The 43,615-nt window shown below is 47.7% G+C and carries 34 protein-coding genes, 1 pseudogene and 1 riboswitch; of the genes and pseudogenes, 11 read left to right on the forward strand and 24 right to left on the reverse strand.

The genetic code is table 11. From position 1 onward, the window contains the following. Window positions 1–124 precede the first annotated feature (124 nt). On the reverse strand, window positions 125–1,249 hold the full coding sequence (locus tag IAE55_RS32715) for a GntR family transcriptional regulator (RefSeq protein ID WP_200634895.1): 1,125 nt from the start codon (window positions 1,247–1,249) through the stop codon (window positions 125–127). A gap of 360 nt (window positions 1,250–1,609) precedes the next feature. On the opposite strand from IAE55_RS32715, the gene IAE55_RS32720 reads away from it, so the two are divergent. Both IAE55_RS32720 and IAE55_RS32725 read left to right on the forward strand, forming a co-directional pair. Further along, window positions 1,610–2,425 carry a helix-turn-helix transcriptional regulator gene (locus IAE55_RS32720; RefSeq protein WP_200634896.1) on the forward strand — a complete coding sequence of 272 codons (816 nt, stop codon included), beginning with the start codon at window positions 1,610–1,612 and terminating at the stop codon, window positions 2,423–2,425. 87 nt (window positions 2,426–2,512) lie between these two features. Further along, entirely contained in the window at window positions 2,513–2,890 is a 378-nt protein-coding gene (locus IAE55_RS32725) for a VOC family protein (protein ID WP_105443894.1), read from the forward strand. A gap of 133 nt (window positions 2,891–3,023) precedes the next feature. Here IAE55_RS32725 and IAE55_RS32730 read toward each other — a convergent pair whose 3' ends face one another. The 5 genes from IAE55_RS32730 to IAE55_RS32750 form a co-directional block, all read right to left on the reverse strand. After that, window positions 3,024–5,423, reverse strand: coding sequence for an alpha-L-rhamnosidase-related protein (locus IAE55_RS32730; protein ID WP_200634897.1), 2,400 nt, complete (start codon window positions 5,421–5,423; stop codon window positions 3,024–3,026). Between the two features lie 55 nt (window positions 5,424–5,478). Next, the gene (locus tag IAE55_RS32735) at window positions 5,479–7,197 is read right to left on the reverse strand and encodes a hypothetical protein (RefSeq protein ID WP_200634898.1); all 1,719 of its coding nucleotides are present in this window, start codon (window positions 7,195–7,197) and stop codon (window positions 5,479–5,481) included. A gap of 389 nt (window positions 7,198–7,586) precedes the next feature. Beyond that, on the reverse strand, window positions 7,587–11,051 hold the full coding sequence (locus IAE55_RS32740; protein ID WP_200634899.1) for a DUF5722 domain-containing protein: 3,465 nt from the start codon (window positions 11,049–11,051) through the stop codon (window positions 7,587–7,589). A 429-nt stretch (window positions 11,052–11,480) separates the two neighbouring features. Continuing rightward, the gene (locus IAE55_RS32745) at window positions 11,481–12,548 is read right to left on the reverse strand and encodes a glycoside hydrolase family 88/105 protein (protein ID WP_200634900.1); all 1,068 of its coding nucleotides are present in this window, start codon (window positions 12,546–12,548) and stop codon (window positions 11,481–11,483) included. Window positions 12,549–12,651: 103 nt separating this feature from the next. Next, entirely contained in the window at window positions 12,652–14,706 is a 2,055-nt protein-coding gene (locus IAE55_RS32750) for a beta-galactosidase (protein WP_145949402.1), read from the reverse strand. A gap of 123 nt (window positions 14,707–14,829) precedes the next feature. Between IAE55_RS32750 and IAE55_RS32755 the strand changes: the two genes are divergently transcribed. Continuing rightward, window positions 14,830–15,684 carry an AraC family transcriptional regulator gene (locus IAE55_RS32755; RefSeq protein WP_200634901.1) on the forward strand — a complete coding sequence of 285 codons (855 nt, stop codon included), beginning with the start codon at window positions 14,830–14,832 and terminating at the stop codon, window positions 15,682–15,684. 78 nt (window positions 15,685–15,762) lie between these two features. Here IAE55_RS32755 and IAE55_RS32760 read toward each other — a convergent pair whose 3' ends face one another. Then, on the reverse strand, window positions 15,763–17,319 hold the full coding sequence (locus IAE55_RS32760) for a glycoside hydrolase family 31 protein (protein ID WP_200634902.1): 1,557 nt from the start codon (window positions 17,317–17,319) through the stop codon (window positions 15,763–15,765). 119 nt (window positions 17,320–17,438) lie between these two features. Between IAE55_RS32760 and IAE55_RS32765 the strand changes: the two genes are divergently transcribed. The 7 genes from IAE55_RS32765 (at window position 17,439) to IAE55_RS32795 (ending at window position 25,853) form a co-directional block, all read left to right on the forward strand. Beyond that, complete coding sequence (locus IAE55_RS32765; RefSeq protein ID WP_200634903.1) at window positions 17,439–18,311, forward strand: AraC family transcriptional regulator; 873 nt, start codon at window positions 17,439–17,441, stop codon at window positions 18,309–18,311. Between the two features lie 244 nt (window positions 18,312–18,555). Next, window positions 18,556–18,906: an ArsR/SmtB family transcription factor gene (locus IAE55_RS32770; RefSeq protein ID WP_145156494.1), complete on the forward strand. Its 351-nt coding sequence runs from the start codon at window positions 18,556–18,558 to the stop codon at window positions 18,904–18,906. Window positions 18,907–18,934: 28 nt separating this feature from the next. Continuing rightward, window positions 18,935–19,450, forward strand: coding sequence for an SRPBCC domain-containing protein (locus tag IAE55_RS32775; protein ID WP_200634904.1), 516 nt, complete (start codon window positions 18,935–18,937; stop codon window positions 19,448–19,450). An 828-nt stretch (window positions 19,451–20,278) separates the two neighbouring features. Further along, window positions 20,279–21,361: an AI-2E family transporter gene (locus IAE55_RS32780; RefSeq protein WP_313960344.1), complete on the forward strand. Its 1,083-nt coding sequence runs from the start codon at window positions 20,279–20,281 to the stop codon at window positions 21,359–21,361. A gap of 182 nt (window positions 21,362–21,543) precedes the next feature. Beyond that, on the forward strand, window positions 21,544–23,790 hold the full coding sequence (locus IAE55_RS32785) for an EAL domain-containing protein (RefSeq protein ID WP_200634905.1): 2,247 nt from the start codon (window positions 21,544–21,546) through the stop codon (window positions 23,788–23,790). A gap of 4 nt (window positions 23,791–23,794) precedes the next feature. After that, window positions 23,795–25,441 carry a thiamine pyrophosphate-binding protein gene (locus IAE55_RS32790; protein ID WP_200634906.1) on the forward strand — a complete coding sequence of 549 codons (1,647 nt, stop codon included), beginning with the start codon at window positions 23,795–23,797 and terminating at the stop codon, window positions 25,439–25,441. Window positions 25,442–25,460: 19 nt separating this feature from the next. Further along, window positions 25,461–25,853 carry a carboxymuconolactone decarboxylase family protein gene (locus tag IAE55_RS32795; protein WP_076169017.1) on the forward strand — a complete coding sequence of 131 codons (393 nt, stop codon included), beginning with the start codon at window positions 25,461–25,463 and terminating at the stop codon, window positions 25,851–25,853. A gap of 128 nt (window positions 25,854–25,981) precedes the next feature. Here IAE55_RS32795 and IAE55_RS32800 read toward each other — a convergent pair whose 3' ends face one another. The 10 genes from IAE55_RS32800 to IAE55_RS32845 form a co-directional block, all read right to left on the reverse strand. Next, entirely contained in the window at window positions 25,982–26,221 is a 240-nt protein-coding gene (locus IAE55_RS32800) for a glutaredoxin family protein (protein ID WP_145156490.1), read from the reverse strand. 23 nt (window positions 26,222–26,244) lie between these two features. Continuing rightward, window positions 26,245–26,451, reverse strand: coding sequence for a heavy-metal-associated domain-containing protein (locus IAE55_RS32805; protein WP_200634907.1), 207 nt, complete (start codon window positions 26,449–26,451; stop codon window positions 26,245–26,247). A 52-nt stretch (window positions 26,452–26,503) separates the two neighbouring features. Next, the gene (locus IAE55_RS32810; RefSeq protein WP_200634908.1) at window positions 26,504–28,939 is read right to left on the reverse strand and encodes a heavy metal translocating P-type ATPase; all 2,436 of its coding nucleotides are present in this window, start codon (window positions 28,937–28,939) and stop codon (window positions 26,504–26,506) included. 248 nt (window positions 28,940–29,187) lie between these two features. Further along, the gene (locus IAE55_RS32815) at window positions 29,188–29,538 is read right to left on the reverse strand and encodes a metal-sensitive transcriptional regulator (protein ID WP_145157455.1); all 351 of its coding nucleotides are present in this window, start codon (window positions 29,536–29,538) and stop codon (window positions 29,188–29,190) included. Between the two features lie 209 nt (window positions 29,539–29,747). Continuing rightward, window positions 29,748–31,193 (reverse strand): MFS transporter, encoded by a 1,446-nt coding sequence (locus IAE55_RS32820; RefSeq protein WP_200634909.1) that lies wholly within the window; start codon window positions 31,191–31,193, stop codon window positions 29,748–29,750. Window positions 31,194–31,423: 230 nt separating this feature from the next. Further along, complete coding sequence (locus IAE55_RS32825; protein WP_200634910.1) at window positions 31,424–32,503, reverse strand: sensor histidine kinase; 1,080 nt, start codon at window positions 32,501–32,503, stop codon at window positions 31,424–31,426. Then, on the reverse strand, window positions 32,500–33,192 hold the full coding sequence (locus IAE55_RS32830) for a response regulator transcription factor (RefSeq protein ID WP_105443915.1): 693 nt from the start codon (window positions 33,190–33,192) through the stop codon (window positions 32,500–32,502). Before IAE55_RS32830 ends, IAE55_RS32825 begins: the two co-directional genes overlap by 4 nt. Before the next feature lie 109 nt (window positions 33,193–33,301). Further along, a complete protein-coding gene (locus tag IAE55_RS32835; RefSeq protein ID WP_200634911.1) occupies window positions 33,302–33,679 on the reverse strand; it encodes a hypothetical protein in 378 nt (125 codons plus the stop codon). 26 nt (window positions 33,680–33,705) lie between these two features. Continuing rightward, window positions 33,706–34,326 (reverse strand): nitrite reductase, encoded by a 621-nt coding sequence (locus tag IAE55_RS32840; RefSeq protein ID WP_145156484.1) that lies wholly within the window; start codon window positions 34,324–34,326, stop codon window positions 33,706–33,708. Window positions 34,327–34,409: 83 nt separating this feature from the next. Beyond that, window positions 34,410–34,610 (reverse strand): copper ion binding protein, encoded by a 201-nt coding sequence (locus IAE55_RS32845; RefSeq protein ID WP_076169045.1) that lies wholly within the window; start codon window positions 34,608–34,610, stop codon window positions 34,410–34,412. A 243-nt stretch (window positions 34,611–34,853) separates the two neighbouring features. Here IAE55_RS32845 and IAE55_RS32850 point away from each other — a divergent pair, with 243 nt between their 5' ends. Further along, on the forward strand, window positions 34,854–36,377 hold the full coding sequence (locus IAE55_RS32850) for a multicopper oxidase family protein (protein WP_200634912.1): 1,524 nt from the start codon (window positions 34,854–34,856) through the stop codon (window positions 36,375–36,377). Window positions 36,378–36,447: 70 nt separating this feature from the next. On the opposite strand, the gene IAE55_RS32855 is transcribed toward IAE55_RS32850, so the two are convergent. The 7 genes and pseudogenes from IAE55_RS32855 to IAE55_RS34060 form a co-directional block, all read right to left on the reverse strand. Continuing rightward, the gene (locus IAE55_RS32855; RefSeq protein WP_200634913.1) at window positions 36,448–36,918 is read right to left on the reverse strand and encodes a C40 family peptidase; all 471 of its coding nucleotides are present in this window, start codon (window positions 36,916–36,918) and stop codon (window positions 36,448–36,450) included. 4 nt (window positions 36,919–36,922) lie between these two features. After that, window positions 36,923–37,054, reverse strand: a riboswitch (cyclic di-AMP (ydaO/yuaA leader). A 480-nt stretch (window positions 37,055–37,534) separates the two neighbouring features. Next, complete coding sequence (locus IAE55_RS32860; RefSeq protein ID WP_325168710.1) at window positions 37,535–38,071, reverse strand: YdhK family protein; 537 nt, start codon at window positions 38,069–38,071, stop codon at window positions 37,535–37,537. A gap of 445 nt (window positions 38,072–38,516) precedes the next feature. Further along, window positions 38,517–39,248 (reverse strand): class I SAM-dependent methyltransferase, encoded by a 732-nt coding sequence (locus IAE55_RS32865; RefSeq protein ID WP_200634914.1) that lies wholly within the window; start codon window positions 39,246–39,248, stop codon window positions 38,517–38,519. 20 nt (window positions 39,249–39,268) lie between these two features. Next, window positions 39,269–40,111, reverse strand: coding sequence for a hypothetical protein (locus IAE55_RS32870; RefSeq protein WP_200634915.1), 843 nt, complete (start codon window positions 40,109–40,111; stop codon window positions 39,269–39,271). Between the two features lie 16 nt (window positions 40,112–40,127). Beyond that, a complete protein-coding gene (locus IAE55_RS32875) occupies window positions 40,128–41,711 on the reverse strand; it encodes a glycosyltransferase (RefSeq protein WP_200634916.1) in 1,584 nt (527 codons plus the stop codon). Continuing rightward, entirely contained in the window at window positions 41,704–42,816 is a 1,113-nt protein-coding gene (locus tag IAE55_RS32880; protein WP_200634918.1) for a glycosyltransferase family 2 protein, read from the reverse strand. The genes IAE55_RS32875 and IAE55_RS32880 overlap by 8 nt, the downstream gene beginning before the upstream one ends. A 388-nt stretch (window positions 42,817–43,204) precedes the next feature. Beyond that, window positions 43,205–43,615: pseudogene (locus tag IAE55_RS34060) on the reverse strand (hypothetical protein); the annotation flags it as partial.

Here is a 43,615-nt window from a genome sequence, read left to right on the forward strand (position 1 = left end):
ACCTTCAAAGAAGACAGACCGCGTTTAAAGGTATTTTTTCTTGCAATATCAAGAAGCCATGGCTCTGGAGTTTATACTTTCTGATATTATCAAAAAAGCTCCCGTTAACCGGGAGCTCTGCAATTTAGTTGTTTCTGATGCGCTGCTTCGTCGATAAGGGAGCGGTGCTGTCACGCAAGATCAGCGTCGGAACGATCTCGTCTTTCACCAGGGACGAATGATCCTCCTCCAGTTCAAACAGCAAAATCTCCGCCGCCCTCTGTCCCATCTTGCGCGTATTCTGATTCACCGTGGTGAGCCTTGGATAGGAATACTCGCCGAGTTTCACATCATCGTAACCGATAATGCTTATATCTTCGGGGATGTTCATCCCGGATTCTCTCGCCGCGTTCATCGCACCGAAAGCCTTATAGTCGCTTGTGGCGAATATCGCCGTTGGCGGCTCCGGCAGCTTCATCAGCCTTTTGAACCCTTCCTCCCCCATCTCCGCCCGTTCGTCTTCTCCGTCGACGACGGTGATCAGATCCGGATGGAAAGGAATATTATGCTGGGTAAGCGCCAGCTTGTATCCCTGGAGGCGAAGGGAGAAATCCTGGTTTAATTCCAAGAGCGAACTGCCTGTCAGTATGACCCCTATTCGCTGATGCCCCTGAGAAATCAGATGCTGGGTGGCCAGATATCCTCCTGTCAGATTATCCGCGATAACATAGGGAATGCCCAAATGCGGATAATAAAAATGCACCGTGACAATGCGCCGATTCTCTTCCTGCCAAGCCGTTAAACGCGAAAAGTCAAAATGCCCTTTAACCGTCAGGAGGATGATCCCGGCGCCAGGATCCTCGGGCAGCTCGTAGTTTTCCCCGATATCCCAAATGTGGAACGCGACGCCGTTGTCATCACATACCTCTTTAATGCCTTCAAACATATCCGTAAAAAACGGGTGGTTCAGGATGCTCACTTCATGATTCTGATGGGCAAAATACAAGGTGCGGAGCCCTTTGGAATCGGCTTGAGCCGGGTTCTCATGGACGAAGCTCCCCTTCCCCCGGATCCTGTACACGAATCCTTCCTGAACCAGATCCGACAGTGCCCGCCTGGACGTAATTTCACTGGTGTTATACTCTTTCGCCAGCTCAATCTGCGTGGGGAGCGGATCATGCGGCTTGAGCTCCCCGGAGGCAATCTTTCGTTTAATATCGTTCATTATATATTGATACATCGGAGTCTTGTCCGACTTTTCCATATCCATGAAGCCATCACTCCTTACCAAATTGAGTTAAGTATACTTTAAACACCGTCACTCCTGCAAGCAAAAAGGCAGTCTCTGATCCTGGCGGAAAGAGAGACTGCCTGTAGGCGGCAGAACAGTAAATATCATGATGGACAGCGTCCGGAGACCGGATTCCTCCCGGCAACCCATGTTCCAGATCCGGCCATCCAAACCCCCTAAGTTTTTTTATAGGCTACACCGGCAGTATAATAGAATGAGCAGGCAGATTTGCACACTTTCTAGCAGATTACGCACACTTCCTAATGATATATGTTACTTGATCGTCTGACACGACGATTCACGACGACAATGACAGAAGTGTAGCAAGGAGAGATGAAGATGACACATCCTTATCACCCTGTTCATTCACCTAATTTACAGCCTGAGTTACATCGCCCATGGTACAGTTGTCAGGAATATTCTCCGAGCAGGCACCTGGAATCTCATGTTGCTTCTTATTGGACAATGTATTTTCAACCCGTCCCCGATAAGCAAATCCACTGGATCATACCGGACGGCTGCATAGATATCGTCATTAATCTTTATTCCCCGTCCAGCCGGAAGGCCGCCCATGTTACTGGGTTGACAACTCGTTCAGAAGTGCTGCACTTTTCGGAAGCTCGTTCGTTATTCGGTATTAGGATCTATTCGGAAGCGGCCCGGACCATTTTAAAGTTCCCCCTTTCGATGTTTCAGGGACAACGTGTTTTTCTGGAAGATGTTTGGGGTTTTGAAGGGTTGTATTGGGTCGAACAAATCCTCACTGCGGAGACAACCCCGGACATCCTTGCGATTGCCGATCGTCAATTAAGCAAAGTGTTAGCAGAGAGTAATGCGGTTACTCTCCCTTTGGTGTCTCAAAGTATGCAGATTATTTATCATAATAAAGGAAATCTATCTGTTACGGATTTAGCCGAGCAGGCTCACTGCAGTGAAAGGCATCTCAGAAGGAGCTTCAAACAGGAATTGGGGTTAAGCCCTAAGGAGATGCTGGGAATCATCCGATTTCAAAGCACACTAAAAGAGTTCTATAAGAAAAACTACTCCAGTTTGACGGATCTTGCGCTTCTTTCTGGCTATTACGACCAATCCCATTTTACGAATTCCTTTCCACGCTATTTCGGATTGCCTGTTAGACACTTAACAAGATCGTGAAAGAAGTCCGTTTTTTCCTATTTGACGGCCGATCGTACGGATACAATGATGACGTAACATGAATTCATACGATGGGAGCTGGAAAGCATGGCTATTAAGCTGAAGAGAATTGGAATTTTCGTGGAAGAGATGAAACGGGCTTTGGATTTCTATCGGCTCTTGGGATTTGAAATACCGGCGAGTGCGAACGACGAACAGCATGTTGAAGTGGAATGCAACGGATTGATCTTGGCTTTCGATACGAGGGAAACGGTGCAGACGATTCTGGGCAGCTTACAGGAGCCGATTGGAAATCGAATGGAGATTGCTTTCCATTTAGACAGCCGTGAAACGCTGGATGAATCGTATCGCCGATTGACAGCGCAAGGATATACTCGGCAGCTTGAGCCGAGCGATACGCCTTGGGGCGAGCGCTATGCTATTATAAAGGACCCCGACGGCAATTTGGTTAGTCTCGTCGCTTGATTCCTGATGGAGTGGAAGGACTGGCCTAATAGTATTTGAGATTGACGGAATTTAGTAAAGGGCTGAAATTTTTCAGCCCTTTTTCATCATGCTGCAGCTGTGCAGCTTTTCAAGTTGAATGTTGTTGTCTTCGTTACCCGCTGCAATCGACCAATGGTGTCCGCTTTGGTGCTGCCTCATGAACCGGAACCGCTCCTCGAACGTGGACATGATCCTGATCCATAGACACGGATATGTCGCGCAATCCTGGCGCCTTCCATGTCATTTGTGCGGGCAGGCGAGCCTCAAAGCGGTACACTCCGTCCACATCCCTTTTCCACTGGGCACTGATTTTTCCGTAACGGGTGACCACCGAACCTTCCGCCCACTCAACTTCGGTCACTGGGCTGGGACGGAGCGTAACTTGTTCATCGCCGGCCATTGAAATATTAATCCCAAGCAGCTCCCTGTTCAATAAATACGTTGGTGATGCTCCCCAGCCATGGCATAAACTTACCGGAACAGCGTCCTCCAAATAGGTTGGCGTATGCCCAAGGTAGGGGCTTGGCGTAGTCGAAAAGGGGAGGTTCGGATCAAAGGTTTCCCACCAGGTTGTTGCGCCCCGATCCAGCATCTCGCCCCAATAATTTCGGATGATGCGTACGGCATCCGCAGCATAACCGTAACGGAAAAGGGTCTCGAGCACGATATGATAGAAGAACGCTCCGCGAATTTGCGGAAGCCGTCCCTTCAAGTAGTATTCCTGCAAGAACACGGATACTTCCTCATCATCCATGATCCCCGACCAGGCAGCCGCAAAATTGGTCTGTGCCGTAATACTGGAGGAAAGACCATCTCCGTTCAAACAGTCTGCATAAATGGCCGTATTCGGTACCCGGAGCAGGTTCCGGACGGACTTGCGAAGCTCTGCTGCTTGATGCGTAAAGGAATTCCCGCTCTTCTCTTCCCCCAGCTCATACGCCAGCGCGGCGGCCGTATGCAAAAATTTATAATAAAAGCAAGAGACGGCGGTTACGCGATCCTCCCGGTGGATTTCGTCCGACCAATCGATAAAGCACCACATGCCGTCCCGATCTGCGTTGGCAAACAATCCGGCGTCATCTTCCTGCCCCGTAAACCACGCGGCGAGCTTCACGATATGCGGCCATAATTCCTCTAAAAAAGCCCGATCCTTCGTATAATCGTAATATTCGGCTACACCAAACAGCCAATGCGCGCAAAAATCGGGCAGCAAATAGGCGTTCCGCTGCGGTCCGGTGCCGGGTATGGAACCGTCGGCGTTTTGTATTTTCGCCGCCTGCAGCAATGACTTCCGGACGAGCCGGGGATCGTTGAACGTTTGGTAGACCACTTTGGACATGACAACCGAGTCGGCCACCCACAGCGCACCTTCGCGATAAGGGCAATCCTCAAAATGGTTCTGGCTGTTGACCATGGTCGTATACCGGCCGACTTCCCAAATCCGGTTCAGCTTATCATCGCTGCTGTGGAAATGTCCCCCGTCCTTGTACGGATAATGAACAAAACGGACCCGCAGGTCACAAATACGCAAGGGAACGGGCGTCGCCATGACCCCAACCTTAAGATAGCGAAATGCACGCCTTCCGAACGGAGTGATCTTGTTTACGCCTTTGCGGAGGAGGTACGTATCCCTCAAATCCAATTCCAGCGACTCCCCATAAAACAGCTGCAGAACCCCGCCTTCCTCAGCAATGACTTCAAGCTCCGGATAGCCGACGATCTCAGCTCCGAAGTCATAGGTAATCTGGGGAAAAGAACCGGGAATCGAAGCGTCCATGACCACCGGTCCCCTTCCTTCCGCCGTATCAGCAGCTAATTGCGCTTCCGGGGCTTGGATGAACCCAAGTAACGATTCAGCCGACACCACTCTTACCGGGGATACCAAGTCTTCCTGCAGATACGGAATATCGCGCGCGACCAAGCGGGGCCAGGGGGAATCCTCCTGCTCTGCTGCAGCAATCACCTCGGCGGGCGGCCAGGAGGAATCGTCATAATCATCGCATTCCCAGCCGTCTTCCCGGGACACATCCATCAACTCCCGGTATCCACCCCACATGTGGAGGCGGCTTACTCCCGTTTTCCACCGGGGGGACCGCCTGCATTTCCATTCGGAGCTGCTGGCAACCGTCAGCAGGCCTGCCCCTTGGTCGTCAGCGCCGTATACATCGAGCTGGCATATCAATCCGCCGGGCCCCTGCAGCTGCTCGGTGACGATTCTGTCCTTACCAAAATTGTGTGCGGCCACCGCAATGCAGTTCCGGCCGTTCCGGAGCAGTGCAGCAACGTCGTGCGTATCGAAAGACATCCATAACAAGTCGGATGGCGCGGGGCCTCTGCCCGCCTCGATGCCGTTAATATACAGCTTATAGGATTGGTTGGCGGAAATCCGTACGAACGCTTTTGTAAAGGGTATCGTCAGTTCAAAAGATTGGCGGGCTTCCACATATACGTTATTCTCATTCCCCGTTCCCTCGGCCCAAATCCATTCCGCTTCCCAGCTTGGTCTATTCATCGCTTTACCTCCAGCTTGTGCTGATCTCGAGTTTCAGAAAATGAGTGCTTATGAATTATGATTCGTCGACCGATTTGTACACAAAATTCAATCTTCCTTCCGGCGCCGTGTCGCCGTGCAAATAAAAGTCTGCGATGTCACCATCGTTCTGCATATTGTCCATCCATTTGAACTCCATCCATATTCCTTTCGCCCGGTCCGCCGGAGCTTCATCGCCCCGTAGCAGTGCGAGCGGGATTTCAACATACATTTCATTCCCCGAAACGAAATAGCGGATCTCTGCCGACGCTTTCCAGTTCCACCCCCCTGTGCTGTGTTCCATCAGCGCCTTCGAACGGTCTATGACTGTCCTGTTCACAACGTAATGGTACCCCTCCCATCCCGGGCTACGTAATCTCCGGTTACGGATGAGCAGCATCATCCAGTGACGGTCTGTATAGGGTGTAATGGGATCTTTCGTTTTTGCGTAAAAATAAAGACAGTGATCCGTATGTGCGGCTTTCAGGGTAACCAAATCATTTCTGCCCGTGTCTTGAAAATAATGAAAATTTCCATATCCGGCATGATCCCGGCCCATCGTATCCCCTTCAAAGTCCCTGTACAGCTCCGGTACAGACGGCCATGCCGTAAAGTCCGGCTCTGCAGCCAGGAAGGTTCCGCTGTCCACCGGTTCGGACATGCCCTTGTAGCGGCGGATATCACCGATCAGCTGCATATAATAATGATCTTGATACCCGCCCTTCATCGGCTCGATATCCCGGCTGAATGCAAGCGTAGCTTGATCAACGAACAAAACCGGCCGATCTGGTGTTCCTTGCAAGCGCATGGCGATCCACTCATTCCAGCCCGTAACAAAAATGATCTGCGGGTCCTCGTGAATAGCAAACTTCCATTGTTCGGCGATATTCATGCCCCGATGAATGGATTCGGACAGATCAGCCTCCGGTTTCTCCATCCCTTCGTGATAACCTCTCCCCCAATTGTTCCCGTATCCGTAAAAGGGCGTATCGCTCATGGCTACACTGGGATGCTGCGCAACGGAAACGCTGATGACTTCCTTCTCCCCTTCATCATTAAAAAACACCCGCTGCGGCCGCTGAAATTCGATCCATGGAAATCCATTTACCTTTGCTTCTTCATTTGGCCATTGATTCCGGCGAAAGGTGAAAAAGGCCCGCTGTTCCTCCGTGCATTCTGCCGGATCTCCAATGATCAAAGGTTTGCCTTTCCAGTGAAACCATAGATGCTTATAGCGCCCCGGTTTGTATATATCTTCGTACAATTCCGCAATCGTTGTTCCTGAATCCGTATTCGTGTAAAAGGCAAACTGCGGTACGGCAAAGCCTTGTCCCCGTACCTCGTCCAGCACGCGAAACAATACGTCGTATACCTTCTTGTACGTAACGGCATTGGTCGTGTCAAACACGATAAAATCCACGCCCGCACTTATCAGAAGCTGCACGTGTTTGCGGAGTACCCAGGCATCGTCATTCAGATAATAGCCATACAAAGGCTCGCCCCAGAAGTGAAATGCATTTTCCGGCCCCCAGGCCGGGTGGGCTGGATCCCTCACCGCTTCGGGATATTGGGCGATAATTTCGCTGTTATCAAAAGGGCCTGACGTTCCGTGCTGCCCCAGCCACAGAAAGTAAAATAAACCTACGTACCTGCCTTCGCGCCTCGGCCCCGTTTCTGCCCGCGTTGGAAGCTCCCTTCCCAACCCGTCAATGCCTCCCCATTGATCGGCGTGCGTTCGACCGACAAGATTCCGCATCCTTTCCACTCCTCCCAACGGATCCGTGTCACACATAAGCAGCTCGACCTCCATTAACGAATATAGAAAGAACTTATTTTTTCGAATTAAGTATTCTTATTAATTATATAATATACTTTGTTAGAGGAGTTTACAACTAAATATACATTGAATGAAGAGATACCAAAACTTAATACTGCTCTTTTTGATGTAGCTGGTTCAGATTAAGGATAACTGCTCGATATCACAAAAAAGACTGCGGCACTCCTACTGAGCACCACAGTCATTTCTATATAAGTTGAGAAATTTGAATGGATGATGGGAGCAAGTACGTAAAATGTCCCTACGATCGCTCTTGTTTTCGGATTTCTTGATTTGATTGAAGGAATCATGCCACTCCCTTGCTTACATCATTCCAAAGGAAAGGTAAATTTACGGGAATCATAGTCCAACGTCAATGTCAGATCCTGTTCATTCAACGGAGCATATCGGGTGATCTCCAAGGTGATGTTCTTGCTCATCCCTGTTCCAACGTCGCCAAGATCAATACTTCCCGGGGATGCCTGAATTCCTTGGGGGAGCTTCACCCTCAATTTCTTGTTCAGCTTTTGGGATCCGAGGTTAGTGACCGTGACGGTAAGCTTCGTCCCAACCTCAAGTTTGGGCGACAGCTGTTGTACCGAGATCGCCAAGTTAGGTGAATGTGGATCATATTTCACTTTTTCGGCAAAACGGGCTTCATCCACACGAAGTTCTCCCGTCAACGGGGCTCCTCCCTCGGAGCGTACCCAGATCTTCACCCGGTCAACGGACCTTGCTCCCTTCCAATCCCCAAGCGGAAGCGAGACCAGCTGCCATCCCTTCGCCGCATCCAGCTTGGCAGTTCCTTCGATCCGGTCAAATCCGCTGTACACAATAACCTTCGCCTCATATGCCTTTTCCGGATTCACATCGGCCAATTGAAGCGCGGCTGTGAAATATGGTGTTTTTCTGGCATCGACCGGCTCCGTGAACTGTTTCTGCACGCCGGCCCAATTTTTCGCATACGGGCTGTTGAATCTGGCTGCCAGGTAGCCCGTTCCGTTGAAGGCATCGCCGGAAGCTCTGCTCACTTCCTGCACCTCATCCGATGCGGCATAGCCGTCGGTGCCGGATTCAAAACCGCTTCCTTCCCTTGGCTTCTGCACGTCACGAATATAATCGAGGCCACCGATCGAAGGAATCGTCCGGTCCTGAAGCTGGCCGGGATCAAAATTCGGAATCACTTCCCGCCAATCCGAAATCCCGATGATCGGCTTGGCAAACTCCGTTACTTCCAGCGAGCGGGCCGTATCGATATATTTAAAGACATCATAAATATATTTCGGTTGATCCGGCGTCACGACGCTGTCCGCAGTATGGGTCCACAAGCCGAGATTAAGCCCGCCCTCCTGTCCATGGTCAACATGCCGGTGAAGGATGAAAGCGTCAATGCCATCTAAAAACTTCACTTTATAATAAGCATAGGCATAAGCAGCGGCCTGAAGCTTCTGATGCTCTTCCGAATTGGTTAAGCTGTGGAAGCCTTGCTCCGACAGGATGATTCGCCGCATCTGCCCGTTATGGAGAAGCTCCGGCTGCTTCATATAATCCACAAGAACGCCCAGGTTTTTAAACGTAATGCGCTGGGTGTCAAACGAATCCGTTGCCGTGGCATCATTCCAGAAGCGCGGGTTGAACAAATCTTCCGGGTAAGGATGCGCGGCAATGTTCCAGGCGAAATCGCCTTCTTTACGCGATAATTCCGCCATTTTATCGACAATGACCTTGTTATCGTATTTCCAAAGGGAAGCATCGTCCAGCTTTTCATTCCAGAAATGGTCCAAAGATACATACGTTCTGGCGTTGGCGTACTCGCTTTTGACGATTGTGTCGATCAGCCGGAAGGTCTGGACATACTCCCGGACGTAGGCATCCACCTTTTTGGGCCCCATATTGTTCCAAACTTTATTCTGGCCGACTTCATTGCCGACGATATAATTCACGGCTCTCCCGTATTGTTCGCTTGGCATGGAATAACGCTGCGCCATGAACTTGGTAGCCGCCTTCACGTATTTTACGCCCATGTCATTACTCGTATTGAGCGCATATACGGTTCCTCCAGGCTCGGAGTCCGGATGGATCAGGAACTCATTGGGTGAATCGGGATCCTTGATATCATACATGATCAAGATCAGGGAGACGATAATGCCGTTGTCGGACAAGCTTTTGATGGCGTTATCCATACGTTCGATCCGGTCTTTGCGGAAGTAGAAGGTTTCCCCTTCAAGGTCATAAGATATCGTGTTCTCCGGATGGTTAACGGATTTGTACATCAGTTCGTTGTAGCTTACATTCAGAGCGGCATGGCTGATCCCAAGTTCCTGGGCGTCACCCGTCATTTGTACCTGAAGCCCCTTGATGCTTTGCGCTTCCGGATAGGGCTCGGTGTTGCGAGCGGTGGCTTCCGGATTGGTGATATACTGCGGAGCGTCCATTGGGGTATATGTGCCGTCATCCGCACGGAACGCAACGGCGAATTTGGAGTAGAGTCGGCTCCGATGCCCGTCATTCGCAGCCGTCTCGAACCGGAACGACTCGCTCAGAGCCGTCTGTGCAAGAGGCGTCTTGGCTGAAAGCACAGCCTTCGCATCCTCGTAGGTCGCCAATTCAAACAGCTCCAGCTGACCTTCGGGATGAGCAGACACAAAGTCTGGATTCACCGTTCCTTCCACGATGATCCTGCCGTCCTCATTTATACTGGCTTCCGCTTTGCCTGCATACGGCTGCTCCATTTCCGGCAGCTGCCTGAAGCGAATCTGGTCCAGCTTGATCGTGCCGGCTGCTGCTTCCGGAATGATGCGGAATGCGGTGACGATGCCCTGCCATCCGGGATGATCCGAGAAGTTGAAATCTTGCGAGAAAGTGCCTCTGGCCGGAACGGTGAACGATTTCACCTGGTCGTCAGACCACGCTCCCCCTTCGGTCCGCCACTGGATTTTCAGTTCCTGAGCGCCCGTGTCGTTCGTCATGTCGATCGTCATGCCGTTCCTCTGCGTCGTATCGATTTTGATTTCCGGTGATTCGATGTACCCGCCTTCAGCCTCCATGCGGTATGCCAATGCCCCGTCCTGTGCCTGAACCGAGCCGTTCATGGCGGTGAAGCCTTCGGTTTCCCCTTCCTGATTAAATCCAAGATCAATCACGTTCGTCGCGCAGATATAATCGATCTGAAACCGTCCATCCCAGGAATCGTATCCCGGCTGGCCCGGCTGCACATTTTCCAGATCAAAATTTTGCATAAAGGATATTTCCATCTTGGTGACGGCATGTTTGCCTTCCCAATCCCCCAGCCGGATGAAGATCCGCTTCCATTGGTCCGGGCGGATATGGGCAATGCTCTCAAATTCGTCGTCTCCACTGAACAATTTCACCTTCAGCACATAGTCTGCAGATGCCTGCCAACCCCAGCTGTCTGCCGCAAACGCCAGGAAACGGTATGCAGACAAGTCCTTCGGCTGCTCGTATTCCGTATAAATCGTGCGCCATTCATACACTTTGACCGGGTCCGGGACCTGTTCCAGAGCACCGCTTCCTTCATACGGCGAGTTCGGGCCGTTTAGCATACTTGTCACATACTTGACCTCTTTGGTGTTGGTTCCCGCTTTCCATGACGCTACATCTTCAGGCGTGTTGAAATTGTGGAGGACGAGGGCTGGAATCAAATCCTGGCCCGTAAGGACATGACCGGATTGCGGAAGATCCGGTACATACGGACCTGCGTGCACCTTGAATACCGGAACGAGCTGAATGAGCATGACCACGGACAAAATACCTGATAACAGTCGCAGACGCACTTTGTGAACCTCCTTTATCATTATATTCGGTATGTATTTTATATTTTAAGTATTCTTAATTCAATTATTATTTTTCAATGTATACTTAAATAATTCTCCAGGCCTATTCGTTCCATTCCTCAATGACAAGATTCCCTTGATTCAAGCAATTCTCTGCGATTTTTGCGAAAGTTTGCGATGTGAAATCATCAAGGTAGATGCCTCCCCTGGTACTAGCCGGATTCTCGTTCTCTGTTATCAAGGAAAATACTTTAATGAGCTTTCAATGTTTTGCTGCGGACTTGGATGAGTCAACCGGCTATCTCTGCTAGTCTTCAATGCTAGCTCAATCATAAAAAAGCAACGAATCATGTTTGATTCGTTGCTCTCTTGAGTGGTAATCCCACGCTCTCCATCACGTTCTGTTACAAGAACATCATTCTATTCATCTCACAAAGCATCCACCGACTTGTGATCCACTCTCGCTTCATTTTTCTTGAGCTCCTCAATCACCGAGGTCAGAAACGCGAGCGCCAGTCCTTGCCCCCAGCCCTGGGCCCATTTCCTGTCGATGCCGAGGTATCCGGAGATGTCATTCATGACAGCGGTGCCGCCCGATACGTTCAGCACGCGGCCGTTGCCGGCAATGTTCGCAAGCAGGCCGTCAAGCGCCTTCTGCACATATTTTGCGTGCAAAGGATTGCCTTGGGTTACCATGGCCGCTCCGATGCCCGCCGTGGCCGATACCTCGCCGTAAGCTTCCGGGTAATCCAGAACCGTTCCCCACAAGCCGTCTTCCTTCTGGAGCTTCTTAATCGCGGCTAGCTGATCCCGCAATGAGCTCCAAATATGCATCATTGGGGGATAAAGATACCCTTCCGGCAGAATACGTGCCGAGCGGGCCATCGTATAGGCAGCCCATGCATTCGCCCGCGCCCAGTAAATGCCTGACATATGGTCCTGTTTAATATGGTTGTAGCCGTGATACCAAAGGGCGTCGTTGTCGTCCTGCAAGTAGTTGATATGCCAGAAAAATTGATGCAGGGCGTCGTTAATGAGGTGTTTTTTATCGAACAGGATGCCTGCACGCAGCATGAAATATGCCGCCATGAACAGCGTATCCGCCCAACACTGCTCCGGAAAATCGTTCCCCGACGATACCGTATGCTGAAGCACCCGATCGCCGAAACGCAGCGCATCATTCTCCAGGTAATCGAGTTTGCTGCGAATGATCTCCGCGTACTTCTCGTCTTTTGTCTGCTCGTATAGCGTGAGCAGCATGTGACCCATGGCGCACGTATTCACCGTCCAGTCCGGCAGACCGGCTTCGATATATTCATCCACCCATTCCTTCATCCGTTCAAGGTAGGCCTGCTCGCCCGTTACTTCGAATGCTCTGCTAACGCCATAGTAAGCGACGCCTCCCGGCCAATCCCACGTCAGGTCCATGTCGAACGTGTACGACGCTACTCGTCCGACGATCTGCTCCAAGTCGCTTAGGTTTGCGTTTATTTTCATCTCGGTTCATCCCCTATTCTCGTAATAGAGCCATGCGGTAACCAGGAACCCTTGTGGTGTAACTCTGCCAAGCCTGATGAGCTAGCTTCCATGAGACGTTATGTTACCGATCGAGCTTGACAATCCATACATCATGTCCCATCAGTTCCGCCGTTCCGCCATTTAGCGTACGGCCGGTCAACAGGTCGATGCCGGCCCGATCCCCCAGTTCGACGGTTACGGCATCGGCGTTATGATTGAGCACAAATAGGTAGTTTTGGCCCTCCTTGGATCGAAGCGTCGTCTCCACGCCTGCCGGCGCGAAGGGAATGTGGGGCTTAATCCCATGAGAGTCGCACAATTGCGACAGCCAATCTTGAAGGAATGACGCCTCCGGGCTTGTCGCCACATACCAGGCTTCACCTGAGCCAAACTTGTTCACGGTTAGCGCCGGCATGCCGCGGTAGAAATCTTCGCCGTATACCGCCTTGACCTCGGCGCCTTCCGAATGAATCAAGTCACAGAGCATGCCGCATTCATATTCCGGCTTCATACCTGGGGTGCCGTCAGACACGACAATGCGGTTGCGCTGGTCCGGAAGCAGGGCATCGATTTCTTCCGCCCATATCCCGAGAAGCTTGCGCAGCTCGCCGGGATATCCGCCCGTCCGGACAAGATCGTTTTCATCGACAATCCCACTGAAGAAAGTCGTAACAAACGTGCCGCCCGCTTGTACATATTTCTCCAGCTTGTCCGCTACGCCCTGCTTCACCATATACATCACTGGAGCAATGACCAGGCTGTAGCTGCTTAGATCCGCCTCCACGCTGACGACGTCCGCCGCAATGCCCGAACGATACAGCGCATCATAGAACTTATGGACTTCGTCTACATAACGCAGAGCGATTGACGGACCGCTCGACATTTCGACCGCCCACCAGTTCTCCCAATCGAACAAAATAGCCGTTTTGGCCTGAACACGGGCGTCAAGGAGCGTATCCCCGAGCTGTGCAAGTTCCTTGCCGAGCTGGGCACATTCGCGAAACACGCGTGTATGCTCGTGGCCGACATGCTCGATCACGGCCCCGTGATATTTCTCGCAGGCGCCGATTGATCGGCGGAGCTGGAAAAACAAGATCGTATCCGCCCCTCTGGCCGCTGCCTGGTAGCTCCACAGCCGCATGACGCCAGGACGCTTAAGCGAGTTGTAAGGCTGCCAGTTTTGCTGGCTCGGCGTCTGTTCCATGAGCATAAACGGCTGCCCCGCTTTTAAACCGCGCATCAGATCATGCATCATGCCTGTGTAACTGTGGGGCGTATCGAAACGGGGATAGTTGTCCCATGACACGACGTCCATGTGCTGAGCCCATTTGTGGTAGTCGAGCTTTTTGAAGGCGCCCATCAGGTTCGTCGTTACAGGAACGTCCGGCGTGTGCTTTTTGACCGCTTCATATTCAAGCTTGTAGCACTCCAGCAGGCTGTCGGAATGGAAACGGATGTAGTCGAGCGAAATGCCCTGGAAGTTCGTCTCCGTCCGCCCGTTTGCCCCGGTCCATTCCTCGCTGAGTCCGCTCGGCAGGACGATATCTTCCCAATCGTAGAACGTATGGCCCCAGAATCCGGTGTTCCAGGCCCGATTCACCTCATCAAGCGTGCCGTAACGCGCTTTGAGCCATTCCCGGAAAGCCGCTTCGCAGTTGTCGCAATAGCAGTTCCCCGCACCGCCGTATTCGTTGTTAATATGCCAAATAAGCAATGCCGGGTGGTCTTTGTAACGCTCCGCCAGCTTCTCCGCCATACGAGCTGCAAACTTGCGGTAAGTCGGGCTGTTCGGGCAGGAATTGTGGCGTCCGCCGAACTTCCGTTTACGGCCATGAAAATCGACTTGAAGCACGTCAGGGTACTTGCGCGCCATCCATGCGGGATGGGCTGCTGTACTTGTGGCGAGGCAGACGCCGATTCCATCCGCGTGCAGCTTGTCCATCATCTCGTCGAGCCAATCGAAATGGTACGTGTCTTCGTCGGGCTGGTTTTTCGCCCAGGCAAACACATTGAGCGTCACGACGTCTATACCAGCCAACTTGAACATACGTAAATCTTCGTCCCAGACCGGTTTCTCCCATTGATCCGGATTGTAATCTCCGCCATACCAAATTTTCGCCTTTTTCATATTGATCAACTTGTCACACCTCAATGTATATGATAAAACTGCAATGGATAACCCTATCTTAATGGCTTATGATATCTGTAAAAAATATAAAATTCGGGATATTTTATATAAGAATATGGAGGTTTTTATAAGATGCGCCGAGTCGTTCCCGCCTTCCCTTCGGAGCTGCTGCCCCTGCAGCTGGAGACGATTGGGATCAAACCCGACCAGGAGACCATAGCAAGGCCCTCGGGCTACCCCTATTTCCATTGGCTTCAGACGTTACATGGAGAGGGAGAACTATCGATTAACGGGTACACGTGGAAAATGACGGAACGATCGGGCGTTCTTCTCGCCCCGGGGACGCCTCATCGATATGAGCCCAAAGGCGGCGGCTGGCAGACCGGTTATATCACTTTTCATGGAAGTATTGCGGCCAGTTTCGTCCGTTCCCTCGGCTGGAGTGCCGCCGAATGGTTTCAATGGGAAGCCGGCCATGATCCGATAACCGACCAGCTAAAAGGCATGCTGGCGTTCGCCGAATCGGGCGGCGATCCTTCGGGATGGCGTTATTCCGCGGATTTATACCGATTTCTTACGCTGCTTCGTACCGACGCCCGCACGGACAAACGGCCCTCCATTTCGAAGCGGCTGGACCGGGTTCAAGGCCTGCTGAACTGGCTGGAACATGAATTCGCCAACCCGGAAATCGGATTGGCGGAGATGGCTGCGCAGCTCGGGATCGGTGAACGGCAGCTGAATGAAAGATTTCGCGATTTATTCGGGATGACGGCCTATGCCTATCTCATTCAGCTAAGGCTCCGCAAGGCGAAGGAATGGCTCCCTTACCGGCCCGATTGGACCGTGCGCCGCATCGGAGAAGCGGTCGGGTTTCGCGACGCGAGTCACTTCGTGGCTACGTTTCGGCAGAAGGAAGGCATGACGCCGGAGACCTACCGAAAGCTATACGGCCCGGGGTCTGACCCGGAACATCGACTGGACAACTAGCCGTAGGCGGATGAAAGGTAGATAAAGCCAAAAGAGCTCAGCTGAACGCTGAGCTCTTTGCTGCTTCTACTGCAGATTCTAGTTGGAAACCCTCTGCTCCCGGCGGTACCACGGAAGCCTGGACAGAGGAGCATCAACTTCTATTACATACGGCCCAGTTACATGCGACCCGTCATCCCCATACCAAGTCCCTGAAGGGAATGCGATTGTTCTGGTCGTCGCCCCTTTCTGGAGTACCGGGGCGACCAGAATATCATCACCAAGCATATATTGATCGGTGATTTGCTCGAAGTCCCCTTCCGGGAATACGTATGCCATATGACGCATGATCGGCTCACCCGTTTCGGCGGCATGACGGGCTAACGCAGCGATTTCTTCTCCCATCCGGCAGTGCAGCGTTGTGGCTTCGATACATAAGTTCAAATGCGCTTCATCCAGCACCCGCCATGGTGCTGTAGAAAATTGCATCATGGGAAACAAAGCGGAGCACTGCGCGTACCGGACAAAAAGCTCCGCATCCACCTTGAAATCCGGGCGAACTAAGTCCTCGTATTGGCCGCCCCCAACCATATCGGGGCAGTTGAAGGCATATCCAATCAGTCCTTGAGCAAGTCCATTGGGAATCAGACTGGCTAATCCATCGTTGCCCCAGCTGTGGTTCTTATCGCTCAAGCGCTGAACCAGCGGCTGGCCGGCCAGCTTCCAGCATGCCCGGTATTCGTTAAAGGCATATCGGAGTCCGAGACGCGCCCAAGCTTCTGTCTGCTCATTCGGTGTTACTGTCCGAAAGCTGATGTCCTCCGGCTTGTAATACTGAGGATCTCCCGCGTCCAGCTTAAAGCCATCGACCCCGTACGTTTCAACCAACCGGTCCAGCTCGCCCGCAAACCAGCTTACCGCCTCCGGATTTGTTCCGTCGAGAACGGCGCTGAACCCGTTCCACCATTCGCGAACAACCGGTTTCCCATCCGGATTTTTCAGCAAATATCCCCGCCTCTTTAAGTCGCGGTATACCTCTCCGTCCGGACTGAAGAATGGACATACCCACAGGAGCACGTGAAACCCAAGCTCATGAAGCCGGTTCACCATCCCCTGGGGATCGGGAAAACGTCCCGCATGGAACTTGAGCGTACCGTAGTCTTCATGCCAATTGTCGTCAATCATGAGGATGCCTGGCGGCAGCCCATGGGACAATATGTTTTCAGCGTAGGCGATCACCTTGTCCTGCGTTGGATGGTAGCTCATTTCCATCCACGTATTGTATTGGGGCACGGTAAAAAACTGCAAATCCGGAGCAAGGCCGGCAGGAGGAAAATACTTCTGTGAAGCAAGGCGGTACGCATCACGGAGGGTGCTGCCGCCTTCCTCGACCTTCATGTTTTCTTCCTTTCCTTCAATAACAAGTGCTCGGCCGTCAAAGGAAAACCGGTACGGTTCCTCCGACCAAACCAGTCTCCCCTTATTGGAGAGAAGCAGCGGCGCTGCTTGGTTATAGGCTGCATCGCCATAAAGATCGCGTGAATAGGGCTCGCTGCCAAACGGCATGATGGTTCCATCTTGGACAGCTCCACCCCACCAATATTCATCTTCCCTCAGATCTATTCTCAGCGTTGCGTTATATTTCTTGTCCTTCATAGATTCACCCACTTTGTTCTTGATACCTCGATCTTATGCGTGATCAATAACGAAGACAATCTAAAAGTATTGCGCTATACTATAACAAAATTGACTTCATGAAACGTGGAGGTCACGACATGGTATCCCCTTCTTCCTATGCTTTTCGAAGCGACGATCATTCAATATTGACATTAGATTCGGTCGGTTGGCAGATCATCCAGAGCGCGGAGTACAGCTTTGCAGGTGAGGATCGTCCGGATTGCGGGCACGTCATTTTTCAGTATACGCTTAGCGGCCAAGGCATCCTGGAGTATGAGCAGCAGCGCTTCACACTGCACCAGGGAACAGGATTTCTGGTCAAAGTTCCAAGCAGACACCGGTACTATTATGCGGACAACGGAACGCCATGGGAGATTCTATGGCTTAACTTGAGAGGGGAGGAAGCAACCCGGATTTGGGATCTTGTTATCGGGCAAGAAGGGCCCGTCATTCACAGAGATGCTGACTCCCCCTTAATTCTAGGTCTGTGGAAGCTTCTAAGCATGATAGCTGAGGAGAACGTTATTGATAAATATCAACTGTCCAGTACTGTCTATGAGTGGATGCTTACTCTAGTCAAGACGAGCACAGAAAAAAACAAAGACATCAACGAGAACTCCATCTCCATCCTGCTGAAAGCCAAGCGTTTCATGAAGGAGCATTATGATTCCCCAATAACGCTCGACATGCTCTCCGAACACTGCGGAGTTAACAAGCACTACTTATGCAGGCTGTTCCAGAAGTCGGAGCAGTCCTCCCCCCTTTCTTATTTGCGAGACCGGAGGGTTGAAGCCGCAGTCACCTTACTTCGAACCACAGATCTACCGATCCAGGATGTTGGCAAACAATGCGGCTTTGAGAGCCCCAGCTACTTCGGCAAGGTGTTTCGTGAATATATGTCCATGACACCCAAAGAATATCGAATGAAGAAGTTCGAGTTTCCTTATGATGCAATCTATTACCATGAATAGCAAAAGGGGAGCACAAAGAATAACCAAACAAAAATCCCCGAAAATTTTATTTTCGGGGATTTTCTGTGCTCAAGCGTACAGTTCCTTTGACTCTTGTGATTTCGTCGTCCGGATTGATGAATAATACATAAATAATATTCCTTGACAAGAATATTCCCCATCAGGTATATTTAAAACAACAAAACGACATCATGATAAAGGAGATGAGATTGAACAAGAGCCATCCCATAACGAGGTGAAGCACATGCCAAGGCAGAATCCGGTAATGGATATGACAACGCTGAGCGCTTTGGCCGAACCGAATCGTATGAGAATCGTTGAACTTTTACGCGATGGTCCTCTGACCGTTGGTGAAATCGCCGACCGTTTGAGTCTTCGCCAGCCCCAAGCCTCGAAGCATTTAAAGATGCTTAGCGATAACGGGATTGTAGAAGTAAAGGCCGAAGCCAACCGCCGAATCTACAAACTGCGGCCCGAGCCCTTCCAGGCACTGGAATCTTGGGTGGAATCCTTCCGGCATGTCATGGAAGACAGATTCGATAATCTGGATGAATACTTGCGTAAACTGCAAAACAAGGACAAATCAGAACTGTAGATTAAATCGGTTAAGGAGGAATTATAAAATGTCAAACCATGCTTTTGTTTCGAAAGTAGAAAACGACCGGGTGCTGGTGCTGGAACGTGTATTCGAGGCACCGCGCGATCTCGTGTTTCAAATGTTTAAAGAGGCTGAACACCTCAAGCATTGGTGGGGGCCCAAAGGATGGGAAATTCCTGTTTGCAACGTCGATTTTCGGCCGGGTGGCGTTTGGCACTACTGCATGAAGTGCGTCGACCGGAACCAAGGCGAATTTTACGGTATGGAATCTTGGGGCAAAGGCGTTTACAAGGAAATCGCCGAGCCGGAGAAAATTATCTACACCGATTACTTCTCAGATGCCGAAGGCAATGTAAATGATACACTGCCATCGACCGAAATCACGTTGGAATTCGTCGATTTAGGAGGCAAGACGAAGCTGATCAACCGTGCGGTGTATGCTTCCGCAGAGGCGCTCAAAACGGTTATGGACATGGGCATGCTGCAAGGCATCAGCGAAACTTGGGATCGCCTGGAAGCTCGTCTGATCGAGTTCAAGTAAGGAAATATGGGTATAGCCGCCTGGCTTTAGAGCCGGCGGTTGTTTTGCTTTTGCAGAATACACCAGTCAAGGTTCAACTTAAAAACAGAAACAACTCGGTTCAATGGACCGGCGGCCAGCTAATGATCAGCATTGGTTCGTTCTGTCGCTCATCTCTCATCAGCCTGCTTATCTATGTATTCGTTCGTCCAAGGCTTTTATTCAACGATAAGTTTAGCTTTCATATTGGCATGGGCTTTAGCCGCACATTGTATTACAGAAGAATTCATACGTCCCAGCCTCATTTATTGTCACAACCTCGGAGTCACCGGAGCGCAGTTCTTTAATTTTAAGGCCATTAAATGCAATACTATGGACGCCCGATTCCGACTCCAATAAAATATTCGGGTACTTTTGATGAAATCTCATGAAGTAAGTAGCAAGATATTCAAGTTCAGCAGGACAACATCCGATTGAAATGGTTTCTCTAGATTTGTTGATTCGGCCAACGATTTCAACGCGCTTCCGTTACTCCCCCCCTGCTGAACTCCTCTGTAATAAACAGTATATGAAGGAAACTATCATGTAATATATCCGCTACATTTCAGGTGAAGGTTACTAGATTTAGGGTTGGTCCGTCGGGGGAACCCCGGAAGGTATAATCTTCCTTCACCATCGGAAGCAAATCTCTTGGCGCTAATTTTTAGACTTCAATCTGAAACGCCAACCTAAACAAGACGTAAAACCCAGAGTATGCATCTTTAAAAATAGGTAGGAAACAGACCGAACGCAGGATGCCCGATTAACGCATCAAGCCGGGGAGTTTTATACAAAATGGAGGGGAATCATTTGTTCACCACAAACAAAGCATTGCGCTTTGGCATGCTTATCGTATTACTGTTTTTGATTATTTTCTTAGGTTCCAAAGTAAGTTTCGTATTTCGTCCGATCATTGCATTAATCGAGGTAGTGGCCATCCCGCTGCTTCTATCCGTATTTTTTTACTATTTGCTCAGGCCGCTGGTGAAGTTAATGGAAAAGTATAGAGTTAACCGGACCTTGGCCATTTTGATTATTTATGTCATTTTCGCGCTTGCCATCGTTTGGTTCATTACTAGCAAATGGCCAGTGCTATACGGACAGTTCATAAGCTTTTTAGATAATGTCCCAAGTCTCTTGAGTTCCGTAGGGGAACAGATCAATGAGCTTGAGAAGAACGGATTCCTCGCTTCCTTATTTCCGGCCAATGAAAGCAATGGACTCTCTTCAATCACCAATTACTTAAACAAAGGCTTTTCTTTCATGTCGAACTATTTAGGCGGTTTGTTTTCGTTTGTGTCTAATTTTACGATTATCCTGTTCACCTTCCCCATCCTCCTGTTTTTCATGTTAAAAGAAGGAGAGAAGTTCGGAAATATACTTGTGCGCGCAACGCCAACTCGTTATCAAAACGATTCCCGTGAGATTGTCACAGGCATCGACCATATGTTAAGCGGATTTATCGTGGGAAGAGTGATCGTCAATCTTTCGTTAGGTGTCTTAATGTATATCGGCTTCCTGATTATTGGCTTACCCTATGCTTTCTTGCTTACGGTCATATCCGTCATTGCAAACTTTATCCCGTTTGTCGGTGCCATCCTGTCTGCGATTCCGATTGTCATCGTAGGGCTGACGCAATCGCCGGGCACGGCTATATGGTCGCTTGTCATCATACTGGTCGCTCAGCAAGTTCAAGATAACTTGATCGCTCCCTATGTATTCGGTAAAAAGCTGGATATTCACCCTCTTACAACCGTAATCCTTGTCCTGGCTGCCGGCAATATCGGGGGAATCATCGCGATGATTGTTATCATTCCCGTTTATATGATGCTGAAAATCATTGCCGTTCGCGTATTCTCTCTATTTTTCAAAGAGAAATGGATGAAACTGTAACATCAACCCAGTGATCTCAGTGGGGCTTCTTTTTTGTTTGCTTTAATCACCCAGAATCTAACAGAAAATAAATTGAAAAAAACTTTGAGCCCCGTCATAATGAAAAAAGAACCGGTAAATTTCAGCTACATATCATTCAAGTAAATTTATTGCATTTTTCTCGGTAAAGTAGGGGGATTGATTTGACGAAGTTATCCTTAATCTCGGAGTCTAAAAAGAGATGTGAAAAGCTAGGTATTGATCCACAGGGGATTCCCTCCTTTACTAACTTTTTATCAGAAAGCGATTTGAATCTAAAACGGGCAGAATACGAGGAAATATTGTCCGTCATTGATTTCTTTGTTCATAAGTTGTTGGAGCTCATGAAAGGACTCCCGCTGCTCATCCTGATTACCGATGAGAACGGCTGCATACTGGAAATGGCCGGGGATGAAGCGATCAAGACTGTGATTCAGCAATCGGGCATTAAAGTTGGCCTCGTGTTCAATGAACACGAAGCGGGAACCAACAGCATTAATTTGGTTTTGGATCATCGTGAGCCGATTCAACTTGTCGGGGACGAGCATTATTATGAATTTTTATGGTCCTCCGCCTGTTATACCGTACCCTTTCAATATACAGATATCTCCAATTTGCTCGGAACCATTACGATCATGACGACGATCGACCAGCACAACCCCTTTTTACTGGCGATGCTATGCACGGTTGTCGATTCGATCGAAAGAGAACTGCTATTGAAGAAGCAAAACAGACGATTGCACATACTGAATCAGGTGGTCATCGAAACGACAAGAAACGGCATTATTATTACGGATCGGGATGGAAACATTACGGAGTTCAACAAGTTTGCTGAAATTTTAACCGGTGCCAAAAAGCAGGATGTCATCAATAAACCTATTCCGAATGCCAAAACAAACGACTTCATTAAAGAGGTCCTTCAAACGGGGAAAGAGTATGAAGATATGGAATTCATGCTGCGTCCTAAGATGGGACAAGACGAGCGGGTCTGCCTGTTTGACGCCTTCCCTATTCGTGATGAGAATATGCAGATCATGGGCGCATTCGCACAGTTTCGGGACATCACGGAGCGTTATCATACGCAAAAGCAAATCAATTATTTAGCCTATCATGACGATTTAACCGGTTTGCCGAATCGAAGGTTTTTCACCGGGCATATTGGTGAATTGCTGAGACAAGGGGGGAAAGAAAACCGTATCTTTGCCGTCATGTTTCTCGATCTGGACAGTTTCAAGAAGATTAACGATACGCTGGGTCATAACAACGGCGACGTGCTGTTGCAGATGGTTGCCGAGCGTCTGAAAGCTTGCTGTCATGCTTCGGACCAACTGGTATCCAGAATGGGCGGGGATGAATTCACGATCCTCTTGGAAGAGATTACGGATCAGACGGAAGCCATTCAGGTTGCGGAAGAGATTATTAGAGCATTTGAGAAACCATTTGCAGTGGACGGCTATGAGTTATATATAACAGCCAGCATCGGTATTGCCTTCTATCCTCAAGATGGCAGGGATGTCGAGATGCTGATGAAGAACGCCGACATTGCCCTTTACCAGATGAAAGACGATGGGAAGAACAACTATAACATTTTCAAATCTATCCCGAGCGGCGGCGGTATTGAACGGCTTACGCTGGAGAATTCGATCCGTAAAGCGCTGCAGCTAGAGGAATTCGTGTTATATTACCAGCCCCAGATCGATTCAAAGACAGGGGAAATCATCGGTACCGAGGCGCTTGTTCGCTGGAATCACCCGACTCTTGGCTTGATCCCCCCGGCTAAGTTCATCCCGATCGCCGAAGAAACAGGACTTATTGTTCCCCTCGGAAAATGGGTGCTCAAAACCGCCTGCCTTCAGCATCAAAAGTGGAAGGAAAAAGGGTTTACCCCGATGCGCGTGTCGGTGAATCTCTCTTCTCGCCAATTTTCAAAGCATGATTTGGTAGAGACCATCAAAGAGATTTTACTCGAAACCCACATCGATCCCTCCTATCTGGAGCTCGAAATCACAGAGTCGATGACGATGAATGTTGAAGTTGCAATCGAGATACTCGGAAAGCTGAAGGAACTAGGTATACTGATCTGCATCGACGACTTTGGGACAGGTTACAGCAATCTCTCCTATCTGAAACAGTTTGCGATTGACCGGCTGAAGATTGATCAATCCTTCGTCAGGGATATCATGACGGATTCGAATGACGCGGACATTGTAGCTACGGTAATCGCGATGGCCCATAAGCTTGGAATCGATGTGATCGCAGAAGGTGTAGAAACGAAGGATCAGTTGAATTTCCTGCGCAGTCAGAACTGCCATGAAGTACAAGGTTTTTATTATTACCCACCTATACCAGCAGAACAAATCGAACAGTTGTTGATGCAAACGACGACCATAAAAACCAATTTGCAGGGGTGATAAGATGAAACAAAGAGTGTATACAATATTAGTCGAGCATTTTAAAAAATGGGGAATTACCCACGTGTTCGGCATTCCCGGAAAGTCCATCTCTCCGCTGATGCTGGAACTCGAAAACTATGATATTCAATATGTGCTGGGTCGTCACGAAGCTGGCTGTGGGTTTGAAGCGTCAGGTTATGCCCTGGCAGCAAAAACGATGGGGATCGCGATTGGCACTTCCGGGCCGGGAGGAACAAACCTCATTACAGCCGCAGCGCAGGCCAAAGAATTTCAGCTTCCTGTATTGTTCATTACCGGACAGCCTTCGATGCAAGAGACTGGGCGCGCTTTAAGCCAGGATTCAAGCCAGTTTGGGGCAGATTTGGTTAAAATGTTCGAACCTGTCACCTTGTTCAGTGCTCGCATCGAACGGGGGGACACTCTCTATCTCTACCTTAAACATGCCTTGGAAAAAGCCTACACCGGTGAAAAGGGACCCGTTCATCTGTGCATCCCATTTGATGTGCTGATGGAGGAAGTGGAGACGTTCTACCTGCCATTGCCGGACCATATTTCACCCGTTGTATCTCCCGACATTGATAAGGCCATATCGTTGCTGGATGAGGCCAAGAAACCTGTCCTCTTCGTGGGCAAAGGGGCCGTCATGTCGGATACCTATGACCAATTGCAGACGATTGCAGAACATTGGGGAATTCCTGTAATGACCACCCCTGGCGGGAAAGGCGCTTTTCCTACCAATCATCCCTTATACTTGGGCGGGTATGGCCTCGGCGGTTCCAAGTTTGCAACCGATTATTTGAAATCCGGCGTTGATCTGATGATCGTCGTCGGCAGCAAATTGTGCGACATGTCTTTGTCCGGATTTACGGCCGATATGGAGCCGGACAAGGTCTTGCAATTTGAGTATGACCTTACGTTCGCAGGCAAAACCATTCAGGCGCCGACGCAATTGATCCTTGGCGATATCCACTCCAACTTGACTCAACTCATTTTGCGGAGCGGGGCAACGTCCAAAGAGCATGAGATGCTGACACCGCGGGCACAAGCGGCAGCTGCGTCCTCCCAAATGGAATCCACCATGTTGTCAGCGGGGGCGGCGTTCAGGAGCTTGCGGGCCGTGCTTCCGAAAGAGGCGGTACTCTTCGGAGATGCAGGGAGTCACTCCTTTCATGCCGTACAGCATTTCGAAATCATCGAGCCCGGGACGTTCTTTTTCGATGAGGTGTTCATCGCGATGGGAGCGGCGATCGGCTATTCGATCGGAGCGAAAATAGCTATGCAAGATCGCCCTGTCGTCTGTGTGACCGGCGACGGCTGCATCATGATGCACGGCACCGAAATATCAACAGCAGTGAACCACGGGATTCCGGTTATCTTCTTTGTGCTGAATAACGGTCGCTTAGATATGGTGGAAAAGGGAATGTCCTATAACACGGGACGCTCCGTCGGTGCTGTCTATGAGCGGCCGCTGGATATTAGCTTGTTTGCCCAATCCATGGGCGCAACGGCATTTCGCTGTGAGAATGAAACCGACATCAAGCTGGCGGTCCAGTCAGCTTTGCAGTCGAATACGGCAACGGTCATCGAGGTCATGGTCGACCCGCAAGAAATCCCGCCGATCCTCACCAGACTGCTTAGCTTAGATTAAAACTTACGGAGGACGTAATATGGAATCGAATCGGTATGATAAAGGAATAGAAGTGTTACAACGGATGGTCAGTGAAGAAACGCTGAACGCAACGGTTAAAAAAATGGAGAAATTCAGTCCTGACATGGCCAAGCTGATTGTCGAGTTCCCTTATGGCTCGCTGTATTCCCGTCCAGGTCTGGATTTAAAGCAGCGGAGCCTGCTTACGATAGGGGCTATGATTGCTTCAGGAGCGGCCGCTCAACTCGATTTCCATATTCAAGGGGCTCTGAATGCCGGGCTTACGCCCAATGAGATTGTAGAGGCCGTCATGCACTGTGTATCTTATGCGGGCTTTCCCAAGACGCTGGATGCCATGTTTGTAGTCATGAAAGTGTTTGATGAACAGGGAATTACATACGAAGAAGCATGACACTTAGCTGTCATGCTTTTTTTCTATGCACAAGGATTGAACTTGTTCCAGATAACGCGACCTCAACGTAAAGGGCTCTAACTTGAAATTCTACAAGTTAGAGCCCTTTTGAACCCTCCAAATCCTATTCATGCCAGTAATGTACTTATTTCTTTGAAATTTTCTGCAAACCCAATGAACACTTTATCTTCAATAAGGATGGTCGGAACAATTTGTTTACCCGTAAGATTTTTAACTTCTACTGCATATTCAGGGTTTTCTTCGCAGTTATATTCTATATAAGGAACGTTCTGCTCTTTGAAGTATCGCTTCGCATGATTGCAATCACTGCAGGTGGGAATCGTGTAGATTTTTACGTTTGCCGACATGCCCTCACATCCTTTTCCCAATATTAATTAGCGACCTCATACCCTTTACTCCGGATAACATCCTTAATGTCTCCAAGGGTAAATTTTGATTCGTCGTACTTGACTTCAACTGTGCCTTCATCAAAATGAACCTTTCCCTCCACACCGATGGAATTCAATGTTCCTTCAATTTTACGAATGCATGAACGGCAGCTCATTCCATTTACTTTGACGTTTGCATCTTGCATCATATTCACCTCCTTTCGCTTGCTGTTGGCTATCTTATCATTTCTGCTGCAATCGTTAGCTGCGTACTTTTACACGCTGCAGCCGAAGTGCGTTCAGTACAACGGATACGGAGCTCAGAGCCATCGCTGCTCCTGCTACCCAAGGTGCCAGCAGACCGATGGCTGCAATCGGAATGCCTAGAGTGTTATAACCAAGCGCCCAGAATAAATTCTGGCGAATATTACTCATCGTTTTACGGCTCATATAGATGGCGTCCGGGATACTCGTCAGATCGCCACGCATCAAGGTCACGTCGGCCGCCTCCATGGCAACATCCGTTCCTGTCCCAATAGCCATTCCAATATCGGCTGTGGCTAATGCCGGAGCATCGTTAATGCCATCACCCACCATGGCTACGGTTTTTCCTTGGGCCTGCAGGGCTTTAACTTCTTCCGCTTTCCCCTCAGGCAACACTTCTGCACGTACATGATCAATGCCAACCTGGGCAGCGATCGCTTTGGCTGTACGCTCATTATCACCCGTGATCATGATCACCTGAATGCCCATTCCTTTTAAGCGTTGGACAGCTTCTTTAGAAGTCTCTTTAATGGTATCCGCCACTGCAACCATACCGGCATATTGCTTATCTATCGCTACAAGCATTGCTGTTTTTCCCGTTTCTTCGAGTCTGGACATCGTTTCGTAGGCATGAATAGCATCTACATCGTACTTTTCCATCAATCTTCTAGTACCGATCAGCAGTTCTTTTCCTTCGACGACAGCCTGAATTCCGTAGCCTGGAATGGCTTCAAAAGCTTCTGTTCCAGGAAGGGAAATATTGCGTTCCTGAATGCCGGTCACAATTGCTTCGGCCAAAGGGTGTTCCGAATTTTTCTCCGCAGCGCCGACGAATCTAAGGAAGTCTCCTTCGTCCATCTCTGTAAGCACATCCGTAAGTTCAGGTTTACCTTTCGTTACCGTTCCTGTTTTATCCAGGATTATGGCGTCAATCTTATGAGTCTGTTCAAGGTGTTCTCCGCCTTTGAACAAGATCCCGAGCTCTGCAGCACGACCTGACCCGGCCATAATCGATGTTGGAGTTGCCAACCCCAGCGCACATGGGCAGGCAATAACCAGGATGGCGATTGCTTTTTCCAAGGCCTCTGCAAACTCGCCAGGTGTGACCAAGAAATACCAGACCAGGAAAGCGACCACCGCAATACCTACCACAATGGGAACAAAGATACCGGAGATCACGTCTGCCACCCGCTGAATCGGGGCTTTGGAACCCTGGGCTTCTTCAACCACTTTAATAATCTGCGCCAGCGCAGTCTCCTTGCCGACTTTGGTTGCTTTAATACGGAGCATGCCATTTTTGTTGATGGTCGCTCCAATGACGGCATCACCGGCGGTCTTCTCAACGGGTAAGCTTTCGCCGGTTAACATGGATTCATCCACGGAGGATGTTCCTTCCAGCACCACACCATCAACCGGAACCTTGTCTCCGGGCCGCACAAGAACCATATCCCCGACAATCACTTCATCGACCGGAATCGTAATTTCCTGACCATCGCGTACAACCAGTGCCGTCTTCGCCTGGAGTCCCATCAGGGACTTGATGGCTTCGGAAGTCTTGCCCTTGGCCAGCGATTCGAACAGCTTACCCATGATGACTAAAGTGATCAGGATCGCACTTGTTTCATAGTAAAGTGATGGACCGTGGTGGGCGTTCGCTCCTGCAGTGAACCAGTCAATCGTCAGGTACAGACTGTAGAAATAAGCAGCTGAAGTCCCTAGCGATACCAACACGTCCATATTGGCGCTTCCGTTTCGGAGTGCCTTATAGGCCCCCACATAGAACTGTTTTCCGACATAAAATTGAACCGGTGTTGCTAAAATGAGCTGAAACCACGGGTTCATCAAAATTTCTGGCATGTAGATCCACGAGGTGAACGAAAAGTGTGCCACCATACTCCACAGCAACGGAAGGGACAAGATTGCCGATAAAAGCAGCAATCGTTTCTGATGCTTAATTTCTTGTTTCCGGTGGTCGACCGTTTTCTTGTTCTCTTGCTTCGTTACCGCTTTATAACCGAGCTGCTTGACTTTATTCTGCATATCAGAAACGGTAATATCAGCTGGCGAATACTCAACTCTTGCCGTTTCCATCGCAAAGTTGACGGATGCGTTGGTAACCCCGGGAAGTTTGCTCAAGCCTTTTTCAATACGGTTAGCACACGCAGCACAGGTCATTCCTTCGAGGTTAAAATCAATGACTTCTTTCGCCGTATCATACCCAAGTTTTTTTATCGTTTCCTCCAACTTATCGACGCCTACCTTACCTGGATCATACGTTACACTTGCTTTTTCCAAGGCAAAGTTCACGTTGGCTGAAGAAACACCTTCCAGTTTATTCAGTCCTTTTTCAATACGATTGGCGCATGCAGCACAAGTCATTCCTGTAATTTGCAGCGTCGTCTGTTTGCTCTCTTTTCCGGCTACGGCTTCCATGGTCATCACTCCTAGAGGATAATGGCAAATGCATTCTCACAGTTTTAAAACTTGCATGATATTACTGTTTTTCATGGATTGTTATATTAAGGCGTTTATTTTGCTTTCCAACAACTTCCTTGTATTTAGTATACCCTCCTACCCTATAATTAGTCAACACTTTTCTGAAATTTTTTTGTGTACCCCAGTACCCTATATAATGATCCAAAATAAAAAGCAGCGTGATAATCGCTGCCTTTTAAAGGTCTTTATTTCATTAATTTATTCATAGTCTTCAATAGCTCATCCAACACCTCAGTGTCACCTTCTTGGATCCGATCGATAACACAGCTCTTCATGTGATGCTCAAGTAAAAGCTTACCTACCCCATTTAAAGCCGATTGCACCGAAGCAATCTGGTTTAGAACATCATCGCAGTAAGTGTCTTTTTCGATCAATCCTTTGATCCCTCGAATCTGCCCCTCTATTCGGTTCAACCTGGATATCATATTGTTTTTTTCTTTTTCGGAATGATGGCTCTTTCGACCCGGTTCCTCACTTGAGCAGCACCCTGCATTTTCTGCTATAGTACTTTCTACCGTTTCCAGTTCAACACTCATCGTCCCTGCCTCCATTCCTTTATAAAGATCATTATAGACATATGGGTTTACTCCATACATCATGGCATGATGAATCCCTTTCATCAATATATACCCCCCACCCCTATAAAGTCAAGTTGGTAACACCCATTAAGTCTCTGCCGGTAAATCACCTAAAATTAGCCGGAGTCAAAAAACTTCAGCCACAAGGTGACTGAAGTTAAAATAGATTACATCGATTTAGAGATGTCGGAGCCAACCTTTTTTGGTGAACGAATGAAGATCAATGCCAATAAAGCGCCAATAAATGCAACGATGCCCGACCATAAGAATGCAGCTTGAAATCCACTGTTCAGAGCTACCATTGGATCGCCACCTGCTTGTGCCGAAGTCGTTGTTGCAGCAATGGCAACCATAATCGCCAAGCTGATCGCTGAACCAATCTGGTAGCTTGTATTGGCAAGCCCTGATGCAAGCCCTGCTTCTTCAGGCTTAGCTCCGTTCATGGCAGACATCATGGAAGGAATATAAGCCAGTGACATCCCGAGCGCACCTAAAAGTGAAGCCGGCAGCACATTCGCTAAGAAGGTTCCGTCTACAGGCGTGTTCGTGGAGAACAGGATCATCGAACCTCCTAAGGCAGTCAAACCGATCACGATATTCGCTTTTACGCCAATCTTGGCGATGAGCTTGCCCGTTATCGCAATCATGAAAATGGCGATGACAATGGTCATCGGCAGCAAAGCAACACCTCCGGTAAAAGCTGAAAATTTCAAAACCTGCTGCATGTATAGATTGAGGAAGTACCAAAGCGGAATCCATCCTCCTGATAACATTAACAGTGCGATATTACCTGCTGCTAGATTAGGTGCCTTAAAAATTCGAAGAGGTACAAGGGGTTCCTTTTTGACCGCCTGAACAATGAGGAAGAGGATAAATAGAGCTAAACCTAAGATCAGTGTCCATATCGTCGTAGGTGCTCCCCATCCGTTATGTTCTGCGGTGACAATCCCATACACAATTAAAACTAATGCAACTGTAACAAATACGGATCCTACGATATCAATGCTGCCTTTTCTGCGTGCTCCTTTTGCTAAAAGCCCGGGAGACAATATCAGGGCAAGAATTCCGACAGGGACGTTGATCAGAAATGTCCATTCCCAGCTTAGCCATTCGGTAATGACACCGCCAAGAAACACCCCCGCGGAACCACCTGCAGCAGCGGATGCCCCCCAGAATCCCAAAGCCTTTCCTAATTCCTTGGGATTTCCGCTAAATAACATCATAACGATCGTTAACGCGGATGGTGCAATGAGTGCAGACCCAAAGCCTTGGAGCGCTCGGCCAATGTTGAGTACGTTGTCGTTCCATGCTAGCCCTGCAAGTAACGAGGCTGCAGTTAGAATAAGAAACCCCCACATGAACATGCGTTTTTGTCCAAACAGATCAGACAACCGGCCCCCCAGCAATAGAAAGCCGCCAAAGAAAATAACATATGCGTTAAACACCCACTGTAAGCTTTCTTGGGAATATCCCAGCGCTTCTTTAATAGCGGGCAAAGCTACTCCGATAATTGATGTATCCATAATCACCATAAAATTCGCAAGGCATAACAATGCGAGTGCCATCCAGCGCCTCGGATCAGCCTGGGAAAGACCTTGAGACTGAGTTGTCATTTCTATAATCCTCCTTAAGAGAGATAAAACCGGTCCTTCATCCCTTTCACGCTCGTGACGGCCGTCAGTGAACGAGGTGATCAATACCATAAATTCCCGGCTTCGATGTCAATATAGTATAGCCCCCTACCCTATATTGTCAAGCGGTTTATTTTTTCTTTAACCAATGAATATAGGAACAGCAAAAAACGCCCCGGTAGGAGCGTCATGAATTGCAGTCATTATAAGCCTCACCTTTGTATCGGTAACTGTACGTAAAATTGTGCACCATGATCACTTTCAGCCCATATCTGCCCACCGTGGCGCTCTACCAACGTTTTGGTAATGGTTAATCCAAGCCCACCGCCCCCCATTTTACGGCTGCGTGATTTATCTACCCGATAAAAACGCTCAAAGATATGCGGAAGATCCGCTGATGGAATTCCTATGCCATTATCTGAGACGGTAATTTGGACCACACCTAATTGGACGGTACCATTGACTTCAACGCTACCGCCTTCAGGTGTATATTTCAATGCATTAGATAACAGGTTTGTCCAGATTTGAATAAGCCGGCTTTCATCGGCAATTACGCAAACATTGGGTATATCTTTTTTCTCCAGGTTAACTCCCTTTTGTTGAAATGAAGGACGCATGAGGTCCATGACTTGATCAATGGACTTCTTTAAAGAGACTTGCTCAAGCATGAATTGAAAATCGATGGAATTAACGATTTGAAGCTCTTCCAAATCATGAACCAGCTGAATCAAACGATGGATTTCTTCACGGCTGGACTGGATCCGTTCCGGAGTAGGCTCCCATATTCCGTCTTGAATAGCAGCGAGGTAACTATTCAATGTGGTTAAAGGTGTCCGCAACTCATGGGCAATATTTTCGGTCATAGCGATTCTCAATTTTTCTTGCTGCTCCAGTTGTTCAGCTAAGTGATTGATGGAAGCGGCCAACTCCTCCAGCTCATCTTTGGGCAAACTCTTCAACGGGAGACGGACATCCCGTTTTCCTCGGGCCATGATTAATGTAAGATTTTTCATGCTGATTAATGGCGACGAAATCCGTTTGGCGATATACACACTTAACACAAATGAGATGATTAAAGCTCCCCCAATCGTTAAGCCTATGGATTGGATAATCGCTTGCTCCAAGTGAGAATTCAGTGAATCAGCTGAATGTTGCGCTTCGGACATTTCGCGTCCATACATTTGAAAATGGTAGTGGGTTGCATTGATCATAGCAATCGAAGCGATCACCAAAATAAAGCCGGTATATAAAATCAGAACCGTGCTTAAGCGAAAAGATAATGTACGTTTCATAAACTCCCCCCGTTAAAGCGGTACCCTGCTCCAAAAACAGTCCGGATAAATAAGGGGTTCTTCGGGTCCTCCTCCATTTTTTGACGCAAATTTTTGACATGCTGATCAATAATACGCGAGTCTCCATCAAATTCAAACCCCATAACGAGTTCAATCAATTCTTCCCGAGAGAACGTTCGCTCCGAGTTTCTCGCCATAACTAAAAGCAATTTATATTCAGATGGGGTTAAACTAATGGGTTTATGTTGAACGAAGACCTGTTTGGCATGGCTATCAATAATCAGACGTCCTTCGCCATATTCTAATCGATCGGCCAGAAGTTCTTGCTGATTGGTTCGCCTTAGTACAGTGCGAATTCTGGCTATGAGTTCTTGAGGATCGAACGGCTTCACCATATAATCGTCTGCCCCAACAGACAACCCATGAATACGATGCGAAATGGACGATTTAGCTGTGAGCATAATAATTGGTGTGGGATAAGCTGTTCGGATTTTCCGGCATAAATCCTCTCCGTTCATGTCGGGAAGCATAAGATCCAGCAAAACCAAATCAAAAGGTTGATTGGCTAATTCATTCCAAGCACTCTCCCCTGTGGCCGCTTCGTGCCCTTCAAACCCTTCCTTTTTTAAATAAGCGATGATGACTTCCCTGATTTTCTCCTCGTCTTCAACAACTAAAATTCTACGCATGAGTTCCCTCCAAACGTATAGGCGGATTCTTTTTCATACACCTCAACTTCCGTTCTCCTCTGCACGACTATATAATCAAACAGGTCATTTCTCACCACGAAATGACCTGTTATACTTCTTTCCGATATGACTGGGGGCGCTTTAAAAGCAAAAACAACAACAAAATAAGCAAGGCGGAGACGACTAAACGAATTTTATTATTACCCCAAAAAAGTATATCATGTGCTATCAATGTTTCGATCGCAACCGAAGGCATTTTCCCGATCAGGGAGGCTATGCAGAAGATATAAAAAGGGACCGAAGTTGCGGCTGCCAAAAAGGTAACCAGTCCAGAGGGGACAATCAAGATCACATTCACCCCGGATAAAAAAATAGACGGGATGACGCCTAAAATACTAATGATCACACTTAAGACAAAACTAAATAAAATCCCCCAGACTCCTAAAGCCTGAAGCCATCCAATGATTTGGAATTCATCAATCGACAATATCACACCACCAATTAGATCTTCCTTTATGAGACACGAAGTTTCAGCTGCTCGATTGTAATTCTTTTTACGAATTTCCCGAATTTTTCTTTTCCCTTGGCTTCAGCTTTATAATAGTCGATCAATTTCAGGACTAAAGGGATGACCTCTTCTTCCGATAAACCGGAAAGCAACAACTGAGCAAATGTAGCTTTGATTCCCTTAGAATCACCACCAACATAAATATCAAATCGATTCTTCATTTTGACGACAGCAATGTCTTTTATTAAGGGCTCACTTGTCCCGAGCGCACAACCGGCGTAGCCTATCTTTAACGGCGTTGGAGTCAAAATTCCTGATATAGCTTGATTTAATCGCTGTGCAAAATCTAATCCCGCCTCTTCAGGCCCCCTGCAAAAGTTACAGGCAATAAGACTTTTGGTAGCAAACCCCGACGGGTTTACTTCGAGTCCAACAAGCTTTAAGCGCTCCGTAACCTCAGCCTGAATAGGCGCAGGTATTTCAACGTAGAGTTGTTTAAATGGCGTCATTTCGATTTTTTGGTCCGGACCAATGAGCTTGCTGATTTCAAGTAGTTGTTCAGCAGTAAATAAACTTCCGCCGACTTGAACCGGCGGGGATACCGCGATCATGATTTTTTCCTCCATGCTGTTTCCTCCACAAACGGTTCTTAACATAGTTAGAGGCACCAAGGTATTCTTGGCACCTCTATTTATCACTTCAAGGTTACTTAAACAACATCATAACCCTGGTCTTCGATGGTCTCTTTAATTTTGCTTTCCGTAAGTTTGGTCTCATCGAATTGAACTTCAACAGAGGCATTGGACAAGTTAACCTTCCCCCCTGCCCCTATTTGCTTAAGAGCTCCTTCAATGGAATTCACGCAGTGTTGACAGCTCATTCCGTTTACGTTTAAAGTAATGGTTTTCAATTTCGACTCCTCCTTTCGATTTGTTATTAGTATACCCCCCTATAGTATGATATTCAAGCCTAAAGTTATACTACCCAAGGAGAGCTGTAGATCCTCGGCCTCTTTTGCGTAATAAGATCAGATGGTTTTCCATATTGGGTTAACCAATACCCGTTATGTTTCATCCATCTTCATCATTTCTTTACATGTTTATTTTATGATGAATGAGGCTTACATCAAAAGAATTAGAAAGGGGTTCTTCAAATGAAAGCAGCGATAATAAGAACAATAATCCTCGCTAGCTCGGTGGCCATTTCTGCTGCTGGCTGCTCGAAAGTAAGCAATATGAACGGAATGGATCATTCAAAAATGAATATGGGTTCAAACTCTACTTCCAACTCCAGTGAATCCGCTGCATCCGTTAAATTGACAACAGCAACACCTGTTGTGAATGGTAAAGAATTCACCATAACCGCACAGGAAAGTAATCTCGAAGTGAAAAAGGGGAAAACCATTCCCGTATGGACATTTAATAACTCGGTTCCCGGTCCACAAGTCCGGGTAAAGGTTGGGGATACGGTCAAAATAAACTTGAAAAATCAACTTAAGCAGCCTGTCTCCATCCATTGGCACGGCTATCCGGTTCCCAACAATATGGACGGAATTCCAGGAGTCACACAAGATGCCGTCGAACCCGGAAAGACCTTCACCTATGAATTTAAAGCCACCATACCGGGAACTTATTGGTACCATTCACATCAAGACAGTGTGAATCAAGTGGACAAAGGCTTGTATGGTTCTCTTGTTGTCGAAGACCCCCAAGATACCGCTGACCGCGATTACACCCTTGTGCTCGATGAATGGATGAGTTCTGGAGATATGAACATGGATAACGGTGGAATGAATATGGCAGGACATGATATGAGTATGTATGACCTTTATACGATCAATGGAAAAACAGGTGATGCGATCGATAAGCTTACCGTTAAAGAGGGTGAAAAAGTAAAACTTCGGTTGATTAACGCCGGCTACATCACTCACCGGATGCATTTACACGGTCATTCCTTTAAGGTTGTTTCATCCGACGGGCAGCCCGTGAATGACCCGGCTGTGATCAAGGATCAATTAGTCTCGATTGCTCCCGGAGAACGATATGATATTGAATTTACCGCAGATCATCCCGGAACCTGGTTGCTTGAAGAACATGCTAAGGATAATCGAGCACAAAATATGAGAGCCATTATTCAATACGAAGGTTCCAATTCGAAGCCCGACCCTTCCAATGCCTCCGAAGAACTTCCCGATTTTGATCTGGAGAAGTACGGAACCATGTCTGCGTCCGCATTTTCATTGGATCAAAGCTTTGAAGAAGACGTGACGATGAATCTAAATACCGAGATGAGAAATGGAGAAATGGTTTACACGATCAATGGAAAGGTTTTTCCGGAGACGGATACAATCAAAGTAAATAGAGGAAATAAGGTAAAGGTGACCTTTGTAAATCAATCCAAAATGGACGATCACCCGATGCACCTGCACGGCCATTTCTTCCAAGTCTTGAGCAAGAATGGCAAAACAGTTCAAGGATCTCCGATCATGAAAGACACGCTGAACGTCAAACCTGGCGAAACGTATGAAGTTGCCTTTGAAGCTGACAACCCCGGTGAATGGATGTTCCATTGCCACGATTTGCACCACGCGTCCGCTGGTATGGTAACTGATGTGATGTATGATGATTATCAAAATAATTATACGCCTGATCCCAATGTGAACAACGTCCCTGAATAAACAACAAAACGCACCGGCTGACTTCAGCCGGTGCTTTCATTTTTGATTTAGGTGGCTTATCCCGACTAGATCAAATTTCACTGATCAGTTTCAGGTAACTTTGTTGACTCACGACGCGGCGTGCTGTAACATACCGATTTTTATAATATGAATCCGATAATTTGCTAATGGTAACGCCTTTACTGCTTGAAGAGTGTGCAAACTCATTATTGCCGATATAAATACCCGCGTGAGATATTCCCGTACCGTCCGTATTAAAGAATACCAGGTCTCCTGCTCTAAGGTTTTCACGATCTACTGGAGTTCCGACTTGAGCCTGTGTTTTAGATGTGCGGGGTAAATCTAAATTGAATTTATCGAATATGTATAAAATAAAACCGGAACAGTCAAAACCAGCCACTGATGTGCCGCCCCACTGATAAGGAGTGCCTACGACCTTATCCACCTCACTTTCGAGTTTAACGGAACTGGCAAAGGAACTGGTTGCACTTGCTGAAAAAACAATGGCCGCACCTAACATTGACAAAATTACTTTCTTCACTATGTAGTTCTCCTTCCGATGCCTACGGAGTTAGCTAAGGGTTCGGTAGAAGGTTCCCTCTATTCTTCAATGAGAATATTTCACCCAAAAATGGTTCCCCCGTTTTCAGTATCAAGAAATTCGGCAATAATGATTAAAAAAATGTAACCCTACATAATGTAGTATATAACTAGATTTTTTGTCAATGCCTAATTGATAGATTCCCATTAACCGTAACTTTTTTTACTGATATTTGTTGGATTTTATGGAAGTTTCAACGAAACTGAGTAGGAGTTTGTCGATTTCAATATCCCGATATCGAGGTGCTTATCTTGGTAACGGAACATTTACGCAAGAACAAATAACAATTTTGTAAAGAATTAATCCAAGTAACAGAAAAACCAAGGCAAATAATCATATAGACGCCAAACAAAAAAACCGATCTGGCAATGCCAGATCGGTTAGAGGTATTTACCGTCAGGACACAGTCGAACCATGATCTTCATTGAGCTTGTCGATAACACGTCATAACGCTGCCCATGTCCAATATTTACAGTATCCGTCATATAACGTGCAAAAGGAGAAAGGAATTCACCGTCTTGTGCCACGCAACATCACTCACTTGCTAAAAAATACTCTATTTAGAAAGCTCACTTTCGACTACCCATTGATGATTCTTAACGGGGTTTCCTCCTGTAGTTGGCGTGTAGTCAACCATATACACCGTTGTTTTTTCAGCAGAATCAATAGCGCCTTCTGCGCCCTTCATACCTTCCATGTGATCAGCCTCTATGGTCACCTTAGTCCCAGGTTGCAAGGGCTCACTACCCGCATCCTTTATTTCCTCCTGGATAATCCACTTGTGATTCGGGACGGGTTTACCTCCAGTGGTTGGAGTATACGTTACAGCATAAGCCACTGTGTCGTAGGCACCGACCACTTTAGCCTTGGCTCCATCCATGCCTTCCATATGCTTGGTGTGGATCACAACCTCATCTCCAACTTTATATATGGGATTTTGAGCTTCTTTTAACCCTGCAGGAACCTCACCAGAACCAGAATGATTCATGCTGCCCATGTCCATGTTCGTATTATTGTTTGCATTATCCTTGTTTCCACACGCACTTAGCACCAGGATTGCTGCAAGGCTAATAAAAATGAATACTTTTTTCACAGTTTGTCACACACCTTTGCATATTTTTATTTGGATTGAATCCTCAGTTCCCAAACATTCTACCCAAAACTTATGAAGAACTTGTGAAGGTTTCCCGACCCACTCTCAAATCTAGCTGCAAGCTTAAATGAAAAGAATAGACCTATTCCATTTATCAGACAAAAATATGTAGATTTTAAGCCCGTCCAATCCTATGATTGTAACCAGGTATATACTTTAATATCTCAATCAAGCCATCGTTAGCGTACCTTCCGTTGTCTCCGTATTTCCGACACGTACGGGTCCGGAAAGCTTCAATGCCGAGGCCTACTCGAACCCACCTATTATGTAAGTAAAAATTAAACCGGAAAGCATTAGCTTTCCGGTTTATCTATTCTTAAAACTAATATGAATAAGAACCTGTTAACCCTCTTTTGTAAAGGATCTATCTAATGTTTCGGCCAAATTATCCCGCTGCGATCCCTTTACTAACGAGTAAATACCCGGGAAAGAGACTCTTATCTGCATCCGGAAGTCCCTCATACCATTCCAAAATCAAGTTTTTTATGACATGTGATGACGGAATAAAATCAAGAAAATCTAAACTGTTTACAAATCCAATATCCCTCTCATCAAGAAACGTGATTCCGCTGTGAGCAAATTCATCTTTTAATGTGAGGACAGGCTGCTCAACACCATACATCCATGTTCCCTGTCTTTCGGCAAAAGCCTTTCCAATACGATATGGCAAACATTTCGAGTAAGGAGTCATGATGACAATAGTGCCTCCCGGCTTTGTAACCCTCGCCATTTCTTTAAGGATGGTTACTTTTTCATCGAATGTGAAATGTTCAAGAACCCCTGCATTCCAAGTAAGGTCATATTGGTTATTAAGGGCATGCATCCTTCGAATATCAGATAGGACGAAACTCCCTTCACAATTCGCTTGCCGGAAAGCCGTTCGGCTATTTTCTAAGGCCTTTTCCGAATAATCAACCAAAGTCACATGAGCACCTTCCATCGCAAGATGTAAGGAGACTTTCCCCGTTCCCGATCCTGCCTCCAAAACTCTCTTGCCCTTTACCTCACCTACAGACTCACAAATCGTCTCAAAAATGGACTGACTTAATGAATCCCACTGATAGGATACCTCTCTAGACCAAAGTCGATCCCATACTGCCTTTTGCCCATCAGACATATCCCCACTCCTAGCCGTTATTATTGTAAAAACTTTTGAAGAAGATGATCAAAAGCAGCAGGATTTTGATGGATGTTCGACAAGCTCCTCAAGCCATGTGCTCCATATTGACGGATGAGCCCCTCCTCGTTTAAAGCAAACTCCATATGCTTATCGGGGAGCGTCATCCGCTGCGCCATCGTCGCGTGATAGACCCATGACTTCAAATAGCATTTGGGCCTCCAGTTATTTCGTGTCCCCAAATAATAGTAATAACCCAAGAGTAAACTGTCGTCTTCGTATCCTTGTTTTCCCCGCAAAAATTGGGTATCGTATCCCCCGATTTCCCGTAAAATCCTTGCCTTATGAACGACAGGATGAACAAATCCTTCACGAATTTCATCTCGTTGTAAATCCATTAAGAAGGGAATTAAATCCAGCGAGTTATCAGGTATCTCCGTCTCAATGCCTATCGGTTGTAATTCGCCGTACATCGTCACAATTCCAGGGGAGATCATGGGTTCATTGACCGATTCCCCCAAATATTCGATAAGGGGCACGTACCAATTGGGGGGAAACACCATATCGACATGGATTTCAGAAATGTACTCCACATTCCTATGATGCTTCCAAATGTATTCAAAACAAGTTTGTCTTGCCTCAGCAATACCTATGTTCTCTCCATGGCCAAGAATTACCGGGGATAAGCCACATTCAGATAGCAGCGCCCTCAAGTTTTCATTACTTAGACACCCTTGGTTATATAAAACAATATGCTGATCCTCCGATGATCGCAGGCTCTCGAAGCATGCTGTTGCCATACTTAAATCAGCGGGCAAATGTTCGCTGCGTATCAGTACAGGTAAGGTATGAATAATTTTCATTAATCCCCCTCCTCCCCTATTCGATCCATGGAATCAGGTTTGGATTCTGATCCAATATAGATAAATACTGCTCCATCCAACCATATTTCGCTTCCGGATCAAGCAGCATATACCTTTGGTATTTTTCAAGGCGGTATTCCGATCGAGCCCATCCGAAGTGTTTTAAGCGGAGATCAGATAAACGATGGGGTAGTTCAAATATATTTTCTGGGAACCGTCCACAATGCTGAGGGGTTTCCCTCCAATGGTATACAAAATCAGGGCGGTAACGGATCAAGAAAGGCCGGTAAGTAAAGTGTGATCTCCAAAGATGGTCCTCTCTGTAATGCGATTGATTCCAAAAGTCGTAGAGCCGAAAACAAAACACGTCGACTTCCCTTTGCTGTAACATGGCATGGACTTCCCCAGAAAAACGACTTTCGAATATTTCGTCTGCATCAAGATTCAAAACCCACTCAGGTTCGGCTTTTATGGTTTCCTCCCATTGCTGCTTTCGCAAATTCACCTCGTTATTAAACTTAGAGATGTCGTTCCTAACGATCCGAACGGGTATCCCTTGCAGCGTGTCAAGGCAAATATCTACCGTGTTATCTTCACTGCCGTCGTCGATAATCACGGCTTCGTCAATATATTTTCGGTGCTCTTCGAGTACTTGCCTTAAGTATCGATTCCCCTCGTTTTTAAGCACCATGGTCAACGTCAATTTGGCAGACCCTTGCTTTGCCACAGAACCATTACTTTTGTATGTGTCACTTGGGAGTATGCGCATATTCGATTGATCGATTTCGCCCCCACTCTCTCGTTTGAAGTTCTCAACCCCTTCTAGGTCGGATTCCCGATAAATGTGATACGCTGGAAAAAAAGTATCCACATATAACGGAACCCCCATCGCGGAGGCGCGAATACAGAAATGACGATCCTCTCCCCAAAAGGAAAGATTTTTAATAGGATTGAAGTTCACTCCAGCAACCATCGCTTGACGGCTGATCAGGGTACAGGCTCCTAGTCCCCCTACCTCATAAACTCCCGGCACCTTTAATTGAGTAATAAATTGTTCGTAGCGTTTGGCTATTTCCTCATCACTTAAATCCTCCCCCCTTTGCTGTTCCCACTGTGTATATTCGTCTCGGAGCCATACCTGGGGCTGAGGTGCAGCATTGAGCTGCCATGAGGTCCAAAAAATTTCCGACACAATATCCTTTCCCGAAGCTACCAGTTGTTCAACCGTTTTTGGATGCAGCAACAAATCTGAATCAACTAAAAACAAAAAGTCGTACTGTTCATCTATGGCATGTCGGATCATGGTATTCTTAAATTCGGCCACTTTCCAAATCAGACGCTCGTTCCAAAAATGCGTATTTTCGTTCCGGTAATATTCGTCTCTATGCTCGGATTTCTGCACCGTGACTGGAGCTGCCACCTGGGCAAATTCCTGAAGCATAGCACTGGATTGTTCGTCCTGGTTGTCGTCAATAAAAAAATATCCGAAATCCACATGGTCCTGTCTTAATCGACGCAGAGAAATTAAAAACTCACGTAATATGGCCGGTTTTTGATGGACAGGACTTCCGAGTAACACACGTTTTTTGTTCTCATTCATGAAAATCACCGCCGCCGACTTTTACCCCCTCAAACTTGCCTAAGACAGATTCCAAATAGCGTTTATTCTGGATGACTTTTGGGTCAGTCGGTCGATAGCTGCGGGCAATCTCATTATGATTGTAAGCAAGCCTGTATTCGCCAATCCGGTCGTAACATACGCAAAGCTGAAGGTGGGGGAGCCAAGTAGAGCATGCATGGTTAAAAAAGCCTAGGTTATCTCCTGGCAGTTCGTGTTGGGTGGCCAGCTTATACCAGAATATCGCTGTCCGAATATCGTCTTGTTGCAAAAAATGATATCCAATACGACAACAAAATTCAGGACGTGGGCTGCTATACCGAAAGGAGCGCAGTGAGGATTCTAACTCCTTTTCCCGATCACCGAGCTCGTGATAACAATCCGCTAACTTTCCGCAGGAAGAAATATTATCCTCAATCCACCCTTTCTCAGTGGCTAGAAATTTTTCGTAATAACAAATCGCTTGTTCGTACATCTGGTGATCAACGAGTTCATTTGCGAAGTAATATAAGTCCCTTGGAGAAAACACCTCGCCGCGGAGTAACCGTTTTTCGTATATGCTAAGATTCCTGTCGCTATCATGGTGGAGACTGCTGTGTGTGACGGCCACATCGCTATTTAAAATATTTCCCCACACTTCAAGGTACTCGTGGACAGCACCGATCCATTGGAACTTATTTTCCCTCTTTACGAGTCGATTACGTCGAACGCTCGAAGTCACATTTCCAAATTCATCGAAAGCCAAATGGTAATCCATTGTAACGGAATCAACGGCTGGATCGAGTATCCCTTTAAGATCCATAAGTTTCCTTGAATCGTCATCCTTTAACAAATCGTCCGCGTCCAGCCAAAAGATGTAATCTTTATTGGCGCAACTAAAGGCATAATTCCGGGCCGCGGCAAAATCATCAATCCATTCAAAGTCGTAAATTTGGTCCGTATATTGAAGTGCAATTTCTTTCGTGTTGTCCGTTGACCCTGTATCTACAATAATGATTTCGTCAACGATGTTCTGAACAGATTTCAAACAACGACCGAGTGTCTCCTCTTCGTTTTTTACGATCATACAAAGACTTATCGAAATCAAATTGCTCACCTCATTACAAATATATTCCGGAAGAAATGTCATGTGATCGTGCCTCTCTAATTGAACCAAGCATTTCAAACAATAAAAGCGGCTACCCTAAAATAGGATTAGCCGCCTTTTTATCTAAGGCTGTATTAAAGTTCCTGTAAGGGTAATTGCTCCAATCGCATTTGCTGTACCAATAGTAGTCAGTGCAGCTAATGAATACGAAACATTACCCGTTCCAGGGGTCAGATCAACGTGGTCAACACCTGTTGCTTCAAATGTGGCATTTCCAACGGCATGCTTACTAATGCTAAATATAATCGTTGCCCCACGGAGAATTTGTAATTGGATCGCTGTAGTGCCCGCGGTAGACTGCCAGCCTACGATGCCTGTTAACCAAATCCTACTTCCAGCTGGAACTCCGGTTATGGTAATGGTTTTTAATGTTGTGGCCGCGGCAGCTATCGGGATTGCAGAACTCCCCGTCGTATTTGGTGAATTCTCCGATACCTGAAACTGTTGGAAAGCCCCTGTCGGGCCGGTCGCTCCGGTGGCTCCCGTTGCTCCAGTCGCTCCAGTCGCTCCGGTAGCTCCAGTGGCTCCGGTGGCTCCCGTTGCTCCAGTTGCTCCAGTGACTCCTGTTGCTCCTGTTGCTCCAGTCGCTCCAGTGACTCCTGTTGCTCCTGTTGCTCCTGTTGCTCCAGTTGCTCCAGTCGCTCCGGCTGCTCCAGTTGATCCCGTTACCCCAGTTGCTCCCGTTACACCAGTTGCTCCAGTTGCTCCTGTTGCTCCAGTCGCTCCCGTTGCTCCGGTT

The organism is Paenibacillus sp. S28 (genome assembly GCF_016624415.1).
Taxonomy (GTDB): Bacteria; Bacillota; Bacilli; order Paenibacillales; family Paenibacillaceae; genus Paenibacillus_AQ; species Paenibacillus_AQ favisporus.

Bases quoted from the DNA above. Each gene is read 5' to 3' on its own strand.
- IAE55_RS32715 (WP_200634895.1), bottom strand. From the start codon at position 1,249: ATGGATATGGAAAAGTCGGACAAGACTCCGATGTATCAATATATAATG.
- IAE55_RS32720 (WP_200634896.1), top strand. From the start codon at position 1,610: ATGACACATCCTTATCACCCTGTTCATTCACCTAATTTACAGCCTGAG.
- IAE55_RS32725 (WP_105443894.1), top strand. From the start codon at position 2,513: ATGGCTATTAAGCTGAAGAGAATTGGAATTTTCGTGGAAGAGATGAAA.
- IAE55_RS32730 (WP_200634897.1), bottom strand. From the start codon at position 5,423: ATGAATAGACCAAGCTGGGAAGCGGAATGGATTTGGGCCGAGGGAACG.
- IAE55_RS32735 (WP_200634898.1), bottom strand. From the start codon at position 7,197: ATGCGGAATCTTGTCGGTCGAACGCACGCCGATCAATGGGGAGGCATT.
- IAE55_RS32745 (WP_200634900.1), bottom strand. From the start codon at position 12,548: ATGAAAATAAACGCAAACCTAAGCGACTTGGAGCAGATCGTCGGACGA.
- IAE55_RS32755 (WP_200634901.1), top strand. From the start codon at position 14,830: ATGCGCCGAGTCGTTCCCGCCTTCCCTTCGGAGCTGCTGCCCCTGCAG.
- IAE55_RS32760 (WP_200634902.1), bottom strand. From the start codon at position 17,319: ATGAAGGACAAGAAATATAACGCAACGCTGAGAATAGATCTGAGGGAA.
- IAE55_RS32765 (WP_200634903.1), top strand. From the start codon at position 17,439: ATGGTATCCCCTTCTTCCTATGCTTTTCGAAGCGACGATCATTCAATA.
- IAE55_RS32770 (WP_145156494.1), top strand. From the start codon at position 18,556: ATGCCAAGGCAGAATCCGGTAATGGATATGACAACGCTGAGCGCTTTG.
- IAE55_RS32775 (WP_200634904.1), top strand. From the start codon at position 18,935: ATGTCAAACCATGCTTTTGTTTCGAAAGTAGAAAACGACCGGGTGCTG.
- IAE55_RS32790 (WP_200634906.1), top strand. From the start codon at position 23,795: ATGAAACAAAGAGTGTATACAATATTAGTCGAGCATTTTAAAAAATGG.
- IAE55_RS32795 (WP_076169017.1), top strand. From the start codon at position 25,461: ATGGAATCGAATCGGTATGATAAAGGAATAGAAGTGTTACAACGGATG.
- IAE55_RS32800 (WP_145156490.1), bottom strand. From the start codon at position 26,221: ATGTCGGCAAACGTAAAAATCTACACGATTCCCACCTGCAGTGATTGC.
- IAE55_RS32805 (WP_200634907.1), bottom strand. From the start codon at position 26,451: ATGATGCAAGATGCAAACGTCAAAGTAAATGGAATGAGCTGCCGTTCA.
- IAE55_RS32810 (WP_200634908.1), bottom strand. From the start codon at position 28,939: ATGGAAGCCGTAGCCGGAAAAGAGAGCAAACAGACGACGCTGCAAATT.
- IAE55_RS32815 (WP_145157455.1), bottom strand. From the start codon at position 29,538: ATGAGTGTTGAACTGGAAACGGTAGAAAGTACTATAGCAGAAAATGCA.
- IAE55_RS32820 (WP_200634909.1), bottom strand. From the start codon at position 31,193: ATGACAACTCAGTCTCAAGGTCTTTCCCAGGCTGATCCGAGGCGCTGG.
- IAE55_RS32825 (WP_200634910.1), bottom strand. From the start codon at position 32,503: ATGAAACGTACATTATCTTTTCGCTTAAGCACGGTTCTGATTTTATAT.
- IAE55_RS32830 (WP_105443915.1), bottom strand. From the start codon at position 33,192: ATGCGTAGAATTTTAGTTGTTGAAGACGAGGAGAAAATCAGGGAAGTC.
- IAE55_RS32840 (WP_145156484.1), bottom strand. From the start codon at position 34,326: ATGGAGGAAAAAATCATGATCGCGGTATCCCCGCCGGTTCAAGTCGGC.
- IAE55_RS32850 (WP_200634912.1), top strand. From the start codon at position 34,854: ATGAAAGCAGCGATAATAAGAACAATAATCCTCGCTAGCTCGGTGGCC.
- IAE55_RS32865 (WP_200634914.1), bottom strand. From the start codon at position 39,248: ATGTCTGATGGGCAAAAGGCAGTATGGGATCGACTTTGGTCTAGAGAG.
- IAE55_RS32870 (WP_200634915.1), bottom strand. From the start codon at position 40,111: ATGAAAATTATTCATACCTTACCTGTACTGATACGCAGCGAACATTTG.
- IAE55_RS32875 (WP_200634916.1), bottom strand. From the start codon at position 41,711: ATGAATGAGAACAAAAAACGTGTGTTACTCGGAAGTCCTGTCCATCAA.